Origin of the sequence: Streptomyces avidinii (assembly GCF_014650695.1) — a bacterium.
In the GTDB taxonomy this organism is placed as follows: domain Bacteria; phylum Actinomycetota; class Actinomycetes; order Streptomycetales; family Streptomycetaceae; genus Streptomyces; species Streptomyces avidinii.
Map to the genome: position 1 here is coordinate 517018 of NZ_BMVL01000003.1, position 55426 is coordinate 572443.

The window sequence follows — 55426 nt, forward strand, 5'->3', positions numbered from 1 at the left end:
CCCTTCCACGACCTCGTGCACGATCTCCCGGATCCGTCCGAACCCGTCGGCGATGACCTCCGTAGCCTTCATGCACCCACCATGCAAGGCCGGGGGCCCCGGCCGCCGCGAGCGACACGCGGGGTCAGCCGGTGGCGTCCGCCTTCTCCGCCGCCCCGGCCGTCACGGCCTGCTCGGGCGCCGGGGCCGGCTCGGCCGAGGCGGACGGTCCGGAGGCCGCAGCCCGGATGCCGTGACCGTTCCGCAGGCCGATCCAGCCGATCACCGCGACCAGTGCGAAGGCCACGGCCCCGATCCCGAAGGTCAGGGTGAAACCGGACTCGGCGGGCAGCGGCGGGACACCGGCCGGCAGGTGCTCGATGGTCCTGGAGGCCAGGATCGTGGTGACGACGGCGCTGCCGATCGCGCTGCCCGTGGAGCGGGAGATCGAGTTGATGCCGTTGGCGATGCCGCTCTGGTGGTGCGGAACGCTGGACATGATCACGGCGGGCATGGCGGCGTAGCCGAAGCTCACGGCCGCGCCGACGACGAGTCCGGCACCGATCACCGACAGGCTGTGCCCGTGGTCCAGGACGAGCCAGGCGAAGCCGACCGTGCCGAGCGCGGCGGCCAGACCCAGCGCGGTGCGCGGACCGCGGTGCCGCACGATCTGGCCGCCCACCGGCGAGGCGAGCAGCGAGACGATCGCGCCGGGCAGCAGGAACTGCACGGAGGCGCGCAGGATGGACGCGTCGAAGCCGTATCCGGTGAGCGCCTCGGGCATCTGGACGAGGTACGAGACGCCCAGGAAGTTCGCGAACATGCCGAAGCCGACGAGGACGCCGGCCAGGTTGGCCATGAGCACCGGGCGGTGGACGAACATCTTCATGTCGACGAGGGGCTCGCTCACCCTGCGCTCGACGAGCACCCAGACGGCGGCCATGACGGCGGCGCCGGCGAAGCTGCCCAGCGTGCGGGCGGAGCCCCAGCCCCACTCGTGGCCCTGGGAGATCGGCAGCAGGAGCAGCAGCAGGGCGATGCCGAGGGTCAGGGCGCCGAGGAAGTCGGTGCGCCCGCCGGTCTTGTGCCGGGTCGCGGGGACCAGGAGGACGACCGCGAGCAGGGCGAGGAGTGCGAAGCCGGTCGCCATCCAGAAGGCGTTGCGGTAGTCCGCGCCGGACCCGGAGGTGAGCAGCCCGGTCGCGACGAGCGCGAGCCCGCTGCCGAACGCGAGCGTGCCGCTGACCAGGGCCATCGCTCCCGGCAGCTTCTGCGGCCGGACCTCTTCGCGCAGGACCGAGAGGGCCAGCGGGAAGATCGCGGTGGCGGCGCCCTGGAGCACCCGGCCCAGGATCAGCAGCGGGAGCGAGGACGCAAGGGCGGCGATGACGGAGCCGGCGACCATGACGCCGAGCACGGCGACCAGCGTGGGCTTCTTGCCGTGCTGGTCACCGAAGCGGCCCAGCAGCGGGGTGAAGACGGCGGCCGACAGGAGGGTGGCAGTGGTCACCCAGCTCACGTTGGCCGTCGTGGTGCCGAGGTCCTGGCGGATCAGGCCCAGGATCGGGACCGGCAGGGTCTGCATCATCGAGACGACCATGGCGGCCAGGCTCAGGGCGAAGACGATGACCGTCTCGTTCCGGTGCCCGGCGGCCGGGGTGGCGGGGGAGGGGGTGCTCATGGCTGGGGGTGACCTTCTTCGTGTTTCGGAGCTGAAGAGCTTCGGAACGCAGATGTTTGACTTCATCAAGTAACTCGAACGACGGTAGACGTCGATAGTTCAGGTGGTCAAGTAAACAATTGATAATGTGAAGCATCCTGAGTACGCTCCAGGTATGAGCGACACCGCCACGCAGACCCCCACCAAGCTCCAGCTGCTGGAGCTGCTCGCCGCGATCGGCACCGCCCAGTGGCGCGAGTTCGCGGCCGCCGCGGCCCAGCACGGCCTCACCTCCACCCAGGCCAGGGTCCTCGCCCAGCTCGACGGCCCCGTGCCGATGCGGGGCCTTGCCACCCTGCTGGTCTGCGACGCCTCGAACGTGACCGGCATCGTCGACCGCCTGGAGGCCCGCGAGCTGGTGCGCCGGGAACCCGACCGCGCCGACCGGCGCGTCAAGAACGTCGTCGCCACCGACGCGGGGCGTGAGGTGATCCGCCGCGTTCGGGAGGAGATGCAGGCGATGCACGGTGCGCTGGACACCCTCGACGAGACCGAGAGCGCGACGCTCTACGCCCTGCTGGGCCGCCTGCGCCCCTCGATGGAGAAGGCCTGATCGCCATGGGGACACCGAGCGGCGGCGGGATCCGCATCCTGCGGGCGGCCGACCGCACGGCCACCGTGTGGAAGAACGGCGGGGGAGTCACCCGGGAGATCGCGGCCTGGCCCGAGGACTCCGGCATGGACGACTTCGGCTGGCGCGTGAGCCTGGCCGAGGTCGCCGCCGACGGGCCGTTCTCCGCCTTCCCCGGCATCGGGCGGACCCTCACCCTCGCCGAGGGCGCGGGCATGGACCTCACCGTGGGGGGCGTACGCCGGCTCGTGGACGAGCGGTACGCGCCACAGGACTTCCCCGGGGACGAGCCGACCCACTGCCGGCTGCTCTCCGGCCCCGTGGTGAACTTCAACGTGATGTACCGCCGGGGCGCGGTGGAGGCGCGGACCGCCGTCGTACGGGGCCGGTCGGCCCGGACGGTCGCGCCGGGCGAGACGCTGCTGGTGGTCGCCCTGGAGGGGCCGGCCGTGCTCGAACGGCCGGGTGGCCTCGTGGAACTCCTCCCGTACGACGCGGCCCTGGTGACGGGACCGCTCGACTGCCCGGTCCGTACGGACGGGCGCGCGGCGGTCGTCCTCCTCGGCCCGGCCCGCTAGCGGATGCCGAGCTTCACCCACTTCGCGGTGCTGGGCACCCCCTTGGCGTTGAGCAGGAAGAGCATGTAGTACCCGGGCGGGGCATCGGCGGCGCTCGGCGGCGTACGGAGTCCGACGGTGGAGCCGTGCACGCCGGTGATCCGCAGGTCCAGGTGGCGCTGGCTGGTGTTCACCGAATGGGTGACGGTCGTCGGAGCCAGCAGCACCGCGCGCGCGACGTCCTTCGCCGTCGAGCTGGAGACCTGGAAGGTCGCGCCGTGGCGCAGGTCGCCCGCCGGGGCCCGGTCGAGCGCCGGGCGGGGCCCCCGGTGCAGGTAGGCGGGCTCGTAGAGCTCGATGCTGCCGTCCATCCCGTCCTTGATGTCGGGGTCGTTGGCGATCTGCTGGAGCTCGTCGCCGGTGACCATCATCCGGCCGTCCGGCAGGACCAGGGCGTTGGAGTGGTAGCCGCGGGGCAGCCGCTGGGCCGGCCCCAGCGTCCAGCGGCCGCGGGCGTCGCGCAGTTCGATCTGCCGGTACTTCAGGTCCGCCTTCGGGTTGAAGGGCCCGTTGCCGTAGTTCCGGGTGTCCAGGGCGCCGTTCACGGTGAGCAGCGTTCCGTCCGGAAGGATCAGGGTCCCGTCCTGGGTGCGGCCGAAGGCCCTCGGCTCCTCGATGCTCCAGCGGCCCCCGGACAGCCGGTAGGTGAGCGGATCGCGCGGGTCGCCGCCGAGCACCAGGACGGAGTCGGGGCCGCGGAAGCCGGCCGGCAGCGGCACCGCCGAACCGTAGCCGCGGAAGTCCGCGGGCCGCCGCGGCAGGTCGGTGCGGGTCTCCTCGACCGGGTCGAACAGCCACTGCTGGTCGGCGTCGCGGCCCAGTCCGTAGATCTTTCCGTCCCGCAGCGAGAAGAGGTGCGGATAGTCGTTCCGGAACGGCGCGTCGGAGCGGAGCCGCTCGGAGGGGACGTTCGCCGGGATGTCGTACGAACGCCAGGGCACGGGACGCCCCAGCGCGGGGAAGCGCTCCACCACCGGAGTCGGTGTGCCCGTACCGCGCTCGGACTGGCCGGACATGATGATCTGCCGGCCGTCCGGCCCGGTCACGACCGAGGGGTACCAGCGCCCCACGGACATGTCGCGGTTGCGGAACCACTTCTCGGTCCACGGGTCGAAGACGAAGGACAACTTGGCGCCGCTGCCGCCCTTCCCGCCGACGTTGCCGCCGAACACCCCCACCATTCCGTTGGGGAGGTACGAGTGGCCGGCGCAGAAGAACGGCGCCGGGCGCGGGGCGTAGCTGCCGTCGGGCATCAGCACCACCGGCGGCGGCACGTTCTTGAAGGCCCTGGCCCCGGTCCCCTTGGCGGGGTCCCAGAGGTAGGCGCGGCCCGCGTTCGTCCGGCCCACCGTGTTGGTGGGACCGGTCTCCTTGGTGGGGTCGGCCTCCACGCGTTCGAAGGAGAACAGCAGGACCTTGCCCGTCGGCAGCTGGGCCACGTGGACGCCGAAGTCGGGCGAGGGGAAGTACTCGGTGAACCGGCCGAACCGGGCCGCGGCGAACTTCGCGTTGGCCGTGCGCTGGGACTCCTGCAGCGAGATCAGGCTCGACGTGCGCCTGGACTGCGGATAGCTCTGGGTTCCCCTGGCCGCGTCGCGCAGCCGCGCGTGCGCGCGGGCGTGCTCCTCGCCGAGCACTGCGCCCTCGTCGCCGGTGTGGTGGGCCGCGGCGAACGCCGGAGCGGGTCCGGCCGGGGCGCCGGACAGAGTGGCGGCCAGAGCGACGGCGAGCGCCAGCACCGACAGGAGGGCGGAGCGTGGTGGGCGGGACATGGGACTCCTCACCGCAGGAGGGTCCGGCGCCCCGGCCGGCTCCGGACCCCGCTGGTTGCCTGAAGGATCTCGCCGATATTAGGACAAACAGGAGCGGGTGATCGGTGCGACTCGATGCGCCGGGCCGCCTGGGGCCATTCGGTGGGGTGTTTTGGGTTGGTTTATCGTTTCTGCGGTGATGCTCTTCGGCCATCGAGGTGAGACCGCGTGCCCGTCGACCGGACGGGTCCGCCACGGGCGGCTATCCATGGCGTTGTGATCAAGTCGCTCCGTACCGGATTCACCGCAGCCGCCGTGACCGCAACGCTTCTCGCGCTCACGCCCGCCGCCGGGGCCTCGCCCTCGGCCCCCTCGGCCCCCGAAGACCAGGTGAGCGTGGACGTCGCCACCGTGAACGGATCGGGCTGCCGGCCAGGCAGTGCCACCGTCGCCGTGTCGCCGGACAACTCGGCCTTCACCGTCACCTACAGCGAGTACCTGGCCCAGGCCGGCGGCGGCGCCCCCGCCGTCGAAGGCCGCAAGAACTGCCTCCTCTCCCTCGACGTCCACGTCCCGCAGGGGTACACGTACGCCGTGGCCAAGGTCGACTACCGCGGCTTCGGCAGCCTGCAGCCCGGCGCCGTCGGCACGCAGAAGGCCAGCTACTACTTCCAGGGCATGAGCCAGACCGCCTACCGGACCCACAAGTTCAACGGCGCGCTCGACGACAACTGGCAGGCGACCGACACCACGGGCATCGAGGCCCTGGTCTTCGCCCCCTGCGGTGAGCAGCGCAACTTCAACATCAACACCGAACTGCGCGCGGAAGTGGGCACCTCGGACCCGTCGCAGACCAGCTTCATGGCCCTCGACTCGACGGACGGCAGCATCAACAGCGTGTACCACTTCAGCTGGAAGCAGTGCCCCGTGCGGCGCTGACCCGGGACGGGCCCCGGGCCCCGGTCCTCGCCCTGCCCACCCGCAGGGGCTCGCCGCCGCGCGGGCCCCTGCGGCACGTCAGGCCGACGCGCGCCGCACCAGTTCCGTGGCGGTGATCACCGGACGGGGCGCGGTCCGCTCGTCCGGACCGACGTTCAGGGTGTCCATCAGCAGCCGTGCCATCAGCCGGCCCATGCCCTCGATGTCCTGACGTACGGTCGTCAGCGGCGGGTCGGCGCTCTCCGCCACCGCTTCGGCGTCGTCGAAGCCCACCAGCGCCACGTCCCCGGGAACCGTGCGGCCGCTCTCCCGCAGCACGCGCAGCGCGCCGGTCGCCATCAGGTCGTTCCCGGCGAAGACGGCGTCGATCCCGGGGTCCCGGTCCAGTAGTTCCGCCATCGCACGGGCCCCGCCCGCCGGGGTGAAGTCCCCTTCGGCGAACAGCTCGGGGCGGCCCGCCGCGAGTGCGTCCCGGTAGCCGCTCAGCCGGTCGGCCGCCGAGGTCTGGTCGAGCGGCCCGGCGATGTGCGCGATCCGCCGCCGGCCCTGCGCCAGCAGGTGGCGCACGGCCTCCCGCGCGCCCCCGCGGTTGTCGGCGTCCACGTAGGTCACGCCGTCGTGCTCCGCGGGCCCGATGGTCCAGCCGGGGCGGCCGCCGAAGACCGTGGACATGCCGATGCGGCGGATGATGGCGGGCAGCGGATCGTCGGCGTGCAGGGAGAAGGCGAGGGCTCCGTCGACGTGGCCGCCCGCCAGGTAGCGCTCGATCCGGTCGTAGTCCCCGCGGTCCTCCACCAGCAGCAGGACCAGCTGGGTGTCGTGCGCGGTCAGCTCCTTCGCGATGCCGCGGACCTGACGCGAGAAGAACGGGTCCGAGAAGATCCGGATCTCCGGCTCAGGAATGATCACCGCAACGGCCCCGGTGCGCCGGGTGACCAGGGTGCGCGCCGCGTGGTTGGGGATGTAGCCCAGCTCGCGGATCGCCGTACGCACCCGGTCCGCCAGGTGCGTACGGACCCCGTCACCGCCGTTGACCACACGGGACGCGGTGGCCCGGGAGACCCCGGCGTGCGCCGCGACGGCCTCCAGGGTGGGACGGCTGTCGGGACGCGGCTCGGTCACGGATGCTCCTCCACGGGTCCACGGACGGGCGGTCGCACGGTGCCGCCCCACGCCGGACAGCAGCGTAACCGGTGATCGCCCCTGGGGGTGGGGTCAGGGCGAGAGCGGGCTCGAACCCGACGGGACGGCTTCCTCGGGAGCGACCGGTCCGGGTGGTGTGCCGTCACCGAAGGGACGTCCGCCCAGCGCCGCCCGGCCGTGCGGATCGAGCCAGCCCGACAGGTCCGGTCCGCAGGGCACGATGCCGCTCGGGTTGATGTCCTCGTGGACCAGGTAGTAGTGCCGCTTGATGTGATCGAAGTCCACGGTGTCGCCGAACCCGGGGGTCTGGAACAGGTCGCGCGCGTAGGCCCACAGCACCGGCATCTCCGCCAGCTTCTGCCGGTTGCACTTGAAGTGGCCGTGATACACGGCGTCGAAGCGCACAAGAGTGGTGAACAGCCGTACGTCCGCCTCGGTAATGGTGTCGCCGACCAGGTACCGGGAGGCCGAGAGCCGCTCGGTGAGCCGGTCGAGATGGGCGAACAGCCGCCCGTACGCCGAGGAGTAGGCCTCCTGGGTCCCGGCGAAACCGGCGCGGTAGACGCCGTTGTTCACCTCTTCGTAAACGGCCTCGTTCACGGCGTCGATCTCCGCCCGCAGCGCGGGCGGGTAGAGCGCCGGGGCGCCCTCGCGGTGGTACGCCGCCCACTCCAGGGACATGTCGATCGTGATCTGCGCGAAGTCGTTGGTCACCACCTTGCCCGTCGGCACGTCGACGATCGCCGGAACCGTGATGCCCCGGTCGTAGCCGGGATCGCGGGCCAGGTAGGCCTCCTGGAGCCGCTCGATGCCGAGCACGGGGTCGCGGCCGCCGGGATCGAGGTCGAACCGCCAGCTCCGCCCGTCGTGCGTCGGGCCCGCCACGGCCATCGGCAGCGCCTTCTCCAGTCCGAGGAGCCGCCGTACGATCACCGCGCGGCCGGCCCAGGGGCACGCCCGGCTGACCACCAGCCGGTAGCGGCCCGGTTCGACGACGAAGCCGTCACGTCCATCGGCGGTGATCCGAGTGGTGATGTACCGGCTGTCGCGTGCGTAGGCGGCGCCACGCTGCACATAACTCACGCCAGGACCTGCCTTCCGTGTGCCGCTGCGGGTGCGGTTCTGCTCGACCGTGCCGGGACGGATACGGAGGGTGACGCCCGGCATGTCTCCGTACGGCGGATACCCGTCCCTTCGCCCGCCAAGCCGGAGCCGGGTCGGGCCCTGCCTTCGGCTCCCCCTTCGGCCCGCACGGGTCAGAGCTCGGGGAGGAAGGGCAGGTAGTCGGCGTCGGGACCGGAGGGGATCACGGCGTAGCTGCTCTCGGGGAGCTCGTTCCACACGCCGGGCAGGTCCCCGAGCGGCTCGGAGACCACGAGACGGGTCTCGTCCGAGACCTCCCTGAGATAGGGCAGCTCGGGATGGAGGTGGCGGACGGTCTCGGCCCTGCTGCTGTAGTACAGCGTCCGGGACTTTCCCTGGCTGGAGTAGCGGAAGGCCCAGACGCGCTCGCCGTCGCTCACCGCCACCGTCATCTGGAGCGGCTCCGGCACGCCGTGCTCCTTGCCGAGGCGCTCCACCAGGCCCGCCATCCTGGCCACCGCACCGGGGACGTCCTGGTCGAGGCCGAAGGTGACCGCCAGGTAGAACATCACCTCGGAGTCCGTGGACCCCTCGATGCACGGGAAGAGCGCCGGATCGACGGCCATGCAGAGGTCGCGCTGCAGCCGGTGGAACTCCGCGATCGCCCCGTTGTGCATCCACAGCCAGCGGCCGTGGCGGAACGGGTGGCAGTTGGACTGCTGGATCGCCGAACCCGTCGAGGCGCGGACATGTGCGAAGAACAGCGGCGAGCGGACGTGCGCGGCGAGTTCCTGCAGGTTACGGCTGTTCCACGCCGGGCCGACGTCCCGGAAGACCGCCGGTGTGCCGTCTCCGTCCGCGCTGTACCAGCCGATGCCGAACCCGTCGCCATTGGTCGGTTCCGCGCCCATCCGCGAGCGGAGGCTCTGGTTGATCAGCGAGTGCTCCGGGCGGTACAGCACGGTGTCGAGGAGCATGGGCGAACCCGAGTAGGCGAGCCACCGACACATGCGCACCATCCCCTTCGCGATCTGCTCCGAGCCTAACCCCACCGACGTCGCGGTTCCCGCGGGGCGGGCTGCCCCGTGGCGACCGGGGTGGCCGGGGCGGCCGTGGTCGCGGCCGTGGTCGCGGTCGCGGAGGCGGCGGTCAGGAGAAGAGCCAGCGCGTCTGGCTGTACCCGCCCTTGCCGAAGCCGAAGGCCGTGCTCGGGCGCACCGCGAAGACCACCGCCTCGCCCGCGTCGGGGTTCACGAACACACCGTCGCCGACGTCGAAATGCCACTCGGAGCCGTACTTCGCCTCCCAGGCGGCAGCGAGCCGGCGCAGCCGTTCGGGATCCCTGACCCGGTCCGCCCTGCCCTCGACGACCAGGTCGAACCCCTCGTGCAGGGTGTTGGTGCCGGTGGTGAGGACCACGTGCGCGTTACCGCGGAGGTTCTTGGCCTTGCGTTCCTCGGGCCCGGTGCAGAAGTGCAGCGCGCCGTCCGCCCAGACGCCGATGAGCGGGGTGACGTGCGGCCGCGCGTCGGGGCGAACGGTCGTCAGCCAGTACAGCTCCGCCGTGGCCAGCCGGCTGACGGCGTCCCGCCACGGCACGGCCGTCGCCTGCTCGTCGCTGTAGCGCGCGTCCAGCTCGGCGCGGGGTTCTTCGTCGGGCATCGCGTGTCCTCCTGCTGCGGCTTCCTGCTGCGGCCTCCCGCTGCGGTCGGTCCCCAGCCTGTCCCGCCCCGCCCGGGCCGTCCACCGGACGCGCGGCGTCGTCCACGCGGACGGGTGCGTGGACGACGCCGGGCCCGGGAGGGGGCGGTCAGTGACCGAAGTCGAACCAGTTGACGTTCACGAAGTCGGCGGGCTGGCCACTCGTGAAGGTCAGGTACACGTCATGCACGCCCGTGACCGCGGTGATGTTGGCCGGCACCGTGCGCCAGCTCTGCCAGCCACCGGTGGACGCGACCGAGAAGCTGCCGATCGGCGCCGAGGCCGGGTTGTCGAGCCGTACCTCGACCAGCCCGCTCACCCCGCCGGCCGCGCCACTGGCCACGCGCCCGTGGAACTGCCGGGCCGGGGCGGAACCGAAGTCGACCCCCCGGAACAGCGCCCAGTCGCCATTGCCGATCGCCGCGAGGTTCTGGCCGCCGCCGCTGTCCGCGGTGGTCTCCCTGGACACGCCCGACTGGCCGTCGTACGACTCGGCCTGGATCGCGGTGTAAGCGTCGCGGTGCCCGGGCGGGGTGGTCGGCGGCGTCGTGGGCGGAGTGGTGGGCGGGGTACTGCCGCCGGTGGAGCGCAGGACGGACACGTAGTCGACGACCATGGCGTGCCCCGGCTGGGTGCCCGCGTCGGGGCCGCCGCCGAAGGCGTCCGGGAAGCCGCCGCCCATGGCGACGTTCAGGATGATGAAGTAGCCGTGGTTCGTGGCGTTGGTCCAGGTCGTCGCGTCCACCTGATTGGCGCGCACCGTATGGAAGTTGAACTCGTCGACGTAGAAGCGCATCTCCTCGACCGCCGTCGACCGGTCCCACTCGACGGCGTACGTGTGGAAGCCCGCCTGGCAGGTAGCCCCGGGGCAGACGCGCTGACCGCCGATTCCGGAGGTCTCGTTGCAGGGGCCGCCCGGGGTCGTGCCGCAATGCAGGGTCGCCCAGACGTTGTTGAGGCCCTGGACGTTCTCCATGATGTCGATCTCGCCGATGCCCGGCCAGTTCCACCAGTTGCCCCGGTAGGGGGCGCCGAGCATCCAGAACGCCGGCCAGTAGCCCTTGGCGGCGGGGCCCGTCACGTTCGGCATCTGGATACGGGCCTCCGAGCGGAGCTTGCCGCCCGCCGGGGGCTCGAAGTCGGCCCGCCGCGTCTCGACGCGGCCCGAGGTCCAGTTGCCGGCGGCGTCCCGGCGCGGGGTGATGCGCAGGTTGCCCGCGCCGTCGAGGGAGACGTTGGAGGGGGCGGCGGTCATCGTCTCGATCTCGCCGGTGCCGAAGTTGGCGGGTCCGCCGGGGTAGGAAGTGCCGGTGGTGTACTGCCAGTCGGCGGTGTTCACCCCGGAGCCCGCGGGCCCGTCGAAGTCGTCCAGGAACACCCGGGACCAGCCGGTGGGCGGGGCGGGAGCCGCGGCGCTCGCGGGCAGGGCGACGGCGACGGCCGCGGCCGCTGTGGCGACCACGGCGATCGTGCTGAGCGCGGCTGCGACGGCCCGCCGGACCGTCGGTCGCTTCCTGCCGGATATCTCGTGCATGCGTGCCCTCTCTGAAGCGCGCCGAGGCGCGGTGCGGGGGGAAGGGTCAGCGGGTCGGCCGTCTTGAGAGCGCTCTCAGAACGGCGCCGCTGGACACTGTCCTCCGCGCGCTCACGGGCCGTCAAGAGATTGAACCGGCAAAGCACTTGCAGGGCGGGGGAGTTCAACCAGTGAACGCGAGGAGCCCTGGTCGACGGTGATGCCGCCGACCGGGGCCCGTACCGCGCCGCCCGCCGGTAGGTGCCCGTCGGTGCGTGGCCGCCGCCCGCACCCGCAGGTCGGTCCCCACCCGCCGGTCGGTCCCCCCCACCCGCCGGCGGCCGCAGCGGCACGGCGCTCACCCGTCCGGACCAATCCGCCGTACCTCACGGCGGCGGACCGATCACCTCTTCCGCTCCGGGCAGGTCGTGCACCGAGGCCGCCGTCCCGGTGAGCGGCAGCAGACCGGCCAGCGGGCACGGTACGGGCATCTCGTGGTCGACCTCCCACTGCCCGACCTTGTTCTTGCCCGCGTGGTCCATGGTGCAGACGGCGTACAGGTTTCCGGCGCAGCCCCGGCACAGCAGCGGCCGGTGACCGGTCATCACGGCCGGTCCGGCGTGCCGCCCGCGGCACGCTCTTGTAGCGTCGGTCGCGACAGGACTCCCGGTGATCCGACCGGAGTCCACCGGCCGGTTCGCGTCCGCGGAACACGTCCCGTCAGCGCGCCGAGCCACCCGTGTGCCGCCCGCGTCGGTGCCGAGCCGGTCCGCCCCTCGCGACGCGACCGGGCGCACGCGCAGCCCCCGTGAGAGAGGCCGTGCCGATGTCGAAGGATGTCCCGATAGCGAGCCTGCTGCGTGTGGAGCGGGGCGTCGCCGCCCCCGAGGAACTGGCCGCGATCGCGGTCGTCGTCGCGTGTTACGCCGGGCGGAGTCCCGCCGGCCGGGAAACGGCCGACGGGGCCGGGCGCGGCCGCCGGCGTACGGCACTGGCAGCCGCCGGCTGCTGGGCAGGTTGCTGGGCCTGCCGCTGAACCCCTTCCGCCGGCCGCACGCACGGCCGGCGAAAGCGGGAGCGAGGTGGTCACGCCCGGCGCAGCACCGTAGAGAGGACCTCGCGCAGCGTCGCCGGAGCGTCGGCCACCGCGCCCTCGGAACGCCAGGCCACGAACCCGTCCGGGCGTACGAGCACGGCGCCCTGGGCGCTCATCGCGTGGGCCTCCGTCCAGTCGGAGCGTCCGTCCTGGACGAGGTCCACATCCGGTCCGGCGCCGATCGTGTAGGCCTCCAGCCGCACCGGCAGCTGCTCGGCCACCTGCTTCGCGGCCGCCTTCCACGGCGTGCCCGCACCGCTGAGCAGCACGAACGAGCGCTCGTAGAGGTCCAGGGTGGAGATCCGCTCACCCGCCCTGACCACCCACATGTGCGGGGCCCGGGTCCCGGTGTCGCCGACCAGCCGGAGGTTCTCCGGGATGACGGGCCGTCCGGGATCCCCGCCGACGAGCGCGCCCGACGGGTAGCAGTAGCCCATGGCCGTGGTGAGGACCCCGCTGCCCGGCCCGCCGCCCATGGTGGGCGGCGGCGCGTACCCCGGGTGGCTGTGCTCCGCCGAACGGGCGGACGCCCGCTCACTGGTGGCTTTGGCCACCGGCAGCCGCTCGGCCTCGTAGGTGTCGAGCAGTTCGATGCCGGCCGAGCCGTCCAGTACCGCGGCGATCTTCCACGCCAGGTTGTGCGCGTCCTGGATGCCCGTGTTGGAGCCGAACGCCCCGGTGGGGGACATCTCGTGGGCCGCGTCGCCGGCCAGGAACACCCGTCCGGACGAATAGCGCAGTGCCACCCGTTCGGCCGCGTGCCAGGGGGCCTTGCCACCGATCTCCACGTCCAGGTCGGGTACGCCGATCGCGTCGCGGATCTGGTCCACGCACCGCTCGTCGGTGAAGTCCTCCAGGGTCTCGCCCTGCTCCGGGTGCCACGGCGCGTGGAAGACCCAGTGGGTCTTGTTGTCCACCGGCAGCAGCGCCCCGTCCGCACCGGGGCGCATCAGGTAGCAGACGATGAACCGCAGGTCACCCAGGACCTCGACGAGCTTCTCCGAGCGGAAGGTGACGCTCACGTTGTGGAACAGCTCGCCGTTGCCCGTCTGGGGGATCCTCAGCTGCTCCCGGACGGGAGAGCGCGGGCCGTCGGCGGCGATCAGGAAGTCGGCGCGCACGGTGATGTGCTCGCCCGTCTCCCGGTCCTTGACCACGGCGTTCACCCCCGTGGCGTCCTGGTCGAAGCTCATCAGCTCGGTGGCGAAGCGGACGTCGGCGCCCAGCTCGCGGCTCTGTTCGGCCAGTACCGGCTCGATGTTGTTCTGGCTGCACAGGCACCAGCCGGTCGGACTGAAGCGGGCCAGCGCCCCGGCCGGATCGATCGACTTGATCAGCCAGTTGTGGTCGCCGTCGGTCAGCGACCGCGCCTGCAGAATGCCCTGGGTTCCCTCCAGTACGGACGCCGCCCGGCGGATCGCGCGCTCCGCCCCTGCCGTGCGGAAAAGCTCCATCGTCCGGGCGTTGATGCCGCGGCCCCGCGGGTGCGCGGAGGTACCGGAGTGCTTCTCGACCAGCAGGTGCCTCACTCCGTGGCGGCTCAGGAAAAGCGAGGTGGACAGGCCCACGAGGGAGCCGCCCACGACGAGAACCGGTACGCGAACATCGGCGTTGTCTTCCATCAGCTGCGGGCTCCTGTTTTCTGTGTGGGGGAGTGGAGTCTTTATGCCCCCGATCCGGGATAAGGCCCAGTTGATTCGTCGGTTGTCACCCGCTTGATCCTGACATGTAGCGGTACGTCCCCACCCGGACGACGATGAGCGACAGCGGCTCCCCCTGAGACGCGCCGGCCTGCCGTTCCCCATCCAGGCGGCCGCCGGCCCGGGCGGACGCCACCGGTGACGGACGAGGGGTCCGTACGCGATGGATCTCCACCCCCTCATGAAGGAGTGAGTAGATGACAACCACCCTGTCCGAACGGGTGTCGCAGTCAGCCTTCGACGGCTCCATGCTCCGGGTCGTCCTGCTGATGGATCTCCACGAGGGGACCCAGCAGCAGTTCTTCGAGGCGTACGAACAGCTCCGCCACGACATCGCGTCGGTTCCGGGCCACATCAGCGATCAGCTGTGCCAGTCCTTCGAGAATCCCTCCCAATGGCTCATCACCAGCGAGTGGGAAAGCGCCCCGCAGTACCTCGCATGGGTCAACAGCGAGCACCATGCCGAGCAGGTGAAGCCGCTCGGCGCGTGCGCCCGCGCCATGCGGCCGCTCAAGTTCACCGTCCTGCGGGAGACCGGCCGCGGCTACGACCAGGCGGCCCGCCCGGCCTCGGCCCGGCTGCAGGACACCCCCCGGCTGGGTGCGGGCATCGTGCGCCACGCCCTCACCTTCACCGTCAAGCCGGGCAGCGAGAAGGACGTCGCGGCCATCCTTTCCAGCTACGCCTCCCCGGCCGCCCGGGTCGACGACCACACCCGGCTCTGCCGCACCTCGCTGTTCATGCACGGCAACCGGGTCGTGCGGACGGTGGAGGTCCAGGGCGACCTGATGGCCGCCCTGCGGCACGTCTCCGAGCAGCCCGAGGTTCGTGCTGTGGAGGAGGCCATCAACCCCTACCTCGAGAAGGACCGGAACCTCAACGATCCGGAGTCCGCCCGCATGTTCTTCATGCGCGCCGCACTCCCGGCGGTCCACCACATCGCCGCCCCCGAGCCCGAGACTGCCGAGGTGCAGCGGCACGCGCTCTTCTACCCGGCCAAGCCCGGCTGCGGCGCGGCACTGGCCAAGTTCCTGGCCCGGCAGGACGAGGCGGCCGCGCGCCACCCGGCCAGCCCCGTTCGGAGCAGCAGCATCTTCCAGCGCGACGACATCGTCGTCCGCCTCATCGACGTCCGCGGCCCGCTCGACGCCGAGCCCGAGACCACCTTCGGTATCTCGGGACCGCGCAAGGCGGCGGTGCTCGAACGCCTGACGGTCCGGGCCGGCAAGCGGGCCCGCCCGGCGGACCACACGATGAAGCTGATCACCGACCGGCGGGCAGCCGCGGAGTCCTGAACCTCCCCGGTCCGGCCGCCCGGCCCCCAGTGCCACCCGCCCCCCATCCACCTCATCCGCAGCCAGGCTCTCCCCACACGCAGGAGGAACCCGCCATGACCAAACAGCCCCCACGCATCGTGGACCTCACCGAGACGCCCCCCAACCGCCGCCGCGGCGGTGACCTGCGGGCGGTGCTCACCCCGACCTCCGTGGGTTCCACCAGTGGGTTCATGGGCCTGGCGATCATGGCCCCCGGGGAGTCGATCGCCGAGCACTACCACCCGTACTCCGAGGAGTTCGTGTACGTGGTCAGCGGCCGCCTGGAGGTCGACCTCGACGGCGAGGCCCACCCGCTGCGCACCGACCAGGGCCTGCTGGTCCCGCTGAACGTGCGCCACCGGTTCCGCAACGTCGGAGACACCGAGGCCCGCATGGTCTTCCACCTCGGGCCGCTGGCCCCGCGGCCCGAGCTCGGGCACGTGGACACCGAACAGGCTCCGCACCCGGAGGGCACCGCGTGGGAGCAGCCCCCGGACCGCACGGGAGCGGTCTCGTGACCCCCCGGCGGGTGGCCGTCACCGGAGTCGGTGTCGTCGCACCCGGCGGGATCGGGGTCCGTGACTTCTGGGACCTGCTCTCCAACGGCCGTACGGCGACGCGTGGCATCACCCTCTTCGACCCGACCGGGTTCCGCTCCCGGATAGCCGCCGAGGTCGACTTCGACCCGGCCGCGCACGGCCTCGAACCGGGCGAGGCGGACCGGGCGGACCGCTACATCCAGTTCGCCCTGGTCGCCGCCCGGGAGGCGGTGAAGGACGCGGGACTCGACCTCACCACGGACGAGGCCTGGCGGACCGGAGTCTCCCTCGGCACCGCCGTCGGCGGCACCACCCGTCTGGAGCACGACTACGTCGCCGTGAGCCAGTCCGGCTCCTGGTGGGACGTGGACCACAAGCGGGCCGGCCCGTTCCTGCACCGGGCGTTCACCCCCGCCACCCTCGCCTCCGCCGTCGCGGAGCAGACCGGTGCGCGGGGCCCGGTGCAGACGGTCTCCACCGGCTGCACGTCGGGACTCGACGCCATCGGGTACGCCGTCCACTCCATCGCGGAGGGCCGGATGGACGTGTGCATCGCCGGCGCGTCCGACTCACCCATATCGCCGATCACGGTGGCCTGCTTCGACGCCATCAAGGCGACCTCGCCGAACAACGACGACCCGGCCCACGCCTCCCGGCCGTTCGACGCCGACCGGGACGGGTTCGTCCTCGGCGAGGGCGGCGCCGTCCTCGTACTCGAAGAGCTGGAACACGCCCGCGCCCGCGGTGCGACCGTCTACTGCGAGATCGGCGGCTACGCCACCTTCGGCAACGCCCACCACATGACCGGGCTGACCGCCGAGGGCCTGGAGATGGCCCGGGCCATCGAAACCGCCCTCGCCCAGGCCGGCGTCGCCGCCGACGAGATCGACTACGTCAACGCGCACGGCTCCGGCACCAAGCAGAACGACCGCCACGAGACCGCGGCGGTCAAGCGGGTCCTGGGCGACCACGCCTACAAGACGCCGATGACCTCCATCAAATCCATGGTGGGGCACTCCCTCGGCGCGATCGGCGCGATCGAACTCGCGGCCTGCGTACTCGCCATGACCCATCAGGTGGTACCGCCGACGGCGAACTACGAGACGCCCGACCCCGAGTGCGACCTGGACTACGTACCCCGCGTCGCCCGCGCCCGGAAGCTGAGCAGCGTCCTGTCGGTGGGCAGCGGATTCGGTGGCTTCCAGTCCGCCGTGGTCATGACCCGGCCGAAGGAGATGGTCTCGTGACCAGCCGTACGGTCATCACGGGCATCGGGGTCGTCGCGCCGAACGGCGTGGGCGCCGACGCCTTCTGGAAGGCGACCCAGTCCGGTCTCAGCGTGCTGGACCGGGTCACCAGGGCGGGCTGCGAGCACCTGCCGCTGCGCGTCGCGGGCGAGGTCCGGGGCTTCGACCCCGGCGCCATGGTCGAGGACCGCTTCCTCGTCCAGACCGACCGCTTCACCCACCACGCCCTCGCCGCGGCGGACCTCGCCCTGGAGGACGCCCGGCTCGGCCGGGCCGACTACGAGGGCGACCCCTTCTCCGTGGGCGTCGTCACCGCCGCCGGATCCGGCGGCGGTGAGTTCGGGCAGCGCGAGCTGCAGCACCTCTGGGAGCAGGGGCCGCGCTTCGTGGGCCCGTACCAGTCGATCGCCTGGTTCTACGCCGCGAGCACCGGCCAGATCTCCATCCGGCGCGGGCTGAAGGGCCCGTGCGGGGTCGTGGCCAGCGACGAGGCGGGCGGACTGGACGCCTTCGCGCACGCCGCCCGGGCGATCCGCCAGGGCAGCCGGGCCATGCTCGTCGGGGCGACGGAGGCACCGCTGGCGCCGTACTCCATCGTCTGCCAGCTGGAGTACGAGGGGCTGAGCACCGGGGAGGACCCGGAGCGGGCCTACCGGCCGTTCACCGACAAGGCCTGCGGGTTCGTCCCCGCCGAGGGCGGCGCGATGTTCGTCGTCGAGGACGAGGACGAGGCCCGCCGCCGCGGCGCCACCGTACGGGCCGTCCTGGCCGGCCACGCAGCGACCTTCACCGGCACCCGGCGACGGGACGTGTCCGGCGAGGGGCTGGCCCACGCCATCCGGGGCGCCCTCCGGGAGGCCGACTGCGCTCCCGAGGAGATCGACGTCGTCTTCGCCGACGCCATCGGGACCCCGGAGGCCGATGCCGCCGAGGCGGCGGCCATCGCCGACGCCCTCGGCGCGTACGGGCGGAAGGTGCCGGTCACGGCGCCCAAGTCCGGTACCGGCAGGGCCTACTGCGCGGCTCCCGCGCTGGACACGGCGGCCGCGGTCCTGGCCCTGGAGCACGGCGTCGTCCCGCCGACCCCGAACGTCTACGACGTGTGCCACGACCTCGACGTGGTGACGGGCAGCGCCCGCGCCGCGGAGCTGCGCACCGCGCTGGTGCTGAGCCGGGGCCGGATGGGGTCGAACGCCGCGCTCGTCGTCCGCAAGGGCGCGTAGCAAGAAGGGAGAACAGGGATGTCCGACCGGCTGACCCTGGAGGAACTGGCCGCCCTGATGAAGAAGGCCGGTATCACCGTCGACCCCACCGAGCTGGCGAGTCGTCCGCATTCCGCCTTCGACGAGTACGGCCTCGATTCGCTGGGCCTGCTCGGGATCGTCGGCGAACTGGAGAACCGGCGCGGGCGGGCCCTGCCCACCCACGCCGACCGCTGCAAGACCCCCGGGGAATTCCTCGACCTCGTCAACCACAGTCTGATGACCGGAGCCTGAGATGCCTGGACACACCGAGAACGAGATCACCGTCAACGCGCCCGTGGACGTCGTATGGGAGATGACCAACGACCTCCCGAGCTGGCCGCACCTGTTCAGCGAGTACGCCTCCCTGGAGATCCTCGAGGAGAAGGGCGACACCACCCGCTTCCGCCTGACCATGCACCCCGACGAGAACGGCAAGGTGTGGAGCTGGGTCTCGGAGCGGACCGTCGACCGCAAGGGCCTCACCGTCCGTGCCCGGCGGGTGGAGACCGGCCCGTTCGCGCACATGGACATCCACTGGCAGTACTTCAAGGTGCCGGGCGGCACCCGGATGAAGTGGACCCAGGACTTCGCGATGAAGCCCGACGCCCCGGTGGACGACGCGTGGATGACCGACAACATCAACCGCAACTCGCCGATCCAGATGGCGCTCATCCGGGACAAGATCGAGAAGCGCCAGCGCGAGGGCCACGCCCCCGCCGTCAGCCGAGTCTGAGACGAAAGGCAGGCACCGGGATGAACCAGCCGCACCGCGCCCTCATCGTCGCCCGGATGGCACCGGGATCGGCACCGGACATCGCCGACCTCTTCGCGGGCTCCGACGCGGGTGAACTCCCGCACCTGGTAGGGGTCACGCGCCGCAGCCTGTTCCAGTTCGGCGACGTCTACCTGCACCTGATCGAGTCGGACCGGCCGCCCGGCCCGGCCATCGCGAAGGTCACCGAGCACCCCGAGTTCCGGGACCTCAGCGACCGGCTGACCGCCTACATCAGTCCGCACAACCCGGACACGTGGCGCAGTCCGAAGGACGCCATGGCCCACGAGTTCTACCGCTGGGAGAACCCCGACGCGAAGTGACCCGCGGCCCGGACGGGACCCGCACACCGGAGTGTGCGGGTCCCGCCGCGCGTGGCCGGTCCGGAAGCCCGGCTGCGGCGGATGCGTGCCGCCGGTCCGGAGCCGGCCGGGCGGTGGCCCACCGAGCGAAGCCTTGCCGAGTGGAGCAGAGAGCAGGAGGAGACGGAATGAACCCGACCGACCGCGACCACTTCCCGGCGGATCCGGCCCGTCCGCACGACGGCGCCGCAGCCCGCGAGTCCCTGCACGTCCTCGTCCTGTCCGGATCCTTGCGCACCGGGTCCGTCAACACCCGCCTCGGCTCCCTGGTCGCGGCACTGGTGACCCGGGCCGGCGCCACCGCCGAGGCCGCCACGCTCGGCGACTTCCCGATGCCGCCGTACGACGGTGACGCGGAGGCCGACGAGGGACTGCCGCCGGGGGCACTCGCCCTGTGCGAGCGGATCGCGGCCGCGCAGGCGCTGATCATCGCCTCGCCCGAGTACAACGCCTCCGTCCCCGGAGTCCTGAAGAACGCCATCGACTGGGTCTCCCGCTACCGTCCGCAGCCCTTCAAGGACAAGCAGACGCTGCTGGTCTCGGCCTCGCCCTCGATGGTCGGCGGCAACCGCGGACTGTGGGCCCTGCGCATCCCGCTGGAGCACCTCGGCGCGCGCGTCTACCCCGACATGTTCAGCCTGGCGGGCGCGCACCAGGCATTCACGGGCGACGGCGCCCTCACCGACCCGGGCCTCGGCGAGCGACTCACCACGACGATCGGCTCCTTCCTCGACCTCGCCGAGGCCGACACCCGCTACCTGTGCCTGCAGCGCCGCTGGTACGAGTTCCTCGGCGACCGCACCGACGCACCGGTCACCTCCCGCGCCCAGGACTGATCATCATCGGCCACAAGGGGTGAGCTATGTTTGAGCGCGAGTGACATGAGTTAGGGAGGCCCTCGAGTGTCATCGGGGCAGCAGGCACGCGCACAAGCGGCTGCGATCACACCAGGGGGTCAGTCGTCCGAGGAGGTTCGCCCCCCGGCCGACCGGCTCCTCGCGCTCTTCGACGGCCGCCGGCTTTCCCCCGGCCAGCGCCGCATCGCCCAGTACCTGATCGACCACCTCACCGAGGCGGCGTTCCTCTCGATCACCGAGCTCGCCGAGCGGGTGGGCGTGAGCCAGCCCTCCGTGACCCGCTTCGCCGCGTCCCTCGGCTTCAGCGGCTACCCCGCCCTGCGCGACGTGCTGCAGCCGATCGCGCTCAGCGCGGTCGCCGGCGCCCCGGACACCCGCGAGCAGATCCGCCGCAATGAGCTGCAGGAAGCCGTCGACGCCGAGATCGAGAACCTGGAGAACGTCCGCAGGCTGCTCGCCGACACCGACCAGGTGCTGAACATCGGCCGCGAGCTGGCGGCCTCGGTGCCGCTGACCGTTCTGGGCCTGCGCATCTCGGTCTCCCTCGCGGAGTACTTCGCGTACGCGGCCCGGCGCATCCACCCCGACGTACGCCTGGTGACGCGCGGCGGCAGCGTCGCCTTCGACGCGCTGCTCCAGTCCCGGGCGGCCGGCGGGACCTGGGTGCTGGCCTTCGCCATGCCGCGGCACGCGAAGGAGACGCTGGCCGCCATCCGTGCCGCCCGCAGTACGGGGCTGCGCGTGGTGCTGATCACGGACCCCACCCTGGGGCCGCTGGTGGACGAGGCGGACGTGGCGCTGACGGCGGGGACGGGGTCCCGGCTGGTTTTCGATTCGTACGCGGCGCCCGGGATGCTGTCCGCGGCCCTGCTGCAGGCCATGGCCGATGCGGATCCGGAGCGGACCCAGGCACGTCTGGAGGGCTACGAGCACGTGGCCGATCAGCACGGCTTCTTCCTTTAGCCCCTTCCGATCTGGTTCACCAGGCGATATTCAGCCCTCGAAGTGCATGAAATTTTTCATACGCTTGCCTACTCGACGGTATATATGTTTACTGGCGACGGCGCTCCGGATCCACCAGATGCCAAGGGGGACCCCCAGTCCTCCCGAACACACGCGCGGCACGACGAACCTCCTCACGTCGCGACCGCGCGTCGGGTCCAGGCTTTGGATCCCGCAGAGCGCCCATGGCGGCCTCGGTCAACCCCTGGGCCGAGGCCGCCCCTCAGAACGTCTCGATCAGAGTTCGACACCCACTCGGAAGTGACGAGAATGCCTCAGACGGCCACGTTTACCCTCAGCCCCGACTGGCCCATGCAGGTCAAGGCGCCAGGGACGCACGACTGGGAGCGCACGGCCACCCGCTGGCTGCGGGACCTGCTCCCGGCCCGCTACGGCGGCTACCTGACGCTCACCCGTCACCACGCACTCCTGGCCCGGCACGTCCAGCTCCAGCTGCAGCACGAGATGCGCGCGGTGCGGGCGGCCCTCCAGACCAGCCGCGCCGAGTTGCCCATGATGGGCATCGCCGAGTCGGTCATCGAGAACTCCATCCGGATGTACGCGGTGGAGCTGGAGCAGCTGGGCCGGCTGGCCCGCGGTGCGCGCCTCGTGTCCGACGCCCTGCTCGTCGGCACCCCCGCCCAGCGCAGGCGCTGACCGGGAGCAGCGACCCCGTCCTCGGGTCGGGAGTCCTCGGTACGGGAGCGGGGGCTCGCTAGCGGGCGCTCTGCGTGGGCTGCCAGGAGCGCAGCCGGGCCGCCACCTCGAAGACGGTGGCACGCAGCGTGCGGATGTCGGTGATCAGGTCGCGCCACTGCTCGTAGGTGGCGTCCACGGCCTCGCCCGAGGCCTCGATGTACGCGACGGCCACCCCGTAGGCGAAGTACTCGTTCGAGTCGGGCAGCGGCCGGAGCAGTACGATGGCGTCGAGCAGCGCGGCCGCGCGCCAGTAGGCGTCCGGGTCGTCCACTTCCAGGCTCGGCGTGTTCACCCGGTGCCGGGCCACGGCGGCGACCAGGGCGGAGTGGTCGGCCACCGCCACGTCCTTGAACAGTGCCTCCTGCCGCTCCAGCAGCCAGCGGTGATCGATGTGCAGTTCCACGCGTCCGAGTATCCCCGCCCGAGGCCCGGCCGTGGGGCGTTTCGGGTCGGGCGGGGACGCCTCTCGGGGTTACGGCTTGGGCAGCGTGCAGCCGGGGCGGTTCAGATCGATCGTGTTGCCGGGGGCTATGCACGGGACGACGATGTACGTCTGCTGCGCGTAGTTGATGCCCTGGCGGACCGTCACGTTGCCGTTCTGGTCGACCTCGCACGGGTTGTTCACCGTGCAGCGGCCGCCGTCCTCGTTGCCCGTGTTGTTGACGGCGACGACCTTGCCGGTCGTCGTGTCGATCACCGGCGAACCGGAGGTGCCGCCGATGGTGTTGCAGGCCGAGGTGTAGCGGACCGAGTCCTTCCAGGTCCAGTCGCCCTCCTTGAGGCGGTAGGCGAAGCCGTCCACGGAGCAGCTGTAGGTGCGCTTCCAGTAGCCGGAGACCACCTTGATCGCCGAGCCCTGGGCCGGGCGGACGTCGCCCAGGGTGAGCGCGGTGATGCCGTACTGGCTCTGGATCTGCGCGTAGGTCCGCGTCAGCCGGTAGATCGAGATGTCGGTGTCGGTCATCGTCGCGTACGCGATCCTGCTGGCGCGGAGCGTCCCGACCTTCGATCCCGCGGCATTGAGCAGGGAGAACGAGCGGGTGGACGGGCGGTCCGCGATGACCTCTCCGGCTGCCGGGAAGCCCGACTCCAGGCAGTGCCCGTTCGACAGGACGAGCGCGAGGTCGCCGGGCTGGGACGCGGGCGCGCGGACGACGGAGCCGGAACAGTTGCTGAGTGCCACGGTGCCCGCGTAGGTGACCGCGACGGCGGTGGCGCCGGGAGCGGTCGCCGTGGGTGCGGAGGGCGCGGTGGGCGCGGCCACGGCGGGGGTGGCCGCCGCTCCCAGCAGGAGCAGGGAGAGTAACGCGCCGACGAGAGGTTTCTTCATGTGGGGGTTCCCCTCTGAATGACATGCGACCGGAGGTCCTCCGGTTGTCATGCGCATTGTTGGGAGCCCAGCTCCAAGTCGCAAGGGTGCATGGCCAGTTGGCGCCATGCCCGGGAGAGGGGTCCCGGGGCGGGCACAGGACTCCCGGATCCGACCTCCGCAAGGGTGTTCCGCCCCGGTGGCTTTGCCTCCTACGGTCGGTGCAGCACAGTTCGGGACCAGGAGGCAACGTGAAGCGCGAGATCGACATCGACCAGCTGGTGACGGCGATGAAGGCGGTCGACGAGGCGGGGCGGCTCTTCGAGGAGGCGCGCGCCGTGTACGAGGCGCGCGGCCTCAAGAGGATCAGCGACGACTTCAAGGTGGCAGGCGGCTCGGTCCAGACCCTCCAGGGAGCCGAGGAGATGGCCCTCGGAGCCCGCAAGTACCTCGCCGAACTGGCGACCGTCGCCGGCTACGCGGCCGCAGGCCTCCAGGAGCGCGCGGGAGAGAGACCCGAGACCGCCCGGGCCGGGTTCCCGGGCATCGCGGGCGGCGGCGCCCGGATGGCCCGCCCGCTGCTCGATCCGACCCTGGAGGGACTGCGGCTGCTGCTGGCCGTCGACTACTTCGAGCCCGCCTTCAAGGCGGCGATCGAGGACGTCGTGCGGGCGGAGAAGGCGACCTACCCCGACCCCGCCTCGTTCCGCATCCCCAAGCGGGCCGACCGCCCCGCCAAGGCCGCCCGTACGCCCTGAGGCCCGGGGGCGCGACGCGCCGAACGGGCCCGACCGGCGTCGCCCGGGGTGCCGGGCCGGTCCGAGGGGGCGAGGCTGGGGGTATGCATCATGCACCCGTCGTCGTGCACCGGATCTTCCCCTCGGGAGGCCGGCAGGTGACCCTGCGGACCTCGAACGGAGAGGAGTCGCTGGGCCTCGCCCGATCCGACGAGGACGTCATCGAGTTCCTGCGCAGAGCCGGCATGCCGGACCCCGACGACGTGGTCCTCGGTGGCACCGAGCTGCTGGTGGACTGGGAAGGGGACACCCCCCACGTGTACGAGGCCGATCTGCCGACCGAGGACCTTCCCTGACCGCCTGACCGCCTGACCGCCTGCGCGCGAGTGCCCGGGGCCGGGGGCCGACCGGGCCGGTCAGCCGTGGTGCAGGCCCTCCAGGACGGCCAGGTCCTTCTCGGACAGGCGCAGGGCGCCGGCGGCCACGTTCGCCTCCAGGTGCTCCGGATCGCCCGTGCCGGGAATGGCCAGCACGTGCGGCCCCCGCTGGAGCGTCCACGCCAGCCGTACCTGCGCCGGGCTCGCCCCGTGCTCCCGGGCGACGGCACGCACCTCCGCGCTCTCGGCACCGTCCGCGCCGCCCTCCCGCCGGGCGCCGGCGATGGAGTAGAAGGGCACGAACGCGACTCCCTGCTCGCCGCAGGCGCGCACGAAGGCGTCCTGCTCGGGCCGCACCCCGATTCCGTACATGTTCTGCACGCAGACCACCGGTGCGATGGCGCGGGCCTCGGCGAGGTGCTCGGGGGTGACGTTGGAGATGCCCAGGTGGCGGATGAGTCCGGCTTCGCGGAGCTCGGCCAGCGCGCCGAACCGCTCGGCGATGGAATCGGTTCCGACGATGCGCAGGTTCACCACGTCGAGGTGGTCCCGGCCGAGCTGGCGCAGGTTCTCCTCGACCTGGCCGCGCAGTTGCCCGGGGGTGGCGTGGCTCCACACCCCGGACGGGTCGCGGCCCGGTCCGACCTTCGTGGTGATCACGAGGTCCTCAGGGTAGGGGCGGAGCGCCGCGTTGACCAGTTCGTTGGCGGAGCGCAGCGGCGAGAAGTAGAAGGCCGCGGTGTCGATGTGGTTCACCCCGAGCTCGATCGCCCGGCGCAGTACGCCGATCGCCCGGTCGCGGTCCCTCGGTACGGCGTCGTCCGCGAACGCCGCACCGGTCTGGGGCAGGCGCATCGTGCCGAAGCCGATCCGGTTGATCTTCAGGTCGCCGAGGTTCCAAGTGCCCGCCGCTGCCGCGGACATCGTCTGTGAGGTCATGCCCGGATGATCCCCACCGGATAGGCTGCCAGGCCATTGATTAAGGCATGACTGAATCCTCGGGGTGGCTGTGCTGGCGGAGCTGGCGTTTTCCGTGACCGACCTGGCGCAGATGCGTTTCGCCGTCGCCCCGATGTGGGAGGTCGGGCCCAGCTACCGGCTACTGGCCTCCGGCTCCACGCCCCTCGTGCACCGGCCCTGGGTCGAGCAGGTGCGGCCACGGCTGACGGCGGCCGGCCTCGACCGGGGCTGGCTCGCCGAGCTGATCCCGCCCTCGGGGTACGTACCCGATTTCCTCAACCCGGCGCCCGCCGGGCCGGCTCCCTCCCTGGCCGAGGAACTGGCCGGCATCCGCGCCACGCCCGCCGCCCGGATCCGCCAGGACCTCGACCGTCTGGGGCAGGAGCAGGGAGGGCTGGGACCGCGCGCACGCACCCTGTACGCCGAGCCGCAGGCACGCCTGGTCAGGGTCACCGAAGAGATCGAGACCTACTGGGAGTTGGCCCTGGCCCCCTACTGGGCAAGGATCCGCGCCGTACTCGACGCCGACGTCTTCCACCGGGCCCGGCAGGCCGCCGAGCACGGCGCGGGTCGTCTCTTCAACGACCTCCACCCCTCGGTGAGCTGGGGCGACAGCGCGCTCCGGCTCGCCCACCGGCACCGCCCCCTGTCCCGCGGGACAGCGGGCTCCGGGCTGCTGCTGATCCCCTCGGTCTTCGCCTGGCCCGTCCCGTTCACCCGCGTGACACCCCCGGAGCCGCCGCAGCTCGCCTACCCCGCGCGCGGCACCGGCTCGCTGTGGGAGCCGCGGTCCGGCGCCCGGGCCGAGGCCCTGGCCGCCGTACTCGGCCGCTCCCGGACCCGGCTGCTCACCGAGCTGGAAACCCCGGCCTCCACCACCGAACTGGCCCGGCGTACGGGGCTCTCCGCCCCCGGTGTGTCCCAGTACCTCACCGCCCTGCGCGAGGCCGGCCTGGTCACCGCCCACCGGGCCGGCCGCTCCGTTCTCTACGCCCGCACCTCCGTCGCCGAGTCCCTTCTCGTTGCCTACACTCCCGGCGTGGAGCGGGGACGATCACAGGGAGGGGAACCATGAGCGAGCGAGCGTGGAGTCTGGAGGAGCACATCGTGGTGGACGCCGCTCCGGCGGAGGTCCACCGGATGGTGTCCGACCTGCGGAACATGGGGCGTTGGAGCCCGGAATGCCGCCGTGTGTGGGTGCCCCGGCCGCCGGCCCGCCCCGGCAGTCGGTTCGTCGGGCTCAACCGGAGAGGATCGTTCGTCTGGTTCACGACGGGCCGGATCAAGTCCCTGAGGGCACCGGAGCAGGCGCCGGACGGCTCCGGTGAGTTCACCTTCGACATCGGCATCCTCGGTCTGCCGATCGCGCGCTGGGGCTACCGGTTCGAGCCGGAGGGCGAGCGCACGCGCGTCACGGAGACCTGGCAGGACCTGCGTACCGGGCGCGGCTCCCGCCTGACCGTGCTGCTCGGCACGGTGTTCGCCGGAACCGGCTCGGACCGGCGCATCGCGGTCAACCGCGCCGGGATGCGCACGACCCTGGACCGGCTGGCGGCCGGCATCGGCGCGGTCACGGAGCCCCGTCCTTGAGGGACCGGCCGAACTGCTCGTCCAGTACGGACAGCCGCCGCCAGTACTCGTCCTCGTCGATCTCCCCGGCGGCGAAACGCCGCCCGAGGATCGCGATCGGCGACCGCTCACCATGGGTGACCGCCCCGCGGCGACCGCGCCAGACGGTACGGCGCAGCACGGTGACGACACCGATGACGACCGCCGCCCAGATCAGCGGAAGGAAAAGGATCCACGGGCCGGGCCCGTCGAATGCGAGGGTGGTGAAGGTGTCCATCGCGGTTCATCTCCTTGGAAGCGCGGACTTTTCGTCTCACCCCGAGCCTCCTCCGCAGGGCCTCGCACGTCGTCGTACGCCCGGCGGCCCTCGGCGTACGCCCGCGGGAGTAGCGGCGGACCGGGGCGTCGGGGTGTCAGGGGTGTCAGGGAGGGGTGTCGTGGGCCGGAGTCCGGTGATCTACACGTCCGTCGACGGCGGTGAGGCGCTGGTGCCGTCATCGTCGAACTGACCGGTGAGGTCGTCGAGGCCGTCCTCACCGGGCCCCGTCCGCCGTCGGGCGCGGCACCCCTCAGCTCAGCCAACCGGGGCGGACCAGGCCGGATTCGTAGGCCAGGACGACCAACTGGGCGCGGTCGCGGGCCCCGAGTTTGACCATGGTTCGGCTGACGTGCGTTTTGGCGGTGAGGGGGCTGACGACCAGGCGGCGGGCGATCTCCTCGTTGGACAGGCCCATGCCCACCAGCGCCATCACCTCCCGTTCCCGGTCGGTGAGCCGGCCCAGTCCGGCCGCCGCCGCGGGCTGCTTCGAGCGGGCTGCGAACTCGGCGATCAGGCGGCGGGTCACCCCCGGGGACAGCAGGGCGTCACCCGCGACCACCGCCCGCACCGCGCGCAGGAGTTCCTCCGGCTCGGTGTCCTTGACCAGGAAGCCGGAGGCACCCGAACGGATCGCCTCGAAGACGTACTCGTCGAGCTCGAAGGTGGTGAGCATGACCACCCGTACGTCGGCCAGTGCATCGTCCTCGCCGATCCGGCGGGTCGCGGTCAGCCCGTCCAGGACCGGCATGCGGATGTCCATGAGGACGACGTCGGGGCGGAGCTCGCGCACCAGACGTACCGCCTCCTCGCCGTCGGCGGCCTCGCCCACCACCCCGATGTCGGGCTGGGCGTCGAGCAGTGCCCGGAACCCGGCCCGGACGAGCAGTTGGTCGTCGGCGAGCACTACGCGGATCACAGGGTCTCCTTGAAGCCGTCGTGGCCGTCGAAGCCGTCGGTCCTCAGCGGGAGCCGCGCGACCACCCGGAAGCCGCCGTCCGGTCGCGGGCCCGCTTCGACGGTGCCGCCCAGGGCCGTCGCCCGCTCACGCATCCCGACGAGACCGTTGCCGCTGCCGTCCGACGCGCCGCCCGTGGCCGGACCGTCGTCATCCACCCGCAGCTCCAGGGCGTGCGGCTGCCAGGTGAGGCGGATCCGGGCGGTGCGCGAGCCGGAGTGGCGCATCACATTGGTCAGCGCCTCCTGCAGGATGCGGAAGGCGGCGAGGTCCACGCCGGGCGCCAGCGAGCGGGCCTCGCCCCCGGCCGAGACGGTCACGGTCAGCCCGGCCGCCGCCGCCTGTTCCACCAGCTCCGGGAGGCGGCCGAGACCGGGCGCGGGGGAGCGCGGTGCCTCGCCGGGGGAGCGCAGGGTGTCGAGCACCTGCCGGACCTCGCCCAGCGCCTCCTTGCTCGCGGCCTTGATGGTGGCGAGCGCCGTGCGGGCCTGCTCGGGGTCGGAGTCGAGCAGGGCCAGCCCGACCCCCGCCTGGACGTTGATCAGCGAGATGCTGTGGGCGAGGACGTCGTGCAGTTCACGCGCGATCCGCAGCCGCTCCTCGTCCACCCGGCGTCTCTCGGCCGCCGCCCGCCCGGCCCGCTCCCGGGCCCACTGCTCCCGGCGTACCCGGACCAGCTCCGCGACGGCGAGCACCGCGAGCACCCATGCGGTGATGCCCAGCTCCTGTGCCCACGGCGTCGGACCGTCCCCGGCGGGCGGGAGCCACCGGTAGAGCCAGTGCCCGATGAGCAGGTGCCCGGCCCAGAGCAGGCCGACGGCGCCCCACGCGGCCCGGCGGTGTCCGGCGACAACGGCGGCGAAGCAGGCCAGGGCCAGGCTGAGGAACACCGGGCCGTACGGATAGCCGGCACCCACATAGACCAGGGTGACGATGCTGACCCCGTACGCCACGGCCACCGGATAACGGTGCCGCACGACCAGCAGAGCGGGCCCGAGCAGCAGCAGGAGCCGGGCGAAGCCGTCCAGCGGCACCCGCCCGCTCTGGGCGTGCGCCGCCCACCCTGCGCCGATCTGCGCGAAGACGGCGACGAGCAGGGCCGAGCGCCAGGCCGGGCCCCGCCCGGTCCGCTCCACCCATCGCCGCCACGGGGGACCCGGGCGCTCGCGCAGCTCTTCCATACAGCCACGCTAGACCGCGTCCCCCGTCACCCGCGTCACCCCGGCGTAGCGTTTCAGGCGTACTCCCCACGTAGTACCCGTACCCGACTTTTCGCCCCGCCGGACCGCGGTCCCAGCGGTCGCGGGGTCCGGCCGGCACCTGGTGGTGGAGGCGGACCGATCAGGCTAGGTTGCACGGAACCGGAGGGCGTAGGCAGATCGGCCCCCGGCGCCGACCGACCGCCGCACTGCCGTAAATTGTCCCACGGCCCGCCCGGTAAGGCCGGGCAAAAGGGACGAGTTGGGGCAGGAGTGGGCAGGTCATGGTGCGACGCGGACGTGCGGAAGCGGACCGAGGTGCCACCTCCGCCGCGCCCGCGGTCCTGGGCTCCGAGATAGCCGCCGCGGCCGACGGCGGGAGCGCGGCCCGGGGCTGGCTCCGGCTGGGACGGGACGGCCGCCTCACCGCCTACGCGAGCTGCGCCGAGGGCCTGGTGCGCTGGACCGAGTCCGCGCCCGGCTCCGACCTCTGGCAGGGCCCCGAACTGTTCCCCGTGGAGGGCTGGACCGGCCGGTTCACCCTGGCCCAGGACTCCAACGGCTTCGTCTGGTTCGCCGGTACCCGCTACCGGGACGGGGCGCCGGGCGGCCGTGAGACGGTCATCGCCACCCAGTACCAGACCGGCCGCCCGCTCGGTGACTGGCGCGCGGTGGGCAACGCGTTCCCGGAGCGCAGGCAGGCGGACGGCGGGCAGGGAGAGCCGCGAGAGCAGCAGGAGCAGCCCCTGCCCCCGCCCGGAGACACCATGGTGGTCCCCGACGGCGCCGGTTCGCTCCACATCCTCGCCACCCGGTTCGGCGTGGGAGTACGCGGCCGGACCCGGGGTGCCGACGGCAAATGGGGCAATTGGGCCGACTATCAGGGCAAATGGGTACGAGGGGCTGTCGTTCCTCTGGTGACTGCCCAGGGGCGGGCCGAATTCCTGGCTCCCTTCAAGGGCGGTGCCTCGTACTGGGGCCAGGACAGGCCGGGCAGTGACTTCAGGTGGCTCGGGCGCATGAAGGCCGATGCCGTCGAGGGGACGTACAGCTCCTACGAGACGGGCGCAGGCACCGGTACCTACTTCTGGCGCCACCCGGCGGACGGCGGCGTCATCGCCTACCGCCCGCAGGCTCCCGCCGGTTCGGTGCCCGCGCTCCTGCCGCTGGGAGGCGCCGGCGGCGCAGGCCCGGTGGCCGTCACCCGCACCCACATCAACGGTTACGACTGCACCGTGCTCCTCCAGCGGGGGGCCGACGGCTGTCCGGAGATCGCCGCCTACCCGACGGAGGGCGAGCAGTACGGCACTTGGTGGGCCCCCGTGGGGGACCGGTGCGCGGGGCTGCCGGCGATCGCGCTCGACGCGCGCGGCTCGGTCACGATCGCGATGATCGACATGGACGGCGGGCTACTGATCGCCCGGCAGGATCTGACGGACCCCGGTCTGGCGTTCGGCCCTTGGTGTCGCGTGGGGTGATCCACCTCACCAGGATGCGGGTTTCATCGCGAACGAAGGGCGGCTTCCGCGCCCGTCGCCCCGGGACGGCGGGGAGTTGGCCTGCGCCGTATCCGTGGAAGTCCGCCATTCATTCGCATGTGTGAAGCTTTGAGCGCGTGAAGCGCCCGTGAATACTTGCTCGCCATTAAGTGATTGCCCTACGCTGCGCAGGCGCTGTCAAGGTCGTATAAGTGTGCGGCCGAGGGCGGTGGGGCGGGTCGAGTGTTCGGGGAGCGGTGGGTGACCAGATTCAGGGGCGGGTCTGGCGGCGTGCCGCGGCAACTCCCGGTGCGTCGTGACGAGTGTGTCTATCGAGGAGCTTTCTGAGTGGCAGGTATGCCCCGCCTGAGTGTTGTCGTGCCCTTCCAGGATGTTGAGATATACCTCCAGGAATGTCTGGAATCGATAGCCAGGCAGACGTTCTCCGCGCTTGAAGTGATCATGGTCGACGACGGTTCGACCGACTCCTCGACGGCGATCGCGGCCGACTTCGCCCGCCGCGATCCCAGGTTCAAGCTCCTGCGCCAGGAGCCGATGGGGCCGGGACATGCCCGTAACGTCGGCATTCGCGCCGCCCATCCACAGGCCGAGTTCCTCGCGTTCGTCGACGGCGACGACGTCATACCCGAGTACGCCTACGAGCTGCTCGTGCAGACCCTCGAAGCCTCCGGCTCCGACTTCGTCTCGGGCAACGTGCAGATGATGAACTCCACCAAGAGGTGGCAGTCCCCCCTGCACAAGGCGCCCATGCAGAAGAGCAGGCGCGGCACGCACATCACCAAGGTGCCGGACCTCATCTACGACCGCACGGTGTGGAACAAGCTCTTCCGGCGCTCCTTCTGGGACTACCACTACATCGCGTTCCCCGAGGGCGTGATGTACGAGGACTCCTGGGTCAACATGTTCGCCCACTTCCGGGCCGCCAAGGTCGACATCCTCACGGACATCGTCTACTTCTGGCGTCGGCGCGAGGGCGGCGCGGCCCCCTCCATCACCCAGCGGCACACGGAGTTCAGCAACCTCCAGGACCGCGTCTCCGCCGTCCAGTCGGTCAGCCGCTTCCTCGCCGGACACCGCGCGCGGTCCTATTCGGACCACAAGCGCAAGTACGACCTGGCCTGCCTGAAGTCGGACCTGATGCTGCACCTGAAGGTGCTGCCGGACGCCGACGAGGAATACCAGGACGCCTTCATGCAGTGGGCGAACGAGTTCCTGGACGAGGCCGACGCGGACATCATCCACGACCTTCCCGCGGATGCCCGGGTCAAGTGGCTCCTGGTGCGCGAGGGGCGCCTGAAGGAACTGCTCGACGTCGTCGAGTTCGAGCGCAAGGGCGGGCCGCTGCCCGTTCAGCGCCGCTTCCACCGCTACCTCAACTACCCCTACCTCGGCGACCGTTCGATAGGCCTCGACAAGAGTGCCTACCGGCTCGACAAGGAACTCTCCCTGCACGGCTCGCTGATCCGGGCCGAGTGGGACGACTCCGACCACCTGACCCTCGAGGGATCCGCGTACGTCCGCTTCATCAACGTGCACAAGCGGCACATGTCGATGAAGGCGATCGCGCTGCGCAACAAGAAGCAGGGCCGTGTGGTCGTCGCCAAGGCGAAGACCACCTACTACCCGCAGGCCACCGAGTACTCGCAGCAGAACCGCTATTGCTACGACTGGTCCGGCTTCCAGGTCAGCTTCGACACCAGCCGCCTCAAGCGCAAGGGCGAGTGGGTCGAGGGCACTTGGGACGTGGCGGCCGGCGTGCTGAGCCGCGGCCTGTTCCGCTACAAGGGCATAGCCAGGGGTGGCGCGGGCAGCGCCGCCAACCCGCCCTACCGCTACGTGGACAAGAACATCCGCGTGGTTCCCCTCTTCCTGCAGGGAAAGCTCAAGCTCCGTGTCGAGACGGTCCGCTGCCGCATCACCCGGCACCGGATGGTCGGTGACCACATCGAACTGGGCGGCGTCTACCTGGGTGCCAAGCTCCCGGAGTGGGGCAAGTTCCGGGTGACCAGCATGAGCGGCGCCGGCCGACACGACTCGTGGGTCCACTTCACGCCCGGCGGCGAGGGCTGGTACCTCTTCGTCACCCGCATCCCGGTCAAGGCGCTCGTCCCCGGACACCGCACGAACTCCTCGGACGGGGTCCCGGAGTCCTGGAACACCGGCGCCAACGGCTGGAAGACCACCTTCCACGTCGAGGGGCGCAAGGCCGCCATCTACCCCGTCATGGCGGAGGACGCCACCGACGGCCACTACCGGATGCCGGCCGGACTCCAGACCGAAGCCGGCGACCGCGAGGTCTTCGTGCACCGCAACGGATCCGGCTACGTGGTCCTCTTCGAGCGGGACACCCTGCCGCTGGCGAAGTCCGCCACATGGCGCGAGGACGGTTCGCTGGAGATCACCGTCGGCTACGCCGCGCAGGACATGCTCGACGCGTCCGAGTACGCGGCGGCCCACGTCGTCGTACGTTCCCGAGCCCACGGTGCGGAGCGCGTGGCGCCGATCACCTGGTACGGCGACGAGTTCCGCTTCGTCGTCTCTCCTGCCGCGATGCGGACGCTGGCCGGCGACATTCCGCTGGCCTCCGGCCGGTGGGACTTCTTCCTCCGCCGCCACGACCCCTCCGCCGTCACCCCGGAGAACCGCGCCAACGACCTGATGGTCAAGATGACGCAGGATCTGATCCCCACCCTGCCGAGCGAGATGACCAGCAACGAGCGCCGCTACGAGCTCCAGTCGGAGGCGTACGACCGGCTCTCGCTCCTGGTCCACTCCGCCATGCCGGACGAGGCCCGCGGCCCGTACCGGCAGAAGCTGATGCGGACCAAGACCTACCCGGCGGCCCGCCGCCGGCCCGTGACCCGGGCCGTGCTCTTCGACGCGTTCAAGGGAACCCAGTACTCCGACAGCCCGCGCGCGCTGCACGAGGAGATGGTCCGCCGGGGCGTGGACGTCGAGCACCTGTGGGTGGTGCGCGACGACCAGGTGGACGTTCCCCCCACCGCACGCCCCGTCCGCATGTGGTCCCCCGACTGGTACGAGGCCATGGCCCGGTCCAAGTACATCGTGGCCAACAACCACCTGCCGGACTGGTTCGAGAAGCGTGAGGGACAGGTCGTCGTGCAGACCTGGCACGGAACCCCGCTCAAGCGCATCGGCCACGACATCGAAGCCGTGCACTTCGCGGACAAGCGGTACCTGGAGCGCGTCGAGAAGGAGGTGCAGAACTGGGACATGCTGGTGTCCCCGAACAGTTTCAGCACCCCGATCCTCAAGCGGGCCTTCCAGTTCCCCGGCGAGATGGTCGAGAGCGGCTATCCGCGCAACGACATCCTGCGCCGCGCGGACGGACGCCGGGCGGCGGAAGTTCGCCGCCGGATCGGCCTGCCGCCGGGCAAGAAGGCCATCATGTACGCGCCGACCTGGCGCGACGACCAGTTCTACGCACCCGGCAAGTACAAGCTCGACTTCCGCATCGACCTCGACGAGGCCAAGGCGCAGCTCGGCCACGACCACGTCCTGCTCGTGCGGCGCCACCCCAACGTGGTGGACCCCGTACCGGGCGCCGGCGACGGATTCGTCTTCGACGTGTCCGACTACCCGGACATGGCGGACCTCTCACTCATCGCAGACGTGATGATCACGGACTACTCCTCCCTGATGTTCGACTTCGTCAACACCGGGCGGCCGATCCTGTTCTTCACGTACGACCTGGACCACTACCGGGACACCCTGCGCGGCTTCTACTTCGACTTCGAGCAGTCCGCCCCCGGCCCGCTCGTGTACACCTCCCCGGAGCTGATCGGGGCGATCCGCAACATCGACCGCATCCAGCACGGCTACGCCGCCCGCTACCGCTGGTTCCAGCAGGAGTTCTGCGACCTCGACGACGGTTACGCCTCGGCCCGGCTGACCGACCGCATCCTGATCGCCGGAGGGGACCTCGACCCCGCGCGGGCCCAGGCCCCCGCCGTCGGCGCGGCCGGCGGCAGCGCGCCGGGTCCTGCGGGACAGGCAGGTCAGGGCCAGGCAGGTCACGCAGGTCCCTGGAACGGAGGCACCCTCGGTCAGGTGCCGCGCCAGCCGGTGAGAAGAATGGATTCCGAGCATGTCTAAGACAGCCCAGAGCACGCGCCGCGTCTTCACCGGCGTGGACTCCTCCGGGGCCGTGCCCATCGAGTACAGGTTCTCCCACGCGCGCAACGGCAACCGCCACCTGGTCGTCGTCTTCGCGAACCGCTACGCGACCAACGAGTACGGGTGGGCCAACGGGAAGCTCGACCTGCTCCGGTCCAACATCCTGTGGGTCCGCGACCTGTTCGACGGTGCGAACACCTACTACCTCTGCAAGGGGATGGACTTCTCCCTGGAGCAGTCGGTCGCCGGGCTCATCTCGCGTGTCATGAACGCCCTGTCCCTCTCGCCGGACCAGGTCACCATGTTCGGCAGCTCCAAGGGCGGCAGCGCGGCCCTCTTCTACGGCCTGAAGTACGGCTTCAGGAACATCGTGGCCAGCGTGCCCCAGTTCCGGATCGGCACCCGCGTCAAGGAGGGCAACCCCGAAGCGGTCCGGGTGATGATGGGCGAGGCGACCGAGCAGAACGTCCGCATCCTCGACTCGGTCCTCCCCGACCTGGTGCACAGCGGCGCGAACCGCTCGGCCAACATCTACCTGGTCACCTCTCCCCAGGACGAGCAGTACGCGAGCCAGGTGGAGCCGTTCGTCAGGCTGTTCCAGGGCCACGAGAACTTCAACTTCGTCTACAACGACTCGCCCCTCATCACCGACCACGGGAAGGTCACGCTGCGCAACCTTCCCACTCTGATGGGGCTGCTGAACCTGCTCGTCGACGGCGTCACCCCCCGGTTCGGCATGGTCCGCAACGGCTACGAGGAGCCGCAGCGCGACACGTCGGCCATCGACGCGTACCTGACGCAGACCTCCCTGGTGCAGGGCAGCGACTCCTTCCCCAAGCCGGTGGTGCACACGCCGACGGCGGAGGAGCGGGTCCCGGCGAACACCGTCCGCTTCACCGGGACGGCCCCCGGCGCCGTGCGGGTCAGTTTCTGGCAGGACGGCAAGCACAAGGGTTCCGCGCCCGTCGCCGCGGACGGCACGTGGGTCTGGGAACGCAGCACCCCCTGGCCCAAGGGCAGGCACGTCGTACGGCTGTTCGCCGCGGATGCGAACAACTACCAGACCGAGCGCACCGAAGCGGTCTTCACGGCCGTCGAGAACGCGTCCGCGCCCCTGCCCGAGTACGAGCCGGCGCCCCCGCCGCTGCCGAGGCCGGCGCAGCGACTCGTACTGTCGGTGTCCGCCCCCGCCGCCCACCAGCAGGTTCCGGGCCCCGCCGTCGGCTTCGCCGGCTTCGCCCCCGGCGCCGTCCGGGTGGACTTCCAGGAGGGCGGAGCGGCCCTGGGAACGTGCGAGGTGCGGGCCGACGGCAGCTGGGTCTGGGAGCCCGGCTGGGCCTGGAACCCGGGAGACCACTTCGTCGAGGCCATCGCCGTGGACGCCGTCGGCAACGCGTCCCCCTGGACGGCCGTGCCCTTCACCCTGATGAACGCCTACACCGTCCCTGCCCAGGGCGCCTACTTCAACGCGCGGTACTGACCCCCGAGGGGGTCTCGGGGCGGCTCACCCGCATCACCAGCGGCCGGTGGTCGGACGCCTTGGTGTCCACCACCTTGCAGTCGGTGCGGGGCAGCCGGGTGAACAGGTAGTCGATCTTCGTGCCGTCCTTGAGGGTGGCGCGCCCCGAGCGGGAGCCGCCCTTCTGGTCGCACTCGCGGTACGTGGTGTAGGTCTCCGACGGCCAGATCCAGGCGGACGTGTTGCGGTCGCCCACCGGTGGCGGGGAGTTGAAGTCGCCGCCGAAGACGGTACGGGCGTCCGTGGACGCGGCGGCGACCAGCGAGCTCAGCTGGTCGTCGCGGAAGTCCCACTCCGGATGCTCGGCATCGCTCTCCCTCAGCGAGAGGTGCGCGTTGCACACCCGCAGCTCCTGGGCCGGGACCCGGGCGCACAGGATGCCGCGGTGCAGTCCCACCGTCGGCTGCTCGCTCGGTATCAGCTCCACATCGGTGAGCGCGGACCCCGCCAGCAGGCCGTAGCCGGCCTGCCCGCGCCCCTGCCCGGTGCAGTCGACGGGGGACCTGCGCCCCGCCGCGTCCACCTCGGCGTACGGCTCGAAGGCGGAGTGCCACTGGGGGCCGAGGCTGCGGGCCGAGGAGACCAGGTCCTCCGAGCACACCTCCTGCAGCAGCAGGACGTGGACGTCGGAGTCGTCGATCAGCTTGCGCAGTTGCTGGAACTTCTCCTTCGGGCTCCCGGTCTTCTCGCAGCTCCACTGCCGCACCCCGCACATGTTCCAGGTGGCTATGGAGACCTCGTGCGCCGTGGCGCCGCCCGACCCCACGCCCGCGACCGAAGCCGGAGTCTGCGCGGACGTGCACGCCACCGCGCTCAACAGGCTCAGGGTCGTGGCCGTGCGGCCGAGGCGGCGGCGGAGCGATCCCTGCCGCGGCCACCGCTCGGTCTCCATGTGTCTCTGCATTCGGACATCATTGAGTATGAGCCGGTCAGAGCGTGCATCGGGCCCGGCACAACCGGTTCCGGAACCCGCTCGGGCGCCGTGCGACGCACGTCCGCCACCCCCTAGGCTGGCCCGGTGACGAACGCGAGTACGAGCATGAGCGGTGACCGGGTGCTGTACGGGTGCATGGGCCTGGGCGGGAGCTGGGACCCCGACCCGTACGGGCCCGCCGACATCGATGCCGCCGAGGCCGCCGTCGCCGCGGCCCTCGACAGCGGGATCACCGCCTTCGACCACGCCGACATCTACCGGCACGGGAAGGCCGAGGCCGTCTTCGGCGAGGTGCTCGCGCGCACGCCCGGGCTGCGCGAGCGCATCACCCTCCAGACCAAGTGCGGGATCCGGCTCGGCGACAAGAACCGTCCGGGGATCTACGACCTGCGCGGCGAGACCATCGTCCGGCGCGTCGAGGAGAGCCTGACCCGGCTGCGGACCGATGTCATCGACGTGCTCCTGCTGCACCGCCCCGACCCGCTCGCGGACGTCGACTCGGTCGCCTCGGCGCTGGCCTCACTGCACCGTCAGGGCCTCGTACGGGACTTCGGCGTGTCCAACATGGGCGCCGCGCAGATCGCCCACCTCCAGGCCCGTCTCGACGTACCGCTGGTGGCGAACCAGCTGGAGATGAGCCTGCACAGCCGCGACTGGGTCGAGGCCGGAGTGCTGCTCAACACGCCGGAATCCGCGAACAACGGGTTCCCCTTCGGAACCCTGGAGCACTGCCGCGACCACGGCGTCCGCCTCCAGGCCTGGGGCGCGCTGGCACAGGGCCGCTTCACCGGCCGCGAGCAGACGCCGGCCGAACGGGCCACCGCGGCGCTGCTCGCCGAGCTGGCCCGGCAGAAGGACACCACGCCCGAGTCGGTCCTGCTGTGGTGGCTGATGCGGCACCCGGCCGCCATCGCCCCGGTCATCGGCAGCGCCCGCCCCGAACGGATCCGCGCCTGCCGCGACGCGGCCCTGCGGGAGCCCGAGCTCACGCACGAGGAGTGGTACGAGCTCTGGATCACGGCCCGCGGGGTGCCGCTGCCCTAGGCCGTCAGCCAACCGGCGCCGGAGGGAGGGGGGTTAGCCCCACCCGAGGCCGACCGGTCTGCTGGATGGGACCGCCGGACGCGGTCGACAAGGCTTGCCCCATGACGACCTACAGGAAAAGGGCACTGCTCCTCGCCACGGCCACGCTGGCGGCCGGCCTGACCGCGACCGCCGCACCGGCCGTGGCCGGGGCCGCACCGGCCGGCCCGCGGCTCGACTGGCACCGCTGCACGCACCAGGGAGCCCCCACCGTCCAGGAGTGCGCCGAACTGCCGGTCCCGCTCGACTACGACGACCCCGACGGGCGGCAGATCACCATCGCCGTCTCCCGCATCCGCAGCGACCGTCCCGAGGCCCGGCGCGGCACGCTCGTCGTGATCCCCGGGGGCCCGGGCGGATCCGGTGTACAGCGCCTGACGCAGAAGGGCGACGCCCTGCGGCGCGAGCTGGCCGGGGCCTACGACCTCGTCGCCTTCGATCCGCGCGGCGTGGGCGCCAGCACCACCGCGAGCTGCAACCTCGCCCCCGAGGACCGCTACCTGACCAGCCTGCGCTCCTGGCCGGGCCCGAACGGCGAGATCACCGAGAACGTCGAGCGCTCCCGGCGCATCGCCGAGGCCTGCGCCCTGGGCGGCGGTCCCGAGCTGCGCAGTTTCACCACCGCCAACCAGGTCCGCGACATGGACCGCTTCCGCGAGGCGCTCGGCGAGCGCAAGCTCTCCGCCTGGGGCACCTCGTACGGCACGTACGTGGGGGCCGTGTACGCGCAGAAGTACCCGCGGCGCACCGACCGCTGGGTCCTCGACAGCAGCGGCGACCCCGACCCGAAGCGGGTGGCCCGCGGCTGGCTGGCGAACATGTCGCAGGGCGCGACGGACCGCTTCCCCGACTTCGCCGCCTGGGCGGCCCACCCCGACCGGGACGCGGACGGCCTGCGCCTGGCCGCGGATCCGCAGGACGTCGAGCCGCTCGTCGTGGCGCTGGCCGCCCGCCTGGACCGCGAGCCGCGCACATCCACGACCCCCGGTGTGCCGCTGACCGGCAACGGCCTGCGCCAGGCCCTGCAGAACGCCCTCTACAGCGACTCCGCCTTCGCCTCCTTCGCCGGTCTGGTCAAGGTGGCCCAGGACCCGGCGGGCACCCCGGTACTCCCGAGGGAGCTCGCAGAGCCCATCCGGAACGAGGACGCCGCGCTCATGGTCGGCGTCATCTGCAACGACGTGGCGTGGCCGGACACTTCCATGGCCGCCTACCGGCGCGCGGTCGAGGAGGACCGCACCCGGCACCCGCTCACGGCCGGCATGCCGGTGAACGTACTGCCCTGCTCCTTCTGGACCACTCCCACGCAGAAGCCGACCCGCATCACCGACGACGGACCGTCCAACATCCTCATGCTCCAGAGCCGCCGGGACCCGGCCACCCCGCTCTCCGGCGGCCTGAGAATGCGCGAGGCCCTGGGCGACCGCGCCCGCCTGGTCACCGTGGAACAGGGCGGTCACGGGCTGTACCTCGGCAACGGCAACGCGTGCGGCAACCGCGTCGTCACCGAGTTCCTCACGAGCGGCCGCCGTCCGTCGCGGGACACGGAGTGCCCGAACTGACCCCGCCACGCCGCCACATCGGCCCTTGGATTCGTACGCGTCCGAGGGGGCTGCGAGGTGTCTCTTACGTGCACAGCACTCCCTTCTCCCCGGCCGGGGCCAGATCCGCGCGAGCCCGTATGGGCCTGACCGAGGCGCAGGTCGCCCACTCCATGGCGGCCTGCGGCGCCCCCGTCCACCCCCAGTCGGTCCTGGCCTGGGAGCAGGGCGTCCAGGTGCCGTCCGACCGGCAACTCTTCGCCCTCGCCGACGTCCTGTGGTGCGACGCCACCGCACTGATGGGCATCGAACCGCGCACCCTCGCCGAGCACCGGCTGGCTCGCCGGCTCACCGTCGAGCGGCTCGCGTACCGGATGGGCATGGACCCGGCCGAGTACCGCGCGGCCGAGTCGGCGCAGCACCGGAACGGGGACGCCCGGCAGACGAGGGCCCTCGTGGAGGCCCTCGGGCTGTCGCTGAGCGCGCTGATCGGGATCATGGGCCGGGTGGACGAACTGGCGCAGCACCTGCGCTCGGCCGTCGACGGCCGCTGGAAGCCGCACGTGGAACCGGTGTCGGAGATCGTGGTGGTCGACGCGACCGCGGTGGGCGATGCACTGCGCGCGATGCACGCGGAGTTCGCCGCCTTCTCGGAGCGGTACATGGGACACCTGGTCGCCCGCAATGACGACGCCCGCCTCAAGGAGATCGCGGCGGAGCGGGCCGCCTACCTGCGCCGACTCGTCGACCACTTCTGGGAGTTGATCGGTGAGGCGGGCGAGGCGCCGCCGTTTGCCCCGGGGAACGCACTGAGGCCGGCCGGCCGGGGCCGCCCCATGCGTTCCCGGTCGGCCTCAGTGGGCGGCTGCGCCGAAATGCGGTGCGGCCGGCCCCTCTTCGCCGATGTCGTCCCAGTCGATCTCCATGGTGCCGCGGCTGGTGAAGACGTTGAAGAGCAGGTTCAGCGCGATGGCCGTCAGGGCGCCCAGCGTGATCCCGCTGTCGAGCACCGCCCGCAGGCCGTCCGGCGAAGCCGTAGAGGGCGAGCCGGGGGAGGGGGAGCAGTTCGTCGACCGGGTGCGTCTGCGTTCGGGAGGTCCGGGAGGAGGCCCGGGGGGAGGACTGACGGGGCATTCTTGCCATCTCTGCCTTGCCTTCGCGAGGTAGGTGAATGAGAGGGCCGCCGCCCTCCAGCCCCGGGTGGCAGGGCGAGGGCAGGTCGGCTCGTACCGAGCCGACGCCGGGCGGTGTTGCCGACATCGCGTCGCTCTGCACTGTGTACTCATGTCCCGGATAGGCAGGACTCCCTTCGATCGGCATGACGAATTCGCATTTGATCTTGGAATCCGAAGGGATCCGACCGGAGGGCGCTCACCATAGCCAAAGGTCGTGTTTCCTCGCGAGTAACCTCCCGGCAAGGACTCCCGGCCGGAGGCCCTGTCATCGCCCCGGTATCGCGCAACCCGTACGACGTCACGCGCCTCGCCGGGGTGACGGCCGCCGCCGCCGCTCCCCACCGGTGCGCGGCCGAAATCCGGGCCGCCGCAAGGGTCCTCACCGGCCCGGCCGCCGCCCGAGGGCGCCTCCGGCTCCCGGTCCCATGGGCCGTCCGACCGGGACAAGGGCCCCAATCCTCATCCGTACTTGTGGGTACTGCGGCCGAATGGCGCCGGATTTGATAGTTCTGGACTGGTCCGGTGTGAGAAAGCTGCGGGAAGGACACGGCATGTTCGATCTACTGCGCCCGGAGACCGTCGTGTGTCCCTTCTGCAAGGCCACCGCCGCCAACGGCGTGGTACGGACCCTGCGGACCGGGGCGGGGTCACTGTCGGTGACCTGGCACGTGCTCAACTGCCCGCACTACGCCGCCGACCGGATCCTCGCCGAGAACGAGAGCTGATCCCGACGCCCACCCCGGACCACTTCCGGACCGACCGGACCGACCGGACCGACCGGACCGACCGGACCGACCGGACCGACCGGACCGACCGGACCGACCGGACCGGACCGGAGGCGGCGACATGCGCGACAGCTGCCGTGCGGCCAGGATGAGGAGGACCGGCGACGAGGAGCGGCGCATGACCAGCCCAGCTGAACGGGTCCGGCGCGGACGGGCCGTGCGCAAGATCACCGGTCGTGCCTCGCACGGGCGGTGGACCGCCACGCCGGACCGTCCCGACCCCATCGGGGTGCTGCAGCGACAGGCCACCGACCGGGTCCCGGAACTGCTGCCCATCCGCTACGGCCGGATGGCGGCATCGCCGCTCGCCTTCCTGCGCGGAGCGGCCGCGGTCATGGCCGCCGACCTGGCCACCCAGCCCCAGACCGGCCTGACCGTCCAGCTGTGCGGCGACGCACACCTGATGAACTTCGGCATGTTCGCCTCGCCCGAACGCGCCCTGCTCTTCGACCTCAACGATTTCGACGAGACCTACCCCGGCCCCTTCGAGTGGGACGTCAAACGACTCGCCGCGAGCATCGCGGTGGCCGCCCGCGACAACGGGCACGGCGACGACCGGGCCGGGAAGGCGGCCCTCGCGGCGGCCCGCGCCTACCGCCGGACGATCCGGGAGCTCGCCGGCCTGCCCGAGCTGGACGTCTGGTACCACCGGACCGACACCGCCGAACTGCTGCACCTCATCCGCCGACCCGAACTGCGCGACCGGGTGGAGGCCAATCTGGCCCGCGCCCGCCGCCGGACCAGCCTGCGCGCGCTCGGCAGGCTCACCGAGGTCCGCGACGGGCGCCGGCGGATCATCGACGATCCGCCGCTGCTGGAGCCGCTGGCACGGGCCGACTCACGGGACGTGGGCGAGATCTTCGGCAAGTACCGCAGCACCCTCCCCGAGGAGCGCCGCATCCTCCTCGACCGCTTCCGGTTCGCCGACGCGGCACGCAAGGTGGTCGGCGTGGGGAGCGTGGGGACCCGCTGCTTCGTCGTTCTGCTGCTCGGCCGCGACGCCGACGACCCGCTCTTCCTGCAGATCAAGGAAGCCGTTCCGTCCGTCCTGCAGACCCACCTGCCGTCCGACGGGCACGATCACCAAGGGCACCGGGTGGTCGCCGGCCAGCGGCTCATGCAGGCCGCCGGCGACATCTTCCTAGGCTGGACCACCGGACCCGCCGGGCGGCACTTCTACGGCCGCCAGCTGCGCGACATGAAGGGGTCGGCCGAAGTCGACACCATGAGCCCGGGCATGCTCGGCCAGTACGCCGCGCTCTGCGGCCGGGCCCTCGCCCGCGCCCATGCCCGCTCCGGCGACCGCATCGCCATTGCGGGCTACCTCGGGGGCGGCGACACCTTCGACCGCGCCGTCGCGGGCTTCGCGCTCCGCTACGCGGACCGGACCCGCGCCGATCACGCCCTGCTGACCGCCGCCGTCGCCGACGGGAGGCTCACCGCCACCGGCGGCGTCTGACCGCAGCGGCGGCCGAACCCGCCCGGCCTCAGGCGGGCACACCGCCGGCCTGCGCTTCCTGGGCAGCCCGGCGCCGCAGCGCGTCCTCGTCGGTGTCGGCATCGTAGGAGATCAGCTTCGGCAGCAGCGCGGACAGCACCGCCACCGACGCCACACAGGCCAGGCCGCCGCCCCAGAACGCCGAACGGGTACCGGTCCAGCCGGCCATGGTGCCCGCCCGGACCTGGCCGAGCTGAGGCCCGACGCTGTACGAGAGCACCTCGATGCCCGCCAGCCGACCGCGCAGCTGCTCGGGGATCGTCTGGTTCCAGATGGTCGCCCGGCCCAGTCCGCTCACCATGTCCCCCGCGCCCGCCACCGCGAGGCACACCAGCACGAGCCAGATGTTCGCGGACGCCCCGGCCCCCGCGATCGCGAGGCCCCAGACCGTGGCCCCGAACACCACCAGCAGCCCGTGCCGGCGCATCCCGGACATCCAGCCACTGGTCATGCCGAGCAGCAGCGAGCCCACCGCCCCCGCCGCGTACATCAGACCCAGCGCCCAAACGGCGTCGAGCTCGTCCGCGAGGAAGGGGTAGATCGCGTTCGGGAAGGCGAAGAACATCGCCGCCAGGTCGACGGCGTACGTCCCCAGCAGCACGGGCCGGCTCCACGCGTAGCGCGCGCCCTCGGCGATCCCGCGCAGCGACGGACGGTCGGCGCCCTTCGCGGGCGGCGCCGGAGTGAGCCGCAGGCACAGCAGCACCGAGGTGAGGAACCCGAGGACGGTGACGCAGTAGGCGGCGGCGTGACCGGCGTACGCGACGACCAGGCCGGCCACCGCGGGACCGGCGATCGCGCCGACCTGGTAGCGCAGCCCGTTCAGCGCGGCGGCGGCCGTCAGCTGGTCGTGCGGCACGATCCGGGCCATCAGCGAGTCCAGGGCCGGCCGCTGGAGCCCGGCCAGCGCCGACACACCCGCCGCGACCACGTACAGCGGCCACAGCAGCGGATCCGGCAGCAGCGCGTTCACCAGCAGCGCCAGAGCGAGCACCCCGAGACCGGCCTCGGTCAGCAGGATCATCCGCCGCCGGTCCACGGCGTCCGCCAGGGCGCCCCCGTACAGCCCGAAGACCACCAGTGGCACCAGCTCCACCGCGCCCATCGCGCCGACCGCCAGCGGAGAGTCCGTCAGGTGCTTGATCTGCAGCGGCAGCGCGATCATCGCCATGAACGAGCCGAAGTACGTCACCGTCCCCTGGTAGAACAGCAGCCGGAAGTCGCGGCTGGAACGGAACGGGGAGAAATCGGGCAGTACGGCGGCCCAACGGGAAGTACTCACGAGATGCCATCGTCCGTGGACGTCCTGCCCGGGGCAACGCATTTTCTGCGCACCGGCGCCCGTACCGATCACGGACGGGCGAATCCGGCGCACCGCCCGTGGCATCGAGCTTCCGCGGTGGCACTCATGGGTCATGCCGCCGGTGTCAGCGTTCCTGCGTACCGCAGCGTCGTACGCCTGGCGCCTGCTGGTGGTCGGCGCCGCCGTCTACGCCGTCTTCGCCGTGCTCGGCCGGTTCCACGAGATCGCCGTGGCCGTCTTCCTCGGCCTCGTCGTCGCCGCCCTGCTGTGGTGGCCCACCCGGCGCCTCGCACGCACCCTGCCCCGCTCGGTCGCGGTCGCGGTCACCCTCCTCGGCAGCGTGCTGCTCCTGCTGGGCGTGCTGACCCTGGTCGGCACGGCGGTGGCCGGGGAGAGCACCACCTTGGCCCGGGAGTTCCACGAGGGAATCGACAGCATCGAGGAGTACCTGGAGCGACCGCCCTTCCGGCTGAACCCGCACGCGCTCTCCGACCTCCAGTCCCGCCTCGGCGACTACCTGTCGAGCCACCGGTCCGCCGTGCTCAGTCAGGCGCTCAGCGGAGCCGGGCGCCTGGTGCACGTCCTGACCGTGCTCGCCCTCGGGGCCTTCTGTTCGTTCTTCTTCCTGCACGGCGGCGACCGGCAGTGGGCGTGGTTCTGTGCCCAGCTGCCCCCGTCGATGCGCGCCCGCGTGGGCATCGCCGGCGACGCGGCCTGGCGTACGTTCACCGGCTACACCCGCGGGATCGTCCTCGTCGCGGCGACGAACGCGGTCCTGGTGGGAGTGGCGCTCTACCTCCTCGGGGTCCCGCTCGCCGTGCCGCTGGCCCTGCTGGAGTTCTTCGCGGCCTTCATCCCGCTCATCGGATCGCCGGTCGCGCTGGCGGTCGCCGCGGTGGTCGCACTGGCCGCGAAGGGGCCGCTCGTCGCGGGCGTGGTGGTCGCGCTGATCGTGATCATCGGCCAGATCGAGGGCCATCTGCTGCATCCGCTGGTGATGAGCCGGGCGGTCCGGCTGCACCCGCTGGTGGTGGCGATCTCGGTGGTGGCGGGGGCCATCGCCGCCGGGGTGGTCGGCGCGGTGGTCGCGGTTCCGCTCGTCTCGGTGACCTGGTCGGTGCACACGGCGCTGCGCGACGCCCGCCGGCCGCTTCCTGCACAATCGCCTGATGAGTGATGAAGACCCCTACCTGTGGCTGGAAGACGTATCCGGCGACGCGGCCCTCGCCTGGGTCCGGGAGCGCAACGCCGAGACCGTGGATGCGCTGACCGGGTTGCCCGGGTTCAAGGTGCTCGAACAGGAGATGCGCGAGGTACTGGACGACGACGGCCGGATCCCCTACGTGGTCCGCCGCGGCCAACACCTCTACAACTTCTGGCAGGACGCCGACCACGTACGCGGTGTGTGGCGGCGCACCACGCTGGAGGAGTACCGGACGGACCGGCCGGCCTGGGAGGTGCTCCTGGACCTCGACGCACTCGCCGGGGCCGAGGAGGAGAAATGGGCCTGGGCGGGGAGCCGGGTCCTGGCCCCCGAGTACCGGCACGCCCTCGTCCTGCTGTCGCGGGACGGCGCGGACGCCTGTGTGGTGCGCGAGTTCGACCTGGAGACCCTGGAATTCGTCGAGGACGGGTTCACGGTCGCCGAGGCCAAGACCCGGATCGGCTGGATCGACCACGAACGCGTCTGGATCGGTACGGACTTCGGCGCCGGCTCGATGTCCCCGTCCGGCTACCCGCTCCAGGTACGCCGCTGGCACCGCGGCACGCCCCTCGCGGACGCGCAGCTGGTCTACGAGGGCCGGCCGACGGACCTGTCCGCCTCCGGATGGCACGACGACACGCCGGGCTTCGAGCGGGACTTCGTCCACCGGCAGATCGACTTCTGGAACCAGGAGCTCTTCCTGCTGCCGGAGGACGCGGCCGCCCCGCCGCTGAAGATCGAGGTCCCGGACGACGCGGGCGCCTCCGTCCACCGCCGGTGGCTGACCGTCACCCTCAAGTCGCCGTGGCTCGGCCACCCCGCGGGCAGCCTGCTCGCCTTCGACTTCGACGCCTTCCGGGCGGGGGAGCGCGAGGCCGAAGTGCTGTTCACCCCGGACGAGCGCACCGCGCTCGCCGGGTACAGCTGGACCCGCAACCACCTCATCCTCAGCACGCGTGCCGACGTCTCCTCCCGGATGGAGCTGCTCACCCCGGGCGAGGGCCCGGGCGCCGGCGGCTGGCGACGCGCACCGCTGCCGGGGCTGCCGCCGCTGTCCACCACCTCGGTGACCGGCACGGACCCGGACGTGAGCGACGAGTACTTCCACCAGGTCTCCGGCTTCCTCCAGCCCGCCACGCTCTACCGCGGCACGGCCGGCGGCACCGGCGGGAGCGGGAGCGGGAGCGACAACGAGACCGACAACGAGAGCGAGAGCCTCAAGCAGAGCCCGGCGCTCTTCGACACCGTCGGCCTCGCCGTGCGCCAGTACTTCGCGACCTCGGCGGACGGTACGAGGGTGCCGTACTTCGTCGTCGGCCCTGAGGACCGCCCGGGCCCCGGCCCCACCCTGCTCTACGGGTACGGCGGCTTCGAGATCTCCATGGTCCCGCAGTACAGCGCGGTCACCGGACGCGCCTGGCTCGCGCGCGGCGGCACGTACGTCGTCGCGGGCATCCGCGGCGGGCACGAGTACGGGCCCCGCTGGCACAAGGCCGCCCTCGGCGCGAACCGGGTCCGGGCGTACGAGGACTTCGCCGCGGTCGCCCGGGACCTCACCGCCCGGGACATCACCACCCCCGCCCAGCTGGGCATCGAGGGCGGCAGCAACGGCGGGCTGCTCATGGGCGCCATGCTCACCCGCGACCCGGAACTGTTCGGCGCGGTGGTCGCGCACGTGCCGCTGCTGGACATGCTGCGCTTCCACAAGCTGCTGGCGGGGGCCAGCTGGATCGCCGAGTACGGGGATCCCGACAGCCCGGCCGACCGGCCCCACCTGGAGCGGATCTCCCCGTACCACCAGGTCCGGGCGGACGGCCCCGCGTACCCGCCGCTGCTCCTGCTGACCTCGACCCGCGACGACCGGGTGCACCCGGGTCATGCCCGCAAGATGGCCGCCCGGCTGCGCGAGCACGGGCATCCCGTCCTGTTCCACGAGCACCTCGGGGGCGGCCACGCGGGCGCCACCGACCACCGGCAGACCGCCTTCAACGAGGCTCTGGTGCACACCTTCCTGTGGGAGCGGCTGACCCCGCAGACGTGATCCTGGGACGACGCGCCACTCGCCCGGCGCAGCGCGCCGGGCAGGGGACCGGCCCCCGGGCGGCGACCATGCGGTCGGCCTCCGCGGGGCCGGTTCCGGGGGGACCGGAGCATCCGTACGGGGGATTTGCGGGCTCCAGCCGCTGCCGAACGTCGGGTTGTGCCGCACCATCGGCGGATGCAACCCCGGCCCGGGAGGACCCCATGAGCACCCCGATCGCGTCCGCCGCTCCGTACTACGCCCGCTACCGGCCCCCGTACCCGGCGGAGTGCTACGCGCTCCTCGCGGACCGGTTCGCGCTCGACGGGTCCCAGACCGTACTGGACCTCGGCGCCGGACCGGGCACGCTCTCCCTGCCGCTGGCGCCGCTCGCCGAGCACGTCTACGCCGTCGATCCGGAACCGGCCATGCTCGCCGAAGGGTCCAGGCTCGCCGAGGAGCAGGGGCGTACCAACACCTCCTGGCTGCGCGGCGACGCCGCAGGCATCGGCCGGCTGTGCCTGCCCCGGCTCGACCTGTGCGTGATCGGCGGCGCCTTCCACCTGATGGACCGCGTACGTGTCCTGGCCGACCTGGACGGCATGCTCGCCCCGCGCGGCGGGGTCGCCGTGGTCACCACCTCGTCGGCGGGGTCCGGGCGGTCCGGCCAGGGCCCTTCCTGGCCGGCCGTCGTCGACGAGGTGTGCGCACGGTTCCTCGGACCGGACCACCGGCCGGCGCGCCCCGTGGACGAACCGGATGATGCGGTACAGGACTTGACGGACCGTCTTGCGAAGTCGGTGTTCTCCCGTGTCGGGATCACCACGTGGGAGCAGTCCACGCGCTGCACCCTCGACCAGTTGGTCGGCCTGCAGTTCTCCCGTGCCTGCTCCTGCCCGGCCCGGTTCGGCGACCGGAAGGACGCGTTCGAGTCCGAGCTGCGCAGCGCCCTGCTGGCCCACGACCCCGGCGGTACCTACGTCCGGAGCGTGACCGTCACGGCCGCCGTCGCGACGAGGCCGCGACGCTGACCGGGCCCCCGGCTCACCGGTCGGCCGCGGCCCCGGCTCCGGCGTCGGCCCCGGCCCGGGCCCCGGTCTCTGCCGAGGCCTCAGCCGCGGGAGGGCGGTGCGCGAAGCGGTCGGCCGCGCGCCGGCCGCGGCTCGCCAGGGGCAGCACCCCGGTCGCCGCCGCCAGCCCGAAGGGCGGCATGTCGAAGTAGATGGCCTCGTAGGAGCCTTCGGGGACGATGTACGACTCGTGCCACAGGCCCACGTGGCGGCGCAGCTTCCCGGCGCGGTCCTTGCGGTTGATGATCGTCCATGCCTTGTGGTGGAGCATGTCCGGAGCCGACGCGTACGCGTGGAGCTTCTCCTTGGACTCCCAGTACTGGACCACGTAGTAGGTACGGGGCGAGGCGGTCAGCAGGACGTGGCCGAGCAGCCCCCGCGTGGGGTGCTTGGCGAGCTCCCGGAGCATGCGGGGCATGGCCAGGACCACCGGCACCCAGTGGTGGACGGCCCAGAAGTGGTTGATGCGCATGCCGATGAGGAGGACGACGACGTCCCCCTCGGCAGCTGCGGTGGTACGGCCCGGTAAGGGTTTCGCGAACACGCCGGCCTCCCGATCGCCTTGTTGGATAGCTCCGCTGTCCAACCGTCACATGATTGGATAGTGGCACTCGCCAACGGAAGGTTCAAGAGAGTGCGGCTCGCAGAACTGAGTGAGCGGAGCGGTGTGGCCATCGCCACGATCAAGTACTACCTGCGCGAAGGGCTGTTGCCGCCCGGCCGCCGCGTCAGCGCGACGACCGCCGACTACGACGAGGGTCATCTGCGCAGGCTGCGGCTGGTGCGCGCGATGATCCAGGTCGGGCAGGTGCCGGTGGCGAACGTCCGGAAGGTGCTCGGGCACGTCGACGACGAGTCCCTGGGCCGGACGATCCGCCTGGGTGCGGCCCTGTGGGCACTGCCCCGGGAGCCCGAACCGGCCGACGGGGACGGCGACGGCGGAGCCGAGGACGAGGCCATGGCCGCCGCACGTGCCGAGGTGGACTCGCTGCTCCGGGCCCTGGGCTGGTCAACCGCCCGAGAGGTGGGCGAACTCTCGCCGGTCCACCGCTCGTTGGTGGCGGCGGTGGCCACACTGATGCGGCTCGGCTATCCGTGGGATGCCGCACTCATGGCCCCGTACGCGCAGCTGATGCACCAAGTGGCGGTGCGGGATCTGGACTTCGTGGAGACCCACCCCTCGGAGGCGGAGCAGGTCGAGACGGCGGTGGCGGCGACCATACTGTTCCGGCCGGTGCTGAACGCGCTGCACCGGCTGGCCCAGGAGGAGGAATCGGCCCGGCGGTACGGACTGGAATGAGCCGCCGCCGGGTTCCGTGACGCTACTCGCAGGCGACGCCGTCGCCGTCGCGGTCCAGGTGGCGGCCGTAACCGGGGTCTCCGCGCCGCACCGGTGCCGCGCCGGCAGCCCTCGCCGCCGCGCAGTTCTTGTAATAGGCGCTGCTGCTGCCGCCCCCGCCGGACGACGGGGAGTCGTCGGGATCCTCGCTCGGGGGGCTGCTTGCCGGTGCCGGGCCGGCTTCCGGCCGGACGGCGGGCGTGGGGGAAGGTGCGGGTGCGGGTGCGGGACCGGTGGCCGGGGCGGTCGGGGAGGGGCTGGGGCTCGGCGAGGCGGCCACCGCGGCCGGGGCGGTGGCCGTCACGGTGACGGTGACCGTCGGTGCGGGCCGCGGCTCGGCGGCCGCGGGCCGGGCCTTGGGGTCCGAGGAGGCGGCGACCAGGACGAAGAACCAGATCGAGGCGAGCGCGACCGTCACGACCCTGCCGGTCCTGCCCCAGCGGGCGAGGAAGGCCAGCGCGGCGCCCACCGGGGGCACGATGACCGTGGCGACGACGACCGCCGGGACGGCCAACGCCGGCTGCCAGCGCGGATTCGGTGGCGCGACCGGGAGGAAGGGCTGCGGAGGTCGGGGAGGCTGCGGAGGGTGTGGTTGCGGGTACACGGGTCTCCTGCCATGGACATGGAAGAGGAGCGGGCGCCCAGTTAAGCGCACCCGCAGGATCCAGCCATGCGGAACAGGGAAATCGAGCCAGCCGATCGTCCGTCAGGATACCGGCGCCTCGCGCAGGGCGGTGAGCAGCTCGCGCTCGCGGGCGCTGCTCAGGCCGGCCCGGCGGGGGCGTTCCAGCCCCTCGGCGCGTTCCCACCGCAGGAGGTCCTCAAGCACCTCGGCGCGCGGACGGTGGCGCAGCCCGGCCGCGCGCGCCGCGGCCCCGCTGCGGGCGGAGAAGCCGGCCCACTCGGGATCCGGCATCCACATGGCCATCGACTCGGGGCCCATGAAGGGCTCGACTCCCTGGTCGAAGAGCCACTGGGGGTCCGCCACCGCCACCGGACCGGTGTGCCCGGCCACCTGCCGGGACAGGCCGACCCATTCGTCGAAGGGGACGACGGGCCCGACGGCGTCGAAGGTCCCGGTGGTGCCGTCCTGCGCGAGGTCCAGCAGCCAGCCCGCCAGATCGCGTACGTCGACAACCTGGGTCGGCAGGCCGGGGGAGCGGGGAACGAGGAGGGGCTGCTCCACCTCCCGGGCGGACCGTGCCACCCAGTACCCCGACCGCCCGCTGCCGTCGCCCGGCCCGCCGATCAGGCCCGCCCGGGCGACGACGAGCCGGTCCGCCGCCGCGGCGCGCGTGGCCTCCTCGCAGGTGACCTTGGCCTCCCCGTACTCCTCCCGCCCCACGTACTGCCCCTGCGCGGGCGCCAGTAGCGCGGCCGACTCGTCGGCGCCGACCACGCTGTGGTCGGCGTACGCGCTGACCGAGGAGACGTAGGTCCAGTGCCGGGCCCGCCCCGCGAGGGCCGCGAGCGCGCCGCGGACGAAGGCCGGCTGCCAGGACACCTCCAGCACGGCGTCCCAGTCGCGGCCGGGGAGCTCCGCGTAGGCGGAGTCGTGGTTCCGGTCCGCCGCAATCAGCCGCGCTCCGGGGACGACCCCGCCGCTCTCGCCGCGCGCCAGGCAGGTCACCGCGTGGCCCCGGTCCAGCGCCTGCCGCGTGATCTCACGCCCCAACCATGCGGTCCCGCCCAGTACAAGAACATCCATGCGGCCACCCCAGCACACCGCGCGCACGTCCGCATGCCCGTTCGCGCTCGGCGGAGAGGCGCTCGGCGGAGAGGTTGCACGCCGCTGCGCGGAGGCGGGACGCGTGGTGTCCGCGGCCGCCCACCACCGGTCGATCACGGTCATGGCATCGGCCGTCACAGGTCCCGGCGCATGCAGGCACGCGGCCACCGGTCCAGGCCGTGTGCCGCCTCGCGGTCGCGGATCTCCCGCAGAGCGGGGGTGAGCCCGGCGTCGTCCAGGACCCGGAAGCCGCAGCGCGCGTAGTACGGGGCGTTCCAAGGGACCTCGGTGAAGGTGGTGAGGGTCAGGGCCGGTACGCCCCCGCGCTCCGCGAACTCCGCCAGGTGCTCCAGCAGGCCCCGGCCGAGCCCGCGGCGCGCCCGGTCCGGATGGACGGACACCTGCTCGACGTGCAGGTTCCCGTCCACCGGCTCGGCGATCAGATAGGCGCCGGGGGTGTCGGCTGCGTCGACCGACACCCAGGCCAGCCCGGCCCGTCGGTAGGCGGCGAGCTCGTCGAGTGTCAGCGGTTCGTCGTCGGCGATCTCGGGCATGCCGATGTCCCGGAAGCAGCGCCCGGCGGCCCTCTCGATGTCCTGGAGGAGGGTCAGTTCGTCCGGCCGTACGGTGCGGATAGCCATGGCCGCATTGTCGCGGGAGCCCCGCCCGAAGGCACCCGAGTATCGGGCACGCGTCCGGTCCCCGCTCGCCGGGGGCGGCTTCTGTGCTCCGTCCGAGTTCTCTTCGGTGCCCGTTCGGCCGCAGCGCCGCAGGCATGATCATCATTTTGGCGCCACGTCGGTTTGATACGGCTATGCCACGAATGCGACGGAGAAGACCGACCAAGGCGTGGGGCGCCGTGGCTGCGGTGACGGGGGCCATGCTGGTCGTCGCCGCAGCGCCGGACCGGGCGCCCGATGCGGACACCTCGGAGGGGACTCTCGCGGGTGCGTCCCGCGAGGCCGCGGTCACCCTGCTGGTCGGGAGGGTGCTGGACGAGGGCCGCGAGTCCGGCGACGGGCCCTGTGCGGTGCGCATGTTCCGGCCCGGGCTGTGCAGCGGCTGGCAGGAGCAGCGGGTGCGGGCCACCGCGCGCGGGATGGGAGCCGTACTGAAGGAACCCGCCCTCGGTGACACGGTGCAGGCCGCGCGCGTGGAGGTGCTCCCGACGGACTCCGGCGGGCCGCTCCAGATCACCGTCGCGGACGCGGGTCGCCTCACGGACGTGACCGTGCGCGACGGGCGCGGCCGCCATCTGGCCGGCGCCCTCGGCCCGGACAACGGGCGCTGGATCAACAGCGAGCCGCTGCGGGCGGGGGAGACCTACACCGTGCGGGTCGGTGCCCAGGACGCGGCGGGCGCCCCGGTCGGTGTGACCATGGCGTTCCGGACCGCGCCGCCCGTCGACGGGGGCAGGCTGACGGTCGAGTTCGGGCCGCGCCCGGGCACCTACGGCGCGGGCGAGATCGTGACGGCCGGCCTCAGCCGCCCGGTGCCCGCCGGTGACCTCCCGGCCCGGGCCCGACTGGAGCGGGCCCTGCAGGTGACCTCGGAGCCCCATGTCGAGGGCGCCTGGCACTGGGTCGACGAATCGACCCTGCACTTCCGTCCGCGTACGTACTGGCCCGCCCACACCGTCGTCCGCGTGCGCAGCGGTCTCGACGGGGTCGAGGTCGGGGACCACGACTACGGCGGCCCCTCCGACGAGGTGCAGTTCACCATCGCGGACCGGATCGAGGCCGTCACCGACTCCGCCACCCACCGGATGACCGTACGCCGCAACGGACGGGTCATCAGGACGATCCCGGTCACCACAGGCAAGGAGGGGTTCAGGACGCGCAGTGGCATCAAGGTCGTGCTGGGCAAGGAGCCCAAGGTGCGGATGCGCGGCGACACCGTCGGCATCAAGCGCGGCACCAGCGAGTTCTACGACCTGCCCGTCTCCTACGCGACCCGCGTGACCTGGAGCGGCGAGTACATCCACGCCGCACCCTGGTCGGTCGAGGCGCAGGGCGAGGAGAACGTCAGCCACGGCTGCACGGGCATGAGCACCGAGGACGCCGCCTGGTTCTTCGAGACGGTCCGCGAGGGCGACATCGTGGAGGTGGTCAACAGCGGCGGGGAGAAGATGGCTCCCTTCGACAACGGTTTCGGCGACTGGAACGTGGACTGGCGGACCTGGCTGGCCGGCAGCGCCCTCGCCAACATCGACGGGAGCCCGGCGAGTTCACCGAGTACCCCGTCCAGGCTGCACCCGACCACCTGACCCGATCACCGGAGCCGACCCGACCGGGCCTGCCCTACGATCACCACATGATCAAAGGAGTGATGTTCGACTTCTCCGGCACGCTGTTGCGCGTCGAGCCGACCGAGGAGTGGCTCGGCGCCGCCCTCGCCGAGACCGGCATCGCGCCGGCGGAGGCGGAGGAGCACGCCGAGACGGTCCGGCGGCTCACCGAGTACGGCGCGCTGCCCGGCGGGCCGTCGCCCCGGCACATCCCCGCGCACCTCGAAGCCCTGTGGGACCAGCGGGACATCAGTGCCGAGCAGCACCGGGCGGCGTACGGCGGGCTGATCCGGGCGGCGGGCATCACGCAGCCGGAGCTGGCGGAGGCCCTCTACACCCGTCACATGGCCCCCGCCGCCTGGCGCCCGTACCCGGACACCGCACCGACCCTGCGCGAACTGCGCCGACGGGGGCTCCCGGTGGCGGTGGTCAGCAACATCGGCTGGGACCTGCGGCCCGTCTTCCGCACGCACGGCCTCGACGACCTGGTCGACGCCTATGTGCTCTCCTTCGAGCTGGGTACCCAGAAGCCCGATCCGGTGATCTTCCGGGCCGCTTGCGAACGGCTCGGCCTCGCCCCCGCCGAGGTGCTGATGGTCGGGGACGACCGGCGCGCGGACGGCGGCGCGCGGGCGCTCGGTTGCCCGGTGCACTTCGTCGACCACCTCCCGGCCGACCGCCGGCCCGCCGGCCTGTCCCCGCTCCTGGACCTGCTCGGCCCGGCGTAGCGCGCGTACCCGCCGGGCGGGGCGGGGCCATACGGGGCGGCGGCCGCCGGGTCAGCGCCGCCGGGCGATGGTGACCCCGTCGCGCACCGGGAGCATCACCGAGTCCACCCGCTCGTCGAGCGTGATCAGTTCGTTCAGGCGGCGCATCGCCAGGTGGTGCTCCTCCTGGTATGCGGGATCGAGGACGCGGCCGCCGAGGAACACGTTGTCCAGCACCACGAGCCCACCGGGTCGCAGTCGGCGCACGATCTCCTCGTAGTACGCGGGGTAGTTGTGCTTGTCGGCGTCGACGAAGGCGA

55 protein-coding genes and 1 pseudogene (2 of these 56 running past the window's edge) are annotated in these 55426 nt (G+C 72.1%); 32 read left to right on the plus strand and 24 right to left on the minus strand.

Annotation, left to right across the window (positions count from 1 at the left end; genetic code table 11):
• On the minus strand, window positions 1-72 hold the 5' end (the start) of the coding sequence (locus tag IE257_RS10415; RefSeq protein ID WP_189967021.1) for a mycothiol transferase. It extends 447 nt beyond the left edge of the window; 72 of the gene's 519 nt are visible here — the first part of the coding sequence; the start codon lies at window positions 70-72; its stop codon lies beyond the left edge, outside the window.
• A gap of 52 nt (window positions 73-124) precedes the next feature.
• Entirely contained in the window at window positions 125-1660 is a 1536-nt protein-coding gene (locus IE257_RS10420) for an MFS transporter (RefSeq protein WP_189967024.1), read from the minus strand.
• A 154-nt stretch (window positions 1661-1814) separates the two neighbouring features.
• Here IE257_RS10420 and IE257_RS10425 point away from each other — a divergent pair, with 154 nt between their 5' ends.
• Both IE257_RS10425 and IE257_RS10430 read left to right on the plus strand, forming a co-directional pair.
• Entirely contained in the window at window positions 1815-2252 is a 438-nt protein-coding gene (locus tag IE257_RS10425; protein WP_189967027.1) for a MarR family winged helix-turn-helix transcriptional regulator, read from the plus strand.
• 5 nt (window positions 2253-2257) lie between these two features.
• The gene (locus IE257_RS10430) at window positions 2258-2848 is read left to right on the plus strand and encodes a HutD/Ves family protein (RefSeq protein WP_189967029.1); all 591 of its coding nucleotides are present in this window, start codon (window positions 2258-2260) and stop codon (window positions 2846-2848) included.
• Here the strand turns inward: IE257_RS10430 and IE257_RS10435 are convergent.
• Window positions 2845-4659 carry a galactose oxidase early set domain-containing protein gene (locus IE257_RS10435; RefSeq protein ID WP_189967031.1) on the minus strand — a complete coding sequence of 605 codons (1815 nt, stop codon included), beginning with the start codon at window positions 4657-4659 and terminating at the stop codon, window positions 2845-2847. The genes IE257_RS10430 and IE257_RS10435 overlap by 4 nt on opposite strands.
• 255 nt (window positions 4660-4914) lie before the next feature.
• Between IE257_RS10435 and IE257_RS10440 the strand changes: the two genes are divergently transcribed.
• On the plus strand, window positions 4915-5577 hold the full coding sequence (locus IE257_RS10440) for a DUF4360 domain-containing protein (protein ID WP_189967033.1): 663 nt from the start codon (window positions 4915-4917) through the stop codon (window positions 5575-5577).
• A 78-nt stretch (window positions 5578-5655) separates the two neighbouring features.
• On the opposite strand, the gene IE257_RS10445 is transcribed toward IE257_RS10440, so the two are convergent.
• The 6 genes from IE257_RS10445 to IE257_RS10470 all read right to left on the minus strand — a co-directional run bounded on the left by IE257_RS10445 (window position 5656) and on the right by IE257_RS10470 (window position 11622).
• A complete protein-coding gene (locus IE257_RS10445) occupies window positions 5656-6699 on the minus strand; it encodes a LacI family DNA-binding transcriptional regulator (protein WP_189967035.1) in 1044 nt (347 codons plus the stop codon).
• A gap of 93 nt (window positions 6700-6792) precedes the next feature.
• On the minus strand, window positions 6793-7803 hold the full coding sequence (locus IE257_RS10450; protein ID WP_229920245.1) for a glutathione S-transferase family protein: 1011 nt from the start codon (window positions 7801-7803) through the stop codon (window positions 6793-6795).
• A gap of 173 nt (window positions 7804-7976) precedes the next feature.
• Entirely contained in the window at window positions 7977-8813 is an 837-nt protein-coding gene (locus IE257_RS10455; protein ID WP_189967039.1) for a class II glutamine amidotransferase, read from the minus strand.
• Window positions 8814-8952: 139 nt separating this feature from the next.
• A complete protein-coding gene (locus IE257_RS10460; RefSeq protein ID WP_189967041.1) occupies window positions 8953-9465 on the minus strand; it encodes a pyridoxamine 5'-phosphate oxidase family protein in 513 nt (170 codons plus the stop codon).
• 148 nt (window positions 9466-9613) lie between these two features.
• Window positions 9614-11038, minus strand: coding sequence for a glycoside hydrolase family 16 protein (locus IE257_RS10465; protein WP_189967043.1), 1425 nt, complete (start codon window positions 11036-11038; stop codon window positions 9614-9616).
• 365 nt (window positions 11039-11403) lie between these two features.
• Window positions 11404-11622 carry a hypothetical protein gene (locus tag IE257_RS10470; RefSeq protein ID WP_189967045.1) on the minus strand — a complete coding sequence of 73 codons (219 nt, stop codon included), beginning with the start codon at window positions 11620-11622 and terminating at the stop codon, window positions 11404-11406.
• A 221-nt stretch (window positions 11623-11843) separates the two neighbouring features.
• Here IE257_RS10470 and IE257_RS10475 point away from each other — a divergent pair, with 221 nt between their 5' ends.
• Window positions 11844-12053, plus strand: coding sequence for an acyl-CoA carboxylase epsilon subunit (locus IE257_RS10475; protein ID WP_189967048.1), 210 nt, complete (start codon window positions 11844-11846; stop codon window positions 12051-12053).
• Between the two features lie 50 nt (window positions 12054-12103).
• On the opposite strand, the gene IE257_RS10480 is transcribed toward IE257_RS10475, so the two are convergent.
• Window positions 12104-13735, minus strand: coding sequence for an FAD-dependent oxidoreductase (locus tag IE257_RS10480; RefSeq protein WP_189967049.1), 1632 nt, complete (start codon window positions 13733-13735; stop codon window positions 12104-12106).
• A 275-nt stretch (window positions 13736-14010) separates the two neighbouring features.
• Between IE257_RS10480 and IE257_RS10485 the strand changes: the two genes are divergently transcribed.
• The 10 genes from IE257_RS10485 to IE257_RS10530 all read left to right on the plus strand — a co-directional run bounded on the left by IE257_RS10485 (window position 14011) and on the right by IE257_RS10530 (window position 21809).
• Entirely contained in the window at window positions 14011-15108 is a 1098-nt protein-coding gene (locus IE257_RS10485; RefSeq protein WP_189967052.1) for a SchA/CurD-like domain-containing protein, read from the plus strand.
• A gap of 95 nt (window positions 15109-15203) precedes the next feature.
• Entirely contained in the window at window positions 15204-15647 is a 444-nt protein-coding gene (locus IE257_RS10490; RefSeq protein ID WP_189967054.1) for a cupin domain-containing protein, read from the plus strand.
• Window positions 15644-16915, plus strand: a complete 1272-nt coding sequence (locus tag IE257_RS10495; RefSeq protein WP_189967056.1) for a beta-ketoacyl-[acyl-carrier-protein] synthase family protein — start codon at window positions 15644-15646, stop codon at window positions 16913-16915. Before IE257_RS10490 ends, IE257_RS10495 begins: the two co-directional genes overlap by 4 nt.
• A complete protein-coding gene (locus IE257_RS10500; RefSeq protein ID WP_189967058.1) occupies window positions 16912-18138 on the plus strand; it encodes a beta-ketoacyl synthase N-terminal-like domain-containing protein in 1227 nt (408 codons plus the stop codon). Before IE257_RS10495 ends, IE257_RS10500 begins: the two co-directional genes overlap by 4 nt.
• A gap of 18 nt (window positions 18139-18156) precedes the next feature.
• Window positions 18157-18411 (plus strand): acyl carrier protein, encoded by a 255-nt coding sequence (locus IE257_RS10505; protein WP_030725715.1) that lies wholly within the window; start codon window positions 18157-18159, stop codon window positions 18409-18411.
• A gap of 1 nt (window position 18412) precedes the next feature.
• Entirely contained in the window at window positions 18413-18892 is a 480-nt protein-coding gene (locus IE257_RS10510) for an SRPBCC family protein (protein WP_189967060.1), read from the plus strand.
• A 20-nt stretch (window positions 18893-18912) separates the two neighbouring features.
• Window positions 18913-19254, plus strand: a complete 342-nt coding sequence (locus IE257_RS10515) for a TcmI family type II polyketide cyclase (protein ID WP_189967062.1) — start codon at window positions 18913-18915, stop codon at window positions 19252-19254.
• A 242-nt stretch (window positions 19255-19496) separates the two neighbouring features.
• Window positions 19497-20129 (plus strand): NADPH-dependent FMN reductase, encoded by a 633-nt coding sequence (locus IE257_RS10520; RefSeq protein WP_229920271.1) that lies wholly within the window; start codon window positions 19497-19499, stop codon window positions 20127-20129.
• Window positions 20130-20195: 66 nt separating this feature from the next.
• Window positions 20196-21113, plus strand: coding sequence for a MurR/RpiR family transcriptional regulator (locus tag IE257_RS10525; RefSeq protein WP_189967066.1), 918 nt, complete (start codon window positions 20196-20198; stop codon window positions 21111-21113).
• 309 nt (window positions 21114-21422) lie between these two features.
• Window positions 21423-21809, plus strand: a complete 387-nt coding sequence (locus IE257_RS10530) for a hypothetical protein (RefSeq protein WP_030384556.1) — start codon at window positions 21423-21425, stop codon at window positions 21807-21809.
• A gap of 58 nt (window positions 21810-21867) precedes the next feature.
• Here the strand turns inward: IE257_RS10530 and IE257_RS10535 are convergent, their stop codons facing one another.
• A complete protein-coding gene (locus tag IE257_RS10535) occupies window positions 21868-22254 on the minus strand; it encodes a toxin Doc (protein ID WP_189967068.1) in 387 nt (128 codons plus the stop codon).
• A 69-nt stretch (window positions 22255-22323) separates the two neighbouring features.
• The gene (locus tag IE257_RS10540) at window positions 22324-23181 is read right to left on the minus strand and encodes a S1 family peptidase (protein ID WP_189967069.1); all 858 of its coding nucleotides are present in this window, start codon (window positions 23179-23181) and stop codon (window positions 22324-22326) included.
• Window positions 23182-23411: 230 nt separating this feature from the next.
• Here IE257_RS10540 and IE257_RS10545 point away from each other — a divergent pair, with 230 nt between their 5' ends.
• On the plus strand, window positions 23412-23918 hold the full coding sequence (locus IE257_RS10545) for a hypothetical protein (protein ID WP_189967071.1): 507 nt from the start codon (window positions 23412-23414) through the stop codon (window positions 23916-23918).
• 83 nt (window positions 23919-24001) lie between these two features.
• Window positions 24002-24253: a hypothetical protein gene (locus IE257_RS10550; RefSeq protein ID WP_189967073.1), complete on the plus strand. Its 252-nt coding sequence runs from the start codon at window positions 24002-24004 to the stop codon at window positions 24251-24253.
• Between the two features lie 60 nt (window positions 24254-24313).
• Here the strand turns inward: IE257_RS10550 and IE257_RS10555 are convergent, their stop codons facing one another.
• A complete protein-coding gene (locus IE257_RS10555) occupies window positions 24314-25213 on the minus strand; it encodes an oxidoreductase (protein ID WP_189967075.1) in 900 nt (299 codons plus the stop codon).
• Window positions 25214-25283: 70 nt separating this feature from the next.
• On the opposite strand from IE257_RS10555, the gene IE257_RS10560 reads away from it, so the two are divergent.
• On the plus strand, window positions 25284-26309 hold the full coding sequence (locus IE257_RS10560) for an ArsR/SmtB family transcription factor (protein WP_229920272.1): 1026 nt from the start codon (window positions 25284-25286) through the stop codon (window positions 26307-26309).
• Window positions 26306-26824 (plus strand): SRPBCC family protein, encoded by a 519-nt coding sequence (locus tag IE257_RS10565; RefSeq protein WP_189967078.1) that lies wholly within the window; start codon window positions 26306-26308, stop codon window positions 26822-26824. Before IE257_RS10560 ends, IE257_RS10565 begins: the two co-directional genes overlap by 4 nt.
• Here the strand turns inward: IE257_RS10565 and IE257_RS10570 are convergent.
• The 3 genes from IE257_RS10570 to IE257_RS10580 all read right to left on the minus strand — a co-directional run bounded on the left by IE257_RS10570 (window position 26805) and on the right by IE257_RS10580 (window position 29258).
• Window positions 26805-27080 carry an SHOCT domain-containing protein gene (locus IE257_RS10570; protein ID WP_189967080.1) on the minus strand — a complete coding sequence of 92 codons (276 nt, stop codon included), beginning with the start codon at window positions 27078-27080 and terminating at the stop codon, window positions 26805-26807. The genes IE257_RS10565 and IE257_RS10570 overlap by 20 nt on opposite strands.
• Window positions 27081-27372: 292 nt before the next feature.
• Window positions 27373-28038 (minus strand): response regulator, encoded by a 666-nt coding sequence (locus IE257_RS10575; RefSeq protein ID WP_189967082.1) that lies wholly within the window; start codon window positions 28036-28038, stop codon window positions 27373-27375.
• Window positions 28035-29258: a sensor histidine kinase gene (locus IE257_RS10580; RefSeq protein ID WP_189967084.1), complete on the minus strand. Its 1224-nt coding sequence runs from the start codon at window positions 29256-29258 to the stop codon at window positions 28035-28037. Before IE257_RS10580 ends, IE257_RS10575 begins: the two co-directional genes overlap by 4 nt.
• 302 nt (window positions 29259-29560) lie before the next feature.
• On the opposite strand from IE257_RS10580, the gene IE257_RS10585 reads away from it, so the two are divergent.
• From IE257_RS10585 to IE257_RS10595, 3 genes are all read left to right on the plus strand, one after another.
• Window positions 29561-30754 carry a hypothetical protein gene (locus tag IE257_RS10585; protein WP_189967086.1) on the plus strand — a complete coding sequence of 398 codons (1194 nt, stop codon included), beginning with the start codon at window positions 29561-29563 and terminating at the stop codon, window positions 30752-30754.
• 357 nt (window positions 30755-31111) lie between these two features.
• Window positions 31112-34891 carry a bifunctional glycosyltransferase/CDP-glycerol:glycerophosphate glycerophosphotransferase gene (locus IE257_RS10590; protein ID WP_189967369.1) on the plus strand — a complete coding sequence of 1260 codons (3780 nt, stop codon included), beginning with the start codon at window positions 31112-31114 and terminating at the stop codon, window positions 34889-34891.
• Entirely contained in the window at window positions 34884-36392 is a 1509-nt protein-coding gene (locus IE257_RS10595) for an Ig-like domain-containing protein (RefSeq protein WP_189967088.1), read from the plus strand. The genes IE257_RS10590 and IE257_RS10595 overlap by 8 nt, the downstream gene beginning before the upstream one ends.
• Here the strand turns inward: IE257_RS10595 and IE257_RS10600 are convergent.
• Window positions 36376-37335 (minus strand): endonuclease/exonuclease/phosphatase family protein, encoded by a 960-nt coding sequence (locus IE257_RS10600; protein ID WP_189967090.1) that lies wholly within the window; start codon window positions 37333-37335, stop codon window positions 36376-36378. The two genes, IE257_RS10595 and IE257_RS10600, sit on opposite strands and share 17 nt — an antisense overlap.
• Window positions 37336-37449: 114 nt before the next feature.
• Between IE257_RS10600 and IE257_RS10605 the strand changes: the two genes are divergently transcribed.
• The 5 genes from IE257_RS10605 (at window position 37450) to IE257_RS10625 (ending at window position 43408) form a co-directional block, all read left to right on the plus strand.
• Window positions 37450-38409, plus strand: a complete 960-nt coding sequence (locus tag IE257_RS10605; RefSeq protein WP_229920246.1) for an aldo/keto reductase — start codon at window positions 37450-37452, stop codon at window positions 38407-38409.
• A 101-nt stretch (window positions 38410-38510) separates the two neighbouring features.
• Complete coding sequence (locus IE257_RS10610) at window positions 38511-40010, plus strand: alpha/beta hydrolase (RefSeq protein ID WP_189967092.1); 1500 nt, start codon at window positions 38511-38513, stop codon at window positions 40008-40010.
• Between the two features lie 68 nt (window positions 40011-40078).
• A complete protein-coding gene (locus IE257_RS38080) occupies window positions 40079-41164 on the plus strand; it encodes a helix-turn-helix domain-containing protein (protein ID WP_229920247.1) in 1086 nt (361 codons plus the stop codon).
• Between the two features lie 551 nt (window positions 41165-41715).
• Window positions 41716-41889 (plus strand): hypothetical protein, encoded by a 174-nt coding sequence (locus IE257_RS10620; RefSeq protein WP_159040436.1) that lies wholly within the window; start codon window positions 41716-41718, stop codon window positions 41887-41889.
• Window positions 41890-42067: 178 nt separating this feature from the next.
• On the plus strand, window positions 42068-43408 hold the full coding sequence (locus tag IE257_RS10625) for a DUF2252 domain-containing protein (protein WP_189967095.1): 1341 nt from the start codon (window positions 42068-42070) through the stop codon (window positions 43406-43408).
• Between the two features lie 28 nt (window positions 43409-43436).
• On the opposite strand, the gene IE257_RS10630 is transcribed toward IE257_RS10625, so the two are convergent.
• Window positions 43437-44771 carry an MFS transporter gene (locus IE257_RS10630; protein ID WP_189967373.1) on the minus strand — a complete coding sequence of 445 codons (1335 nt, stop codon included), beginning with the start codon at window positions 44769-44771 and terminating at the stop codon, window positions 43437-43439.
• 91 nt (window positions 44772-44862) lie between these two features.
• Between IE257_RS10630 and IE257_RS10635 the strand changes: the two genes are divergently transcribed.
• From IE257_RS10635 to IE257_RS10645, 3 genes are all read left to right on the plus strand, one after another.
• Window positions 44863-45927, plus strand: a complete 1065-nt coding sequence (locus IE257_RS10635; RefSeq protein WP_189967097.1) for an AI-2E family transporter — start codon at window positions 44863-44865, stop codon at window positions 45925-45927.
• Entirely contained in the window at window positions 45920-47995 is a 2076-nt protein-coding gene (locus tag IE257_RS10640; protein WP_189967099.1) for a prolyl oligopeptidase family serine peptidase, read from the plus strand. The genes IE257_RS10635 and IE257_RS10640 overlap by 8 nt, the downstream gene beginning before the upstream one ends.
• Window positions 47996-48198: 203 nt before the next feature.
• Window positions 48199-49005, plus strand: coding sequence for a class I SAM-dependent methyltransferase (locus tag IE257_RS10645; RefSeq protein WP_189967101.1), 807 nt, complete (start codon window positions 48199-48201; stop codon window positions 49003-49005).
• A 13-nt stretch (window positions 49006-49018) separates the two neighbouring features.
• Here the strand turns inward: IE257_RS10645 and IE257_RS10650 are convergent, their stop codons facing one another.
• Window positions 49019-49588 carry a DUF4188 domain-containing protein gene (locus IE257_RS10650; RefSeq protein WP_189967103.1) on the minus strand — a complete coding sequence of 190 codons (570 nt, stop codon included), beginning with the start codon at window positions 49586-49588 and terminating at the stop codon, window positions 49019-49021.
• A 90-nt stretch (window positions 49589-49678) separates the two neighbouring features.
• Between IE257_RS10650 and IE257_RS39640 the strand changes: the two are divergent.
• Window positions 49679-49870 (plus strand): annotated as a pseudogene (locus IE257_RS39640) (MerR family transcriptional regulator); the annotation flags it as partial.
• A gap of 283 nt (window positions 49871-50153) precedes the next feature.
• Here IE257_RS39640 and IE257_RS39645 read toward each other — a convergent pair.
• From IE257_RS39645 to IE257_RS10670, 4 genes are all read right to left on the minus strand, one after another.
• The gene (locus IE257_RS39645; RefSeq protein WP_505383558.1) at window positions 50154-50342 is read right to left on the minus strand and encodes a hypothetical protein; all 189 of its coding nucleotides are present in this window, start codon (window positions 50340-50342) and stop codon (window positions 50154-50156) included.
• 24 nt (window positions 50343-50366) lie between these two features.
• Window positions 50367-50897 carry an excalibur calcium-binding domain-containing protein gene (locus tag IE257_RS10660; RefSeq protein ID WP_189967107.1) on the minus strand — a complete coding sequence of 177 codons (531 nt, stop codon included), beginning with the start codon at window positions 50895-50897 and terminating at the stop codon, window positions 50367-50369.
• A gap of 192 nt (window positions 50898-51089) precedes the next feature.
• The gene (locus IE257_RS10665) at window positions 51090-52091 is read right to left on the minus strand and encodes a Rossmann-fold NAD(P)-binding domain-containing protein (protein WP_189967108.1); all 1002 of its coding nucleotides are present in this window, start codon (window positions 52089-52091) and stop codon (window positions 51090-51092) included.
• Between the two features lie 155 nt (window positions 52092-52246).
• Window positions 52247-52753 carry a GNAT family N-acetyltransferase gene (locus tag IE257_RS10670; RefSeq protein ID WP_189967110.1) on the minus strand — a complete coding sequence of 169 codons (507 nt, stop codon included), beginning with the start codon at window positions 52751-52753 and terminating at the stop codon, window positions 52247-52249.
• A 218-nt stretch (window positions 52754-52971) separates the two neighbouring features.
• Between IE257_RS10670 and IE257_RS10675 the strand changes: the two genes are divergently transcribed.
• Both IE257_RS10675 and IE257_RS10680 read left to right on the plus strand, forming a co-directional pair.
• Complete coding sequence (locus tag IE257_RS10675) at window positions 52972-54378, plus strand: L,D-transpeptidase (RefSeq protein ID WP_229920249.1); 1407 nt, start codon at window positions 52972-52974, stop codon at window positions 54376-54378.
• Window positions 54379-54425: 47 nt separating this feature from the next.
• Entirely contained in the window at window positions 54426-55127 is a 702-nt protein-coding gene (locus IE257_RS10680; RefSeq protein WP_189967112.1) for an HAD family hydrolase, read from the plus strand.
• A gap of 51 nt (window positions 55128-55178) precedes the next feature.
• On the opposite strand, the gene IE257_RS10685 is transcribed toward IE257_RS10680, so the two are convergent.
• On the minus strand, window positions 55179-55426 hold the end of the coding sequence (locus tag IE257_RS10685) for a DUF2218 domain-containing protein (protein WP_189967114.1). Its footprint extends 700 nt past the window's final position; 248 of the gene's 948 nt are visible here — the last part of the coding sequence; its start codon lies off the right edge, out of view; the stop codon is at window positions 55179-55181.

What these genes read in the sequence shown, in the direction of transcription:
- IE257_RS10455 (WP_189967039.1), bottom strand. Translation starts at nt 8,813, where the DNA reads ATGTGTCGGTGGCTCGCCTACTCGGGTTCGCCCATGCTCCTCGACACC.
- IE257_RS10480 (WP_189967049.1), bottom strand. Translation starts at nt 13,735, where the DNA reads ATGGAAGACAACGCCGATGTTCGCGTACCGGTTCTCGTCGTGGGCGGC.
- IE257_RS10640 (WP_189967099.1), top strand. Translation starts at nt 45,920, where the DNA reads ATGAGTGATGAAGACCCCTACCTGTGGCTGGAAGACGTATCCGGCGAC.
- IE257_RS10460 (WP_189967041.1), bottom strand. Translation starts at nt 9,465, where the DNA reads ATGCCCGACGAAGAACCCCGCGCCGAGCTGGACGCGCGCTACAGCGAC.
- IE257_RS10580 (WP_189967084.1), bottom strand. Translation starts at nt 29,258, where the DNA reads ATGGAAGAGCTGCGCGAGCGCCCGGGTCCCCCGTGGCGGCGATGGGTG.
- IE257_RS10680 (WP_189967112.1), top strand. Translation starts at nt 54,426, where the DNA reads ATGATCAAAGGAGTGATGTTCGACTTCTCCGGCACGCTGTTGCGCGTC.
- IE257_RS10630 (WP_189967373.1), bottom strand. Translation starts at nt 44,771, where the DNA reads ATGCGTTGCCCCGGGCAGGACGTCCACGGACGATGGCATCTCGTGAGT.
- IE257_RS10570 (WP_189967080.1), bottom strand. Translation starts at nt 27,080, where the DNA reads ATGGACACCTTCACCACCCTCGCATTCGACGGGCCCGGCCCGTGGATC.
- IE257_RS10635 (WP_189967097.1), top strand. Translation starts at nt 44,863, where the DNA reads ATGCCGCCGGTGTCAGCGTTCCTGCGTACCGCAGCGTCGTACGCCTGG.
- IE257_RS10565 (WP_189967078.1), top strand. Translation starts at nt 26,306, where the DNA reads ATGAGCGAGCGAGCGTGGAGTCTGGAGGAGCACATCGTGGTGGACGCC.
- IE257_RS10530 (WP_030384556.1), top strand. Translation starts at nt 21,423, where the DNA reads ATGCCTCAGACGGCCACGTTTACCCTCAGCCCCGACTGGCCCATGCAG.
- IE257_RS10430 (WP_189967029.1), top strand. Translation starts at nt 2,258, where the DNA reads ATGGGGACACCGAGCGGCGGCGGGATCCGCATCCTGCGGGCGGCCGAC.
- IE257_RS10590 (WP_189967369.1), top strand. Translation starts at nt 31,112, where the DNA reads ATGCCCCGCCTGAGTGTTGTCGTGCCCTTCCAGGATGTTGAGATATAC.
- IE257_RS10485 (WP_189967052.1), top strand. Translation starts at nt 14,011, where the DNA reads ATGACAACCACCCTGTCCGAACGGGTGTCGCAGTCAGCCTTCGACGGC.
- IE257_RS10425 (WP_189967027.1), top strand. Translation starts at nt 1,815, where the DNA reads ATGAGCGACACCGCCACGCAGACCCCCACCAAGCTCCAGCTGCTGGAG.
- IE257_RS10475 (WP_189967048.1), top strand. Translation starts at nt 11,844, where the DNA reads ATGTCGAAGGATGTCCCGATAGCGAGCCTGCTGCGTGTGGAGCGGGGC.
- IE257_RS10595 (WP_189967088.1), top strand. Translation starts at nt 34,884, where the DNA reads ATGTCTAAGACAGCCCAGAGCACGCGCCGCGTCTTCACCGGCGTGGAC.
- IE257_RS10490 (WP_189967054.1), top strand. Translation starts at nt 15,204, where the DNA reads ATGACCAAACAGCCCCCACGCATCGTGGACCTCACCGAGACGCCCCCC.
- IE257_RS10505 (WP_030725715.1), top strand. Translation starts at nt 18,157, where the DNA reads ATGTCCGACCGGCTGACCCTGGAGGAACTGGCCGCCCTGATGAAGAAG.
- IE257_RS10540 (WP_189967069.1), bottom strand. Translation starts at nt 23,181, where the DNA reads ATGAAGAAACCTCTCGTCGGCGCGTTACTCTCCCTGCTCCTGCTGGGA.
- IE257_RS10645 (WP_189967101.1), top strand. Translation starts at nt 48,199, where the DNA reads ATGAGCACCCCGATCGCGTCCGCCGCTCCGTACTACGCCCGCTACCGG.
- IE257_RS10610 (WP_189967092.1), top strand. Translation starts at nt 38,511, where the DNA reads ATGACGACCTACAGGAAAAGGGCACTGCTCCTCGCCACGGCCACGCTG.
- IE257_RS10600 (WP_189967090.1), bottom strand. Translation starts at nt 37,335, where the DNA reads ATGCAGAGACACATGGAGACCGAGCGGTGGCCGCGGCAGGGATCGCTC.
- IE257_RS10555 (WP_189967075.1), bottom strand. Translation starts at nt 25,213, where the DNA reads ATGACCTCACAGACGATGTCCGCGGCAGCGGCGGGCACTTGGAACCTC.
- IE257_RS10435 (WP_189967031.1), bottom strand. Translation starts at nt 4,659, where the DNA reads ATGTCCCGCCCACCACGCTCCGCCCTCCTGTCGGTGCTGGCGCTCGCC.
- IE257_RS10670 (WP_189967110.1), bottom strand. Translation starts at nt 52,753, where the DNA reads ATGGCTATCCGCACCGTACGGCCGGACGAACTGACCCTCCTCCAGGAC.
- IE257_RS10620 (WP_159040436.1), top strand. Translation starts at nt 41,716, where the DNA reads ATGTTCGATCTACTGCGCCCGGAGACCGTCGTGTGTCCCTTCTGCAAG.
- IE257_RS10510 (WP_189967060.1), top strand. Translation starts at nt 18,413, where the DNA reads ATGCCTGGACACACCGAGAACGAGATCACCGTCAACGCGCCCGTGGAC.
- IE257_RS10465 (WP_189967043.1), bottom strand. Translation starts at nt 11,038, where the DNA reads ATGCACGAGATATCCGGCAGGAAGCGACCGACGGTCCGGCGGGCCGTC.
- IE257_RS10585 (WP_189967086.1), top strand. Translation starts at nt 29,561, where the DNA reads ATGGTGCGACGCGGACGTGCGGAAGCGGACCGAGGTGCCACCTCCGCC.
- IE257_RS10550 (WP_189967073.1), top strand. Translation starts at nt 24,002, where the DNA reads ATGCATCATGCACCCGTCGTCGTGCACCGGATCTTCCCCTCGGGAGGC.
- IE257_RS10665 (WP_189967108.1), bottom strand. Translation starts at nt 52,091, where the DNA reads ATGGATGTTCTTGTACTGGGCGGGACCGCATGGTTGGGGCGTGAGATC.
- IE257_RS10515 (WP_189967062.1), top strand. Translation starts at nt 18,913, where the DNA reads ATGAACCAGCCGCACCGCGCCCTCATCGTCGCCCGGATGGCACCGGGA.
- IE257_RS10625 (WP_189967095.1), top strand. Translation starts at nt 42,068, where the DNA reads ATGACCAGCCCAGCTGAACGGGTCCGGCGCGGACGGGCCGTGCGCAAG.
- IE257_RS10420 (WP_189967024.1), bottom strand. Translation starts at nt 1,660, where the DNA reads ATGAGCACCCCCTCCCCCGCCACCCCGGCCGCCGGGCACCGGAACGAG.
- IE257_RS10470 (WP_189967045.1), bottom strand. Translation starts at nt 11,622, where the DNA reads ATGACCGGTCACCGGCCGCTGCTGTGCCGGGGCTGCGCCGGAAACCTG.